Source organism: Leptospira weilii serovar Ranarum str. ICFT (assembly GCF_000332415.1).
Lineage (GTDB): Bacteria > Spirochaetota > Leptospiria > Leptospirales > Leptospiraceae > Leptospira > Leptospira weilii_A.
In genome coordinates, this window is sequence record NZ_AOHC02000019.1 from 17,501 (window position 1) to 75,171 (window position 57,671).

Below are 57,671 nucleotides of genomic sequence, written 5' to 3' on the forward strand. Positions count from 1 at the left end.
CATAATTTTAATACGATTGGGAACGGAGGCCGCCGTCGGCAAGGAAATTCTCTTCAAACGTTTGCAAAACCTCGCAACCGAGATCAAGAAGAAGGGAAAAGAAATTCACGTTTCGGGAAAGTTATTTTCCTCTCATTTGGAGGACACGTTTCAACACATCTTAAAAAAAGGTCTGGAAAGTAAACTTCTGAAACTCGACGGAAACGGAGAAGTGCTCGGAACCGACAAACTTCTGCATCGGGACGGCGATACTAGAAATCTAAAAAAGAAAAACGTTTTTTTGTATCACGCAAATCAGCTCACCTACCACAAACCGGAGCTGGACAAAATTCTCTTTTCTTTAACTTAAACCAAGGAACAAAAATCGGAATGGGATTTTGGAAACGTCTATTTTCTCCGAAAAAAGATTATCGATCCGCGGCAAAAGCCTGGATTACAAACCCCGAGAAAGTCGGGAAAAGTATCAATCGAACTTTGGATTTAATCTTCGATTCCACTCTCAAAGAATTGTTGCCTGAAAAAATATCCTTGTCTTTGGAGCCGTTAGGCGGTCTTAAAATTCCGGAAGATAAAATAAGAATCATCCTGCAAGGAATCGACGTCCAAACGATTCTTCCTTTCCACTCCATGTCCGAAACGATGAGCCGGGAAACACAGGAGGCGATTTTGGAATTCGCGACCGGAACCGTGGCCGCGCCATCCAAGTTTTTTTTGATGAAAATCCTAAATCAATCCCCGATCCAAGAGATGTTTGCGTCGGGACTCGAAAAGATATTAGTGGAATTTAATAAAAAACTCAATCCCCTCGCGGGTGTGTTTCAAGTCGCGGGTTTTGAAAAACAAATCTCCGGATTTCTGGCGATCTTACTTCCCGGTTTTACGGAAAAGATCGCGGAAGTGTTGCACAGTTCCGCCGAAAGCGAGGCGGGAAAAATCCTCGTGTCCAACACGTTGAAAATCCTTTTTCAAACCGGTTTTTCCGATATGGGTCATTTGGAATCCGCCGATTTAAGAAAACATTTCGAAAAACTACGGAATGCAATTTCCAAGGATCCGATTCTCGAAAAAAGCGCGGAAAAATTCTACGAGAATTTCAGAGACGCGGTTTTAAACGAATACAGAGGAGAAACCCTAAAAGAATTTTTAGGTTACTCCGAAGAAGAATATCTCCGTTTCCGAGACTCCGTTTCCAAAACGACCGCCGAAAACATTCTTGCCGTTCACAATCAAAAACCTCTGACCGATCTCGTAGCCGGTCTTCTGGAAGACGTGCTTGGATGAAAAAAGTAATCAATCAAATCGGAAAGGCTTTGGAGTACCTGGACAAACTCGGCACCGGAAAGTCCTTTCAGTTGTTTCGGTCCCTCGGTTATGAAAAGTTATATTCTCTTTCCGAAAAAGTGGATCATAAAACGCTTCTTTACATCAGCCAAAATTTGGATGAAAAAACGATCGTTGAATTCTTAAACCGAATTCCGGAAGAAACCCTAGTCGGACTTCTCTCCAAGGTTCCTCCCCAAGACATTACATATTTTGCAAATACGATTCCGATGGACGATCTGGTTCTATTGTCCACGTCGATTCCCTCCGCTCATATCGCGGAAATGTCCCTTAAAACCGGAAAAGAATCCTCGGCGGAAATTTTAAAAAACGTCGGGACTCGAAAGTCCATCGCGTTGTTAAACGAAGTGGGAATTCAGAACTTCATCGAACTTTCCTTAATGGTTCCCCCTACTCAATTGATTCCGATCGTTCGAGAGTTGACTCCGGAACAATCCGGAATTTGGGTTCGTCAAAGGGGAATCGGCGACATCCCGAAATTGATCGCGGCCTTCGGCGTTCAAAATCTTTTGGTCTTTTTAAGGACTTTAGGTTTTGAAAAAAATATTCATATCTTGGAAGTTTTAGGTCCTGTGGAATTGATCGAACTTGCCTACACGATTTCCGGCATGAAACTTCCGGGAAAATCGAAACCGCAAAAGAGCCGAGCCTATTCCAAAAAGAAAATTCAAGCCAAGAAAAAAGGCAAACGCTCCTCTAAAACGAGAAGATCCTAAATCAACGTGGGTTCGTGGAGAAAGTTTGAGCGGATCGCTCGCCACCGGTAAGCGTCATTCCGTTTCCAAGTTTTTTCTAGCAACCGTCAGTTCTTCCCTGCTTTTCCGAAGAGAAATCAAACGTTCTTCGACGATCTTTAACCCGGAATCGTTTTGACCGGAGTCCTTGAAAAATTTCAGACCGTATTCCAAAATTTCAGTCATATCGTTCGATTTTTTGATCTTAGAATCGAGATAAAATTCCATGTCTGATTTCGCGACTTCCCTTTCTTCCAACAAAGCTCCGCGAATTTCGTACATTCTCTCTTCGTCTTTCTTTTGTTTTTCCTCCTGTTCTTTGGTTAACTCCCTAGGAATCAGGGAATTATCGGGAAAACGTTCCGCGAGAGGTCTGACCTTTTGAATGACTTCTTTCCGAATCCTTTCTTTTTCTTGAAAAGATAAACTCGAATACCCGCCTTCGGACGAGTTCGTCTCGGCGTTTGAAGCGGCCCAAGTTTCCGACTTTTCGGCTGCGGAGAAATCCAAAAAATTTCCGGATTCAAAAAGAGATTCCTCTTCCCGCATAAGGGTGTTTCGACTGAGTCCGCTTTTTAGTTTTTCATCTTCGGAAAAATCCTTTACGACGGAACGTTCTCCTTCCCCAAAAAAGAGATACGCCGATATAGTTAAGAAAATTATGATAATCGAATAGATTACTTTTTTGTTCATTTGGAATCGGACGATTGTAGAGGAAGGAAAATTTTAAAATTACTACCTCCGTCCACTCTGGATTCGAGAGTGATTTCCCCGTTCATTTTGTGGAGAATGGTTCTGGAAATCGAAAGCCCCAACCCGGTACCTCCGACTCTTTTGTTTCGATCGTTCGGAATTCTGAAAAAACGTTCGAATACTTTTTCGATATATTTCGGATCGATCCCGACTCCCGTATCCTTGACGTTGATTTCCAATTTTTTCGTTTCGGACTCGATCATTTTGATTTCGATTTTTCCTCTTTCCGTATATTTGATCGCGTTTACGAAAAGATTGGTAATGATCTGAGAGAATTCGAAACGGATTCCGCGGATTTTCAGTTTTTTGATCAGATCAAGCTCCACGTCCAACCCTTTCTCTTTTGCGGAAGGTTCGTTTGAATACACCACTTCCTCGATCACAAGGGCCGGATCGAAGTTTTCTACGAGACCGGAATTATCCTCTCCCTGAACTTCCTCGAACTTCAAAAGATTTTCGATGAGATGATTCAATCGTTTTATGTTCTTTTCGATCACATCCAACATTCCGCCTTGTTCTTTGGATAAGGACGCGTTGATTTCCGTCCTCAACAGTTCGAAATAACCCTGGATGTTCGTCATAGGAGAACGCAACTCGTGACTGATATTCGAGATGAATTCGTGTTTGGCCTGTTCCGTTTCTTTTTTTTCGGAATCGTATAGGATATGAACCTGATAAATCTTCCTCGACCTTTCGAACAAAGCGGTGATGCTGAGCGAAACGTCCATCTCGGACTTGTCTCTCAACTTCATTCTCGCCTGATCCACACGAAGCATCGTCTCGGGAGATTTGGTCGGAATGGACCAGTCGCTCATCTCGTTTAAACCGGGGAATAAATCCTCCAACTTCAAATTGTGGACGTTGTCCTTACCGTAACCGGTAAGACTTCGGAAATTATAATTCCCCGCGATCAACGCACCCGAAACCGAATCCAACAATATCACCGGAATCGGGGAAAACTCGAAAAGATAATTGAATCGATCGTCCGAAAACTGGAGTTCGATATTCCTCTTATCCATCTCGAGTCCCTGCATCATTAGTACATTATCAATTGCTGATATTTTAATCTCTTGAGCGTGGATCTCCTGAAACAAAAAGTCCAATATGGAGTTGATCCCGATTCTGATCGCGGACGCCGTCCCTTTGAGCGGTAATGCGGAAAGACGTACGCTTTTTTTGGAATTGTAGACGTTCAAAACCAAGTTGTGAACGTCGGAAACCAAATCCCCGAGTTCTCTACGATCTCCGGTATTTTCCAAAAGACGATTGGATTCGTCCTCGCGTCTAAACTGTTCCTCCATGAGAGGGGTCTTTTTCGTTTTCAAAGCCGCGGGATACGTAGGAACCGGATCCTGAGCGGCCAAGTCGAGAGCTTCCAAAAGTACCGGAGGTGGATCCGTTAGATGTTTTATGGACTTCCAGTAAATCCTTCCTAAGTATTCCAACTCTTCCGGGGCCGCGACCGGAGAAAGAATCTCTTTCAGATCCTGCGAGGGTTGTTTGTAAAAGTAATGCAGTTGTTCGGATTCTACGTTAAACTCAGGGATGTTTTCCTGAATGACGTGCTCCGTTGTATCGCTCGTATTTTCGATCAAGGATTGGATGGCGCGTAATAAGGCGGTTTGAATCTTATGGATTCGATCCGGATATGTTTTCGCAAATCTTCCGTTAAACGCAAGCATGTTGACCGGAAGACGATACGGAGGTAAATCCCGTCCTTCCGAAATTCTAAATCCGTTGTTCAAAAAGTGGGATTCTTGCACCGAACCGACCAGCCCGAGAGTTGTGGTTTGTGCAAACTCGTATTCCAATAGATAAGATCTGGAATATACAAACGCATAAGAAATCTTTTTATGAAAGCGACTGGATCGCATGAACTCTTGCGCCAATAACTTATCGATCGAAGTGTTCTGCAATACCGGTATCAGATACGGAGTCCCCTCCAGTATCGATTGTGTACTTGAATTGTATCTGGAATAAAACGAGTGAATCATTCTCGAAAGAATCATTCCCCGAAAGATGGACTTGTTCGGTATCGTCTTTTTCAAATGAAGATCCAACCAAGTCGTAAACGGAATTTCTCCCGCTTCTATTTTTCCGGAACTTAAGAAAGCGAGAACCGCGTCGTAGTTTTCCAAAACGCGAACTTGTACCTGAATTCCTTCCTTTTCGAAAAAACCCCGGGACTTCGCATATAAAATCGGAAACGCGGATATTCTGGATGTGACGGCAATTTCAATCACGAAAAGACAGTATTTCGTATGCGTCGGATTTATCAAGAATCCCTTGAAAATTCCTCAAAAAGACAAAAAAAGATCATCCTTTCGAGAGAACTTTCCGAGAGACATAATATGAGAATCGAAGAACTCCAGACCGTACAGACGATTTTAAGTCGAATTCGAGATATCGAAAGTTTACCGAGCCGGTTTGTAAAAGAAGCTCCGATCCAAGTTAAATCGCCGCCATCGTTCGATTCGATTCTGAAATCGGAACGCGAAACATCCGTTTCCAATCTCGAGGGAAAAGATCATCACGGAAACCGGAAAGATACTCTCACGGAAATCATTCGTAAGGAATCCGAAAAAAATCATCTCGATCCTTCCCTCGTTCAAAGCGTCATCAAAGCCGAATCCGGTTTTAAAGCCGACGCCGTTTCTCCGAAAGGTGCAATCGGTCTGATGCAACTCATGCCTTCCACGGCAAATCTTCTCGGAGTCGACGACCCTTCCGATCCGGCCGAGAACGTCGCGGGAGGAACCAAATTCTTAAGCGATCTTTTAAATAAATATAAGAATTTAGATCACGCACTCGCCGCCTACAACGCGGGTCCGGGAGCCGTGGATCGTTACGGCGGAATTCCTCCCTACAAGGAAACGCAAAAGTATGTGGCAAAAGTCAAAAAGTTCTACAAGGATTTTTCCGATTAGTTTTTTCGCATCCGCTCTCGATTTCGTTTTCGGTTTCGTTTTATAACTCAAACGATCGACTTCGCTTAACAATTACGTTAGTAATCCCTTACATTCGGAAGAATCAAACCAGGAATCGTTCGTTATCTTTTTGTACGAGGATCTAAAAAGGATTCTATATAACGTTTTTGCGATGAACCCGAACCCGTACGAAATATAAAGTTGTTATTGCGATCTTTTTTGTCGGATGGAATCAGGTTGATCCGCAACGACAAAAAAATCAGGAATCAAGTTTCGATTGCCAAAAGCGAATACTACAACAGTTGAACGTTATCCTTATTTCTACACGTTATCTCGCGCTTTCCATTCGTCGATTTGAGGGATGTAAGATTCTTTTGAAATAGTGAGTGACACTTAGCCGTGTTTTAACTTTTATAGGGACAAAATGAAATCGATTAGATGGAAAACAAATAATCGAAACGCTCGCGCGAAAAACGATTTTGTCTCTGAAACGATCATTCGCAAAAGGGATCGTGCCGCTACCGAGACCGCTATTCTTTTGGCGGCGATTCAAGTTTTCGCAAAAAAAGGTTACGATGCGGCCAATACTAGGGACATAGCCAAACTTGCAAATGCCAACGAAGCGTTGATCTTCCGATACTTCGGAAATAAAAAAGGTCTTTTGGAAGCGATCCTCACTCGAGCCGAAGATATCAAACAGGATGATTCTCCCACTTCCCGCTTTTCCAAAAATTCGGAAACTTATGAGGACTTAGAAGCAAGCCTTCAATCTTCCATGTCCCGTAAATGCAGAGACTTTAGGGACGCCGAAGACTTTATGAAAGTTGCCGTTAGTCAGATCATCTTGGATCCGGAAGTCAGCCGAATCATTCAAAAGAAAATTTATACGAAAGCTCTTCCGGAATTTATGGCGGAGTTGGAAAAATTCAAAAAAGCCGGTAAGATCGATTCCAAGGCGGATTTAAAATCGATCGCTTATGCAATCTCTTCCCTTACGTTCGCACTCGGTTTTATGGGCCAGTGCATTTATAAAATTCCTCCCGCAGAAATCCAAGCCGCCATCAAAGAAGTCGCTCGAATTTTTCGAAAAGGTTTGGAGCCCGGAAATAAAAAACAACCAAGTAGAAAACGTTAGACGAAATAGAACTGTAATTTTTTGAAACTGAAAAATACTAGAGTTCAGTTACATTTTCTTAAAAGGGCGATCGGACTTTAACAAAGCATGATTTTTCTCTTCTGTAAAATCTCTGAAATCTGATTTCTGAACTCTATCCACTAGGAATCAGCGGATAGAGTTCAGAGGGATTTTCCTAATAAAAGGGATCGGACTTTAACAAGAAGAGTCCGTATTACGCGACCAAAGAAACAGAAAATCGGAATATACAATTTTTATTTAAAGATCGAATCGATCCTATGAAGAATGTAAGATTCCTTTTCGGAAGAGGAACGGGCTTGTTTTAAATCGGAAACCAGACTTTGTAATTCTTTTTGAATTTGAGGATCGAGTTTTCTGAAATCGGGAACCCAAAGAGAATTGAGATCTCCCGGTTCGGCCTTCCAAAGACCTCTCGCGTATTCTCTTCTTCTTGTTTCCAGGTCCTTTTTTGAAACTGAGGAGATAAGATATGCGTAAAGCGCATCCACCCATTCTTCCATGTTGGAAGCCGGATTGAATCCGTGAAAACAAGTTAGGTGAACGACGTTGCTAAAATTTCGGATGATTCTGATTTCAGTTCTATGAAAACTGGAAGCGAGAATCGGACAGGCGGATTTTGATTCCTGAGTGTACCAGTTTTTTCTTCTCGAAGGAAGAAATCTTTGATGAACCCCTCTCGTAATTCCGGATTGTAAATGATTTTGCAGCGCGAGGGAATCGTTCGGATCGAATTCAAGCTTTACGTCCAGCAACCAAACCTTAGCGCCCCTTTGACTCAATTCTTCCCAATCCGAATGTAAGAATATTTTGTTTCTTGCATATTGAGATTTTGGAATGCAGGTTTTAAAATATTTTTCGGGGATTCCCGAAACTTCCACCATTTCTTTCGTAAATAGAAAAAAATCATTGTCTCCGGTCGCAATCCCTCTCGTAAATTTTCCGAATTCCGTCAACGGAACGAAATGGCCGGTTCTTTCCTTTTCGAAGTCCGTCTTTTTTTCGCCTTTTTTTTCAAGTCGATGAAAGATCGGACTCCATTTCGCTTCGGGATCGGGAAAAGAAATCCAATCGGTCTGAATCGATTTGACCGAGCTGATCGGGAGTTTGGATTTATCGGAAAAAAATCCGGGTTTGAGTCTCGTCCAAAAAAATCCCGACTTCTTTTCTTTTTCGGAATTTTCCAAAAGAAGAATACATGAACTCGTAATCGCTTCGTCGAAAAGAATGTCCTGAGGAGAAAAAAGAAACAAAGAATGCAACAAACCCGATTCTTGCAGCGCCGACTTGATAAAAACACCGTAACCGGAATTGAAAAAATCCTGAGGAACAAGAAAGGCGGCTCGGCCTCCTACATGAATTAGATTCAAACATTTTAATAAAAAGAAAACGTAAAGATTGGCCGTTCCCGGAAGTTTTTTATCCGATTTTCCTTCGAATTGCTGAATCAACTCTTTGGAGTAATTCTTATCGCTGATTTTTCGATACGGAGGGTTGCATAAAATAACGTCGAACTTTTGATTTTCTTTTTGTAATAAAAAATCGCGATCGTAAAAACTAAGTATACTAGATTTTGAAATTCTATTTTCAAGCGCGATACGACTGGAACTCAAACATTGTATATCCAGATCGAACCCGACCCATTCCGCGTTGAGATTGGGAAGTTTATCAAGAATACTTTCGAAAAAAACTCCGTTTCCGATCGCCGGGTCCAGTATACGTTTTGAACTTTCTGTAGAAACGATTCGTTCAGCTCCCAGAACCCAATCGACCAGGAAATCTGCGACCCTTTCGGGCGTAAAAAACTGTCCTAGAAATTTATTTTTTCGACCTACCTCTTGAAACATCTATACCGTGTAATTCCAATCATTCATTAACAGCTTCAAACAAAATTAATTTTTACGTTTTCCTTATTCGAAAGTTTGTATCAGTCAAAGACAAAAGTTTCAGAACCTAAGAAGCTAACAACCAGTAATTTATTTCGTCCTACTTACAGTTGTTAGACGACTAATCAGTATACTATAACTTGAGAATTTCTAATCTTCAAGTTTTTTAAGCGGACATGAAAACAAAGATGTATACATAAATTTTTACGATATGAGTTTAGAGTAAACTTCGCTTTAAAATCAAATTCATCGATATATTATCCTAATTCATCTGTGTTTTTAAGACTTTTGATTCGTTAAAATTAAACGAGTAATGTTTTTCCGTTCGTTTACATAAAACTTTCATCTTTGTTTTAGCCTGTTTTAAGATGTCTTAATGATTAAACATCTATTTGCAGCTAAATCGTTTCGTTTGAGATTCGTTTATTGGAGGGAGTCGTTTATGACTTGTGCGGAACTTAAAATGGAAAACGATTTGTCGAATTCCGAGAACAAACTACAAGACGTGTCTATCGTATTGAAAGTTTATGAAATGATTCAGAGGAAAGTAAGTGGAATGGGAGCTAAATCGTAGTTTATTCGTTGATGTTATCAAGGTAAATAAATTTCCAACCCGCGGCGCGAGTGTGTTTAAATCCGAAAAGAATCGGCTCCTCCGCACCCGGTTCTGCGCCTTTCATTTTGCAGCTAACCGTAAATTCCTTTTTTCTGTCGGGATCGAGAGTAGGCTTCGCATTGCGAAAACATTCTTTTGCGTCGGCTTCGCCGTTGAATATTTCATCATAACGTTTCAATAACTCTGCCTTACTTTTTATTTCGGATGCACCGTAGGGCATGTAAATCGGGAATCGGGATAAGTTTGCAATGTTAACCGGATCGTTTTTGAGGATCGCGTTTCTGAATTTTTCCCAAAAGACGGAAATAGAAACGTCGGTTTGAGAACTTGAGATCGATGAAGCCGCAAGAAAAATTGCTAACAACACAAAATTCAACAGTTGCCCATATCTTTTGTTCATCTAAGTTTTGCTCCTACTGATTCCTACATAATAGAGTACTATAAATTTTGAAACGAATTCCCGTTTTAGAGGCAGAATTCCGGACAGTCCGTTATATAGTTTTGAGTAACACGAATTTTTCACAACGATGAGTTTCAAGAAAAGTTCATTACACAAAAGTGAACGGTTCATTCAACTGTAATTTTTTCAAATTTATTTTTTTATTCATAGATCCTAGAGTCTATTAGAATATCGGCAAATGATGCCGACTTGCGATTTCAGGATTTAAGTCTGTGTTTGCGTTTTGATAGAAGCGTCAATGCCGATATATTTTCAAGAAACGTTTCCATATCGTCGCACGTTCGCAATTCTTCGTTTTTTAGATAATCATCCAACGTTCTTACGATAAAAAGCTGGAATTCTTATTCGAATTTTTATTCCTTTTCTATTCATTCATTTTCTATTATATTCTTTTTAGTTCGACAAAATGTAGGACTATTTAAAGTTTATTTGATATATAAAAAGAGAAAGCGTTGCGCTCGAGTTCAAGAAAGCTCCGCACTTGAACTTCCGATTCTACCGGATTTTATTACTTCAATCTTTATTTAGAGTTTGTCCCAAAACTCAAAACAATCGCAGAGATTTGCGGCCATTCCGATAAAATCGGACGGTCTTGGGACAAACTCTTATTGATTAAAACATAATATTCTAATTGGATTGATCGTTTTAAGAGCCGGATTGTTGCGACCCATAGGTTCGTGTTTCGTGAACAGGTAAAACTTGGAAACGTTCTAATTTGTTACACAGCGGACGAAGGTATTACCGGCCTTGTCCATGGCGCCGGCTGAACCGTTGGTAAAATCGAAACTCATCAACTCATTTGTATTCGGCATTCGCCGGCGCGGTGGCGCACGTCGTGTTTGATAGATAGGTTACGGCCGCGTTGGTATTTGGAAATTGTAGGGTTTCAATTTTGGGAACATTGGAAGCGTGAATGAGAGACGCCAGTTCTCGAACGTTCGGGATTCTCCAATTCGTTTTTCCGGCATAACCGTTGCCGCCATTGAATGTATTCAGCTCGGAACAACTTCCGGGAAGCCCCGCAGTTGCGTCGTTCCAAGAAATCGCCGTTATGGCGCCTCCGGAACAATCCGCACCGCTTCGACCTTGAGCGCAGGTTTTCCAGGTCAGACCGTGAACCTCGTCCAGGGATGTATAATCCGAAGGATAAACGCAGTGTTGCCTCCGCTGAATGTACGACTTGGAATATTGATAAATTCTCCGTCGTTTCCAGTTCCGGCGCATGCAAGTACAGCTCCTCCGTTCCAACAAAGAGTTTGGGCCGTATCGATCACCGCTCCGGGAGTGAAGGCCAATACCGGAACATCCGGACACTCCGGAATTGGGGCTTGTATCGCTTGCGGCTCGGTTTGCTCTTCCGTTTGTGACGGAGAATTGATATTTTTTAAATATTGTAAAAACGGAAGTGAAATTTACTTACGACTTTAATTCTTCAATCGAGTCGACAATTGATTTCATTTTATTTTCATCTTTTTTAGTTAGTATATAATAAATACGAATTCTATTTGCGCGCGTTTCAAGTGGTTAGGCGTTAGGTGATTGCAGAAATAGAATAACCAACCTTTGTTAAAGTCCAATCACTCTATTAGAAAAATGTAACTAATTCCTAACCACTAACCACTGAAATGGATGAATCCGCAAGACGGCACGGCAATCTTTAATACGATTGTAACAATCTTTCCGTTTTTACCCTTGTAGAATTTTATAAAGATGAAAAGCGATAATCATTCACTAAGGAAACCGATTACAAAATGATTACAAAACTATCCCTATTTTTTATATTCACTACATTACTTTCTTTGAATACTCTCTTGGCGGACACGGTTAAAAACGTTAAAACGAACGAAATGATCGAAAACGTCAAAACCTCCGAAAACGAACAAGGAATCGTCGTTGAATACGAGGATGGAACGAAACGCGGTTTTAAAAAAGAAACGGTTACGATCGAAAAAAAAGAAATCACATGGGCAAAGGAAGAAGAATCAAAGGAGGAAACCAAAGGGGATCGTTATCTTGCTTTGGGTTCGATGAGTTTACTTTTGATTCTATTCTTCGTGCTGCCGTAAAAAACGCGAGTTCGGCAGTGTCGGCAATCCTGTGTAAATGACGTATTTTAAAACGACTCGAGAATCAAACGTTCTGACAAGCCACACACAATGCAAAAGCGATTGAATGTGAAAACTCAGTAAAACACTTCCTATGGGGCGTGTTTTAGGATCAACAAATTGGAACGGCAAAAATTTCGTTTTTAGAGCGACCCGACAATTTGTAGATCAGATCAAAGTTACGCGAATTATACCAATTTGTAACTTATACGTAACTCCTTTCATCTATCTTAACCGTAACCTTATACGGCTTTATTTCCAAGGAGTTATAAGATGAAACCGACTTTCTCACAAAGGACTTCACTTTTAATCGTAAGTGCGACCCTATTCCTTTCTTCTTTCGTAAATTGTAAGGAAGATAAACAAGATAATACTATGTTGATACTTCTCGCCCTTTTAACGAGCGGTAACGGCGACGCCGGAGCCGCAATCTGCGACGGAACTTCCATCGAAGGCGGGAACACCGAACTTTCAGGAAATGTAACGGCAAGCCAAAGTTTTGCCTCTTATTCTTCCACCTCTTTGAGCGGAATCGTAAGAGTAAAAAGCGGAGCGACTCTGACCTTCGAAAGCGGTTCCGTAATTTTCGGAAAAGCGGGTTCCGCTCTGATCATCGAACAAGGTGCGAAGATCATAACAAACGGAAATGCTGTCGCTCCCGTTTGTTTCACTTCTTCTAAAGCCTCGGGCAACAGAGCTCCCGGCGATTGGGGTGGAATTCTAATCGTAGGAGACGGCATAGGTTCCAGGGCCGCCGCACAAAACGTGGAAGGTGGTACGGGTCTTCAATACAATAGCGGCGCTAACGACAACGGAAACTCAGGTAGCCTTACTTATACGATCATTGAGTTTGCAGGTAACGAAGTTTCAACCGGAGACGAGTTAAACGGAATTTCCATGTATGTGGTCGGAAGCGGAACCGCTTTGGATCACGTTCAAGTACACAGACATTTGGACGACGGAATCGAGTCTTGGGGCGGAGCTTGGACCGGAAAGTATCTTCTCCTAACGGGCGGAATGGACGACGACTTGGATTTGGACGAAGCCTTTACCGGAAAAGTTCAGTTCCTAATCTCTCACAAATATCCGACCAGTTGCGGAGGAACCGCATCTACAGATCCTCACGGGTTTGAAATGGACGGAACTCATAGCGCGGGAACCGCATCCGCGACCGCAAAACCCACCACGAACGTAAAAATTTCCAACTTTACCGTTCTCGGAAAAAACGTCTCCAACGGATTCGGAGCGAGACTGAGAGAAGGACTTCAAGGTAAATTCAGCAACGGAGCGATCTACGGGTTTCAAGCCGGAAATATCGATTGTGTCCTCAACGTAGGAAGCGGCGCGGTTACTTCTCCGACCTTTGCCAACGTTTTGGTGGAAGCCTCTAAATCAAACGGAAACAGCGCCGCTTGTACACTGCCAACCGCCGGTTTGTCCGCGCTTCCGGTGGTTTCCTTAGGTTCCGGAGATTCGGACAACTGTGCGTTTGAAACCAAACCGGACTATCAACCCTCCGGAGAAGCCGCAGTTGCAACCGGATCCGCATTGGCCGCACAATCCTCGGATTCGTTTTTTACCGATAACACCACGACGGGCGGTATGATCGACGGTTTGAACTGGGCTTCCGGTTGGACGGTTTATAGAGCGAGATAAACTTGAATATTAGGATTCCCTAATTTGGGAATCCTAATTCAAAATTCAGAAATATGTTTCAGAATCACCGCGACATTTCCCAAAAAAAACTCCGTAATATCGCTTTTCGAAGTAAATTTGTTTTTCTTAATATTCTAATATTCATGCTTTTATCGGCTTGGATCTCCGATTGTAAAAAAAACGAACAACACCCGAACTTCGACAAAGAACTTACGGACCCAAAACTTGTTTTGGAAATCCAAAAAGACAAAGAAATTCTAAAATCGGAAATCAAAGAATCCTATACGATTTTCAATTCCTCCCGATCGGTCGAGGAAGCTCTTACGAAAGCGTTAACGGAAATACGGGATAATCCGAATCGATCGGACGATTTACTTCGATATTCGTGCAACCCGGAAGAAATCAGAAAGATCTATCTCCCCAACAACGCGGACCAAAACAACATCGTAGCGAATTCTAAAATCGAGGATTCCATGTATCTGATTCTTTTAAGAAGAACCGCGGGGATCGATAAAATCCGAAAACATCTGCAAGGAACGAAGGGAACCGTCAAGATTCTCCCTTTAACCAAACCGTATAACATCCGTAAGCTGACAAACGTCAACGGATACGTCATCGGAGAATTCGATCTGCAAGTCGGATTAAAAAAGATCCGAATCGAAGAGATCAAACTCGTTCTAGAACATAAAAATCAATTTAAAGTTTGTACATACGGAACATGATGAAAAATAAAACAATCAGTCTATTCTTCTTCTTTTCAATGATGGCAGGGGCCGGCTCGATCTTCGGACAAACGACCGGAAAACTAAACGGAAAGATCGTGGATTCGGAATCGGGCGATCCCGTTTTCGGAACGGTCGTAATCGTTCGTTCGCTCAAAGCGGCCACTCGAAGCGACTTCGACGGTAAATACGAATTAAACCTTCCACCGGGCGAACATACCGTGGAATTTCAGATGATCGGATTCGCCACTCAATTTAAAAAAGTTACGATCGCACCCGGCGCGCGACTTCCCCTAAACGTAGTTATGGGAGCTCAGGTTCTAGATACGGTGGAAGTAAAAGGACGAGGACTCGAAAATTCCGAGTCCGCCTTGTTGGCCTTACAAAGAAAAAGCCCGGTCGTCTCCGACGGGATCAGCGAAGAATCGATTAAAAAAAGTCCGGACTCTTCCGCCGGGGACGTTCTTCGTAGAGTTACCGGAATCACTCTCGTGGGCGGTAAATTTATTTTCGTCCGCGGTCTCGGAGAAAGATATTCAAATACCATTTTAAACGATTCCGTAATACCCTCTCCCGAACCCGATAAACGAATCGTTCCTTTGGATTTATTTCCCGCGGGTGTGATCAAAAACATTCGAGTCATCAAAACCGCTTCCGCGGAAGACTCGGCGGAGTTTTCGGGAGGAATCGTTAAAATCGAAACCAAAGAATATCCGGATACACTTTCTCTTTCCGTTTCGTTGGGAGTCGGAAAAAACACTCAGGTCGCCGGTCATAAATTCAAAACTTTTAATACGGGAAATATGAATAACAATCTCGGACTGGTTTCTAAAAAACAGGAACTTCCGGACATGATCTCCGGTTTACCGAAAGTGATTCCGTTTGTGGAAGGGGATCGTTTCGGCGGAATTCCGACCAACGTGATGAAGGTCGGCTCCTTGTCTTTCAATCAGGAATGGTCTCCCAAAGAGGAGGATTCTCCTTTTAACAAATCCTTCAGCGTTTCCGCGGGGAATTCGTTTAAGACGGAAAAATGGGGAAGATTCGGGATCCTTGCGGGAACGACATATAACAGGAGTTACAACTATCGAGAGGAAACGAACGCGCGTTTCCAAGCCTCCAACCCGATTTCTCTTTATTTAAAAGATTCTAATATACTCCGTCCTCTGAATCAGAATAACCTCAAAACTTATTCGGAGGAAGTTCTTTGGGGGAACAACCTGAACCTCGCCTACGAGCCGAAGGTCGGTCAACAGTTCTTTATAAAAACATTATATTCGGTTCAATCCGACAAAACCGTTCGAGAAGGAGAAGGCGCAAACTACATAGACAACTTCAACTTCAAATCCACGAACCTGAGTTATATCAGTAGAACCGTATTCAACAACACGTTAGGCGGCGAACACGAAATCAAAACGTTCGGCGCAAGACCCCATAAAGCGGAATGGAACGTAAACTACGCGTTAGCCGAAAGGGACGAACCCGACGCTCGAAACCAAGCATGGTCCCAAGGCGGAACCGATCTTGCAAACGGATTTAGGAGACTCGGAAACAACCCCGACGGAACGAGATACTTTTCGAATACGGCGGATACGGTCCGAAGTCAATCTCTCAAATACGAAATCCCTTTCAGTCAATGGGACGGACTCCAAAGTAAGTTGAAGTTCGGAGTCAGCAATTTGGATCGATTTAAACATTTCGAATTTAGGGAAATCGCACAAAGAAACTTCCGCGGAAGCGACCGTGATTATATCTACCCGATCCCCGGAGAAATCATCTACAATCCGTCGGTTTACGCCAACGGAAATCGAAAAGTGTACGAACGCGCTTCCGGAAACAACGCCTACGACGCTTCTCAAGCGTTACGCGCTGCTTTCACGCAATTGGAAGTTCCGATTCTCGCAAAGTTAAAGGCGATCGTCGGAGTTAGATACGAGGATAGTTATCAAAAAACACAAACCTACGACCTAAAGAACAGCTGGAACGGATTCAACACGAGTTACGGTTGTAAAACGAATTCCGAAGAGGAAAGATTACTTTTGGTCCGATCCAACGTCTGCGATGTGAATAACGTAGGAATCGGCGAATTACGAACGAAGGATAAATTACCTTCCTCGAACGTCGTTTGGGAATTTGCAAAAGACATGAACCTCCGATTCGCGTATTCCCAAACGTTAACAAGACCGGATTTAAGGGAACTCTCGCCTTTCGGATTTGCGGCCTATTTTCAAGCGGATAGGACTTTCGGAAACGCAAGTCTTCAAAGAACCTACATTCACAATTACGATGTTAGGTGGGAATACTATATTACAAATACGGATTATATAGGAGTCGGTGCGTTTTTTAAAAATCTTTCCAATCCGATCGAGTTGATCGGATTGCCGGTTGCGGGAAGCGCGAGTTTGGTTTATAAATACGCGAACGCCCAACAAGCCACGATACGCGGAATCGAATTGGATTATCGTAAGGAACTTCTTTGGTGGCTTAGAGTCGAAACGAACGTCTTCTTAATCAAATCGAGAGTGGACGTAATCGACTCGAAGATCTACGGTTTTATCGCGACGGGTCAAGTGGATCCGATTTCCACATACGCGGCTTACGCCCCTACGACGTTAAATCGCCCTCTCCAAGGCCAATCCGATTTCGTAGCCAATCTGAAAGTCGACGTATTCGTATCTAAAAGCAAAAAACATAATATAGGATTTTATTATAATTACTTCAGCGACAGGATCGCCCTCGTAGGATCGGACGGAGTACCGAACGCAATCCAAAAAGGAACCGGAACTTCGGACGTAGTATATACCTACAAACACAACGACCGTTTGGACTTCCGATCCTCCGTTAGAAACGTCATGAACAGCCAATTCAAAATCACACAAACCGATCCGTTAACCGGACAGGAATACGTATTTCAAAAATACAGAACGGGATTGGACGTTTCCTTTTCCGCCACGTATAAACTGTAAACGAAACTGTAAACGAAACTGTAAACGAAACTATAAACGTTCGGATTATCTCGGCGAATTTCTCTTCGCTTCCGCGAAGAGAAACCGCGCTCTCCGCTACAATCTGCATCGCAACATATTAATTTTATAGAATATTCAAATTTAATTTTTTTAAAATTTTACCTCCGCCGAAAAAAGATGTTGCGAAGCAGGATTTTCGCTACGATCGCTTTCGCGGTCGTGAACCTACATTTTATGCGTTTTCCGAAAAATCCTTTTTTGAAAGTCTCAAATCCGTAATCCTTTTGTAATTATACGGTAACAAATCGAAAGTATATTACGGAAACATTTGAATCGGAGACGTCGATGAAATTTTCCTCAGTAAAAAAAGAATTAAAATGGGTGTTCGTAACGTTGATCCTCTCGGGACTCGTATCATCCGTACTATTGGCGCAAAACAAAGTTTCGGAGCCTACCAAGGCGGAAACGACAAAAACCGAAACAACAAAAGTAGAAACGTCAACCGAAACGGCAAAAGCGGAAACTCAGGCGCCCTCTTCCAAAGCCGACAAAAGTTGGGGATTTGTGGATCTCTTTTTACTCGGCGGTTGGACGATGTATCCGTTGGCTCTTTCCTCGATCATCGCGCTGGGAATCATCTTAGAAAGAATTTATTTCTTAGCGACCGCGAAACTACTTTCCAAAGGTTATAATATCGATTTGGGAGAAACCATGGACGCGAAAGGTTTGGATGCGGTTCAAGGTTTTCTGGACGAAAGAAAAGAATACAAAATCACTCAGGTTTTAGCGGGTGGGATCGACGTATCTTCCGGAGACGCGGAAATTTTTGCGAAGGGTGTGGAAAGGGAAGCGGCGGAAGTGATCACGGTTTTGGAAAGAGGGCTGGTGATTCTTGCGGCCGTATCCACGATCGCTCCTCTGATCGGATTTTTGGGAACGGTTTCGGGGATGATCAACGCGTTCGACGCGATCGCAAACGCGGATCAAGTAAACGCAAAAGTGGTCGCAGGCGGTATTAAAGAAGCCTTAATTACGACCGCTGCGGGATTGATCGTTGCGATTCCCGCAATGACGTTTCATCAATATCTAACTTCCAGAATCGACGGCTTTACTTCCGAAATCGAAGAAGCGGCCAACAGAATCTATAAGGAATTTCTAAAAAGAAATTCTCAAAAAGTATAATCGCTTTTTTGCATGAAGGTATCCTTATGATCCGAATCAAAAAGAAACGCGTTTTAGAGGATATATCCGCATCTTCGATGTCGGATATCGCGTTCCTCTTATTGGTGTTTTTTATGGTGACCGCGGTATTCTTCGTTAAAGAAGGATTAAACATTCAACTTCCCAAAAAAAATTCCAATCCCACTTTGGTTCTTAGAGAAAACATCTACGAGATCCTGATCGCGGGCGATTTGATTAAGCTGAAAAACAAATCCATCGGAACCAAGGATTACAGAAACCTAATCGATTTCAAGGAACAACTAGGTCTGATGGAAATTCCGGATATAGACAACAAAGTCGTATTGATAAAAACCACCGGCGAAACGAAATACGGCAACATGTTGGAAGCGTTATCCGCCGTTCAAATCCGAGGATTCAAACAAATCTCCGTAAAAAGGCTGAAGTAAATATGAGTTTAAAGAAGAAAAAAAATCCACCTTCGATTCCGGTCAGTTCGATGGCCGATATCGCCTTTTTACTTTTGGTTTTTTTTATGGTTACTTCCGTTCTGGATACGGACCCCGATTTACCGATCTCCCTCCCGGACGTTTCGGGCGGGGAACAGTTAAACAAAAAAATCGCGAATTTATATCTCAGCGCCGACAAAAATAAGACGATCTACTTCAATCAGGTTCGAATGCCTTTGAATCAAGCGATCAATCACGTAAGGGCTAAACTTACCACAACTCCCGATCTTAAAGTTTTAATACACGCGGACAAGGATTTGCCTTACGCCGAACTGGACAACACCTTCGAACTGTTAAAGGAAGCGGGCGCGCTGAAAATATCGCTCGTCACGAAAACCACACAAGGCGGAGGTCTTTGATCGATGGGACAATCCGACGTCGCAGTAATTCATAAGGGAAAACTCCGAAAACGGATCGATCGATATCGGATGGAATTCTTTCTATCCGTTTCCTTTCTGCTTCAAATGTTCGTTCTGTTTTTTTGGTACACACCTTCCATCGAATTCAATCGATTGGATCGACTCGTAGACGAGGTCGCCTTTGTGGACAATTTAGTCATACAAGAACCTAACGCCGGTGAGGTGGTCGACGACGGAGAATTTGAAGTGACCGATACGATTCAAAAAAAAGAAGATCCGAGAATTGCGGGAGCGCAGGACGCGATCATTTCCGGAGCGACGGCTCCCGTGGACTTAACTCCGAATATCACACCCGACTACCCTTCGGAAGCAAGGTCGGCGGGTATCACGGGAACTTCGACTCTCGAAGTGATCATTGCGGAGAACGGACAGGTTTTAAGAGTTCGGTCCGTGGGAAAAACTCTGGGGTTCGGCTTGGATGAGGCGGCGATCGAAACGTTCTATAAAAAAAGATATTCCCCTTCCGTTTTGGACGGAAAACCGATCACCGTAAAGGTTCTCATTCCGGTTCGATTCAGTCTTTATTGATATACTTAAGTTAAAATATTATGAAAACTAAATATATAAAAGTATAAATGATTTTTTCCCATAGAACGGAATCCGCTCAAACAAATCCACGCGAGCAGCCTCAAGGATAAAAACCTATAATCGTTTTAAAATTTTTCATCGTCTATTCTATTCAAAAAACAAAATACTCTAAATTTAAAAACTTAGAGCCTGTCCCAAAACTTAAAAACAATCGCAGAGATTCGCGGCCATTCCGATAAAATCGGACGGTTGGCGGACAAACTCTTAGTTTTTTCCTTAAAACGAATCGATAAAAACCGTTTTGTTAATCGTAGATATTTTTTTCAACAATTCCATTTATACACAGTTCATTCTTAACCTCAAATAACATTCAAAAGATAGAATATAACTGACCTAATATGTTTCCGTTTCACTCATTCGTCAAACCGAACGATTTAAAGTGCGTCGTCATTTGTTTTTTCTATTGCCGTACGCAGACAAGTTTTCTGGACATGCCGCAATCCAGAGTGAACGCGGCCGCAATGGACGTACCGCCAAGGGCGTTCCCAACCCCGAACTGACCGTCATTACCGACGGTTCCGTCCGTCCAATTCAAACAATTCACACTAGAGGTCCAATCCGCTTCGACGCCGGTCCACCAAGTTGTAGCCGCGTTGGAATCGATCGACGTCAGTAAACCCGGAGCCGGAAAAACCACAATTCCCGCGGAGTTGGTTGTGAACACTTTTACGGGTGCGGCCACCGTACCCTTATAATAATCCTGATCGGGCAAAAGAACCCAGTTCGTATTTTCCACCCGGTTCGTACAATTCGGAGTGGCGTTACAAGCCCTACGCACGGGAGCAACGTTAGACGCAATCATAGCCTTATAGTCCGTTCCGGTTCCCGGCAAAGAAACAAAATTCGAATTCTTTTCATTGGCGCAAAGAGTATCGGCTCCCGCCACGGTCCCCGCTCCCAATTGGCCCGTCGTTCCGGCGACGGTTACGAAAATATATTTAAGTTCGAGATTCGGATCGGGAGTTTGTTCGGTTTTGTTCGAACCCAAAAGCGCCAGCAACAAAAGGTTCGGATTTAGATCGGGAAACGGGGACGAACAACGTGTCAGAAAAAAAACACAGACCAAAAAATAATATGAAATTTTTTGAATGTGTTTTGCGGAATTGGAAACGGTGCTTTTGCGGTTCCCGATCGAACGGATCCTTTTTAAGAAATCGACTTCTTTGAAAATCATTCGAACTCCTTGCGAAAACCGATTTCGATTCTTCCCAGAGAGTTCGGTTGCAGATTAGGAGAATTCCATCTCGAAACATCCTCCGGTTTGGATTCTATCAAAACGGTAGTAGAATGAAAAGAGCGTTTTTCCAACCAAACGTTTAAGCCGTAACTCAAAAGAGCCAAAACGCCTATATTCACTTGATTGTTTTGATGCCTATCGTATTCCTTTTTATCGTCCTCCCTTTTTTGCAGGAAATAAATCGACACCGGCGCGGGTGTCGTCAAGGCGACTAACGTTAAAAAGGAAGGGTCGTTCCCTGTCGACTGGGAGAGGGAATTTCCGGCGGCTCTTTCCGCGTTACCCGCAACCGCCAAGGCTCCGAACCACAAAAAAATCAAAGAGACCTTCGTATATTCCTTTCTTTCGATCGGAAGCAAACCGGGAACCCAAACCTTCCAAGTGGAAACTCCGTCCACCGCCCGTTTTTTTTCGGCTTCCACCACGCTTTTCGGTCTGTCTTGTTCCACGAGAAAGGAGGACCACTGACTCCAAGAGGAAGGTTTTCCGAAACGGTTGAGCGCGGAGATTCTAAATTCGTATTCACCCGCCGCGATCAAAAATTCCAAACTGCTCGTAACCGTTTTCTCTTCGGCAACGAGCGTTCCCGGCTCGGAAACCTTTCGCACTTCTACCTTATATCCGTGATTACCCTTTACTTCGTTCCACTCGATGTAATAGGTATACTTTCTATCTTCTGAATATGCAGAATAACTAATAAAAAAACAAAACAAAATCGTGCATTTTATAGCTGCGGATCTCAATCTATCATTCTCCTTTTTTACCGGTTGTTTTTGTTTCCGGAGCGGCCAAATCCTCTCGGAGTACGATCTTAAAATCCGCCTTGGTTTGATTGGACCGGTTTCCTTCCTGAATCAAGGCCCAGGAGAATTTTCCAACGTCCAAAACGCCTAACTCCGTCAAACGAAAGGATTCTCCGCTAACGGATCGTTTGAGAATGGATTCTCCATTTCCTCCGTACAGATTTAGACTCCATTTTTCCGCTTTGGAATTTACGTTGTGTTTCCATCTAAATACGATCGAATTCCGTCCGGTCATATCGACCGTCCTTCCTTGGATCGGAAACAACAACGTGGGAACTACGGCGGTTTCTTTTTCGATTTTCTTTTCGGAGTTATCTTTTTTGGAAACATTCTCATCCTCTTGTCGTTGCGACGGAGTTGTTTCGTTCTTTGCGGTTTTGTCTACGGCCGACGTTTCACTGAAAGCGGATAGAGTTTCGTCTGCGACATTTCGAGCCGGTTCGGGATTCTCCACTTGAAAGGATCTCGCCTCCGATACGGATAACGCGCCCGGCAAATTCGAAAACGCTTTCACCCTCCAGTGATACTTTCCGCCGTACAAAGGAATGGAAATCGAAGTTTTAAAAACCGTAAGTTGTCTGAGTTCCGTCTTAAAATCGGCGGACTGAGAAATTTCCAAAATATAACCGGTCGCTAAGCGGGAAGGTTTCCAGCGAAACGATTGTAAAGCCGATCCTTCCAGAGTCGTATTCTTTAACGGAAAAAGAAGAGCCACGGGAGGATTGGGAAGAATTCTGAACTTACGAACTTCCGAGATTTTTTTCTTATCCGCCGAAACGAGCCTCCAATAATAAATCCCTTCGGGGAAATTCGCGTCCGTCGATTCTCCCTTGAATTCTTTTTTAAAAACCAAAGGAGCAAAACTTCGGTTTAACGAAACTTCCAATAAACCGACTAACAAAGGCGAATCCGATTTCCAACGAAATCCGATTTTGGCTTCGACCGTTTCCGGAAAAATCCGATGATTGTCGTTGGGTTCCAACAATTTCCACTCCTCCCGGATCGGCGACAAGGTATCGTTCCCTGTTCTGGCCTTTTCCCCTTCTTTGATTTTCACTTCCGCTCCGTTAGCGCCGAACCACTTTAGGTTTCCTTTAAACGATTCCGCCGTGTTTTCACCGTTCGATTCTTCCCGCGTTATGCGAAACAGGCTTGGCTCGTTTGTGGACTGAAAGGTCGTTTTGTCCGAAATCAGGCTGACCGGCCGATCGGATTGCACTTTTACCGAACCTTCTTCGAGTTTCAAAAGTTCCTCTTCTTCCTTGAGATGGATCACGATCATCGATCTCGGATCCAATTCGAATTTGGTTCCGGACCTCAAAGTTACGACCGCTTCCGAAAGTTCGTCGGTTCTTACGGAGTCCTGATTGAAAATCGGAAAGTTCTGTTCCACGTCCTGCCAGATCATATGATCCGAAAATTTTCTTTGAGCGGTTCTGTATTTGAAAGTGATGTTTCCTACGATTTCCTTTTTTCCTTCCCCGAAATCGACCGCACCTTCCTTCCAAAAAAGAAAAAGAGAACCGCCTAACACAAGCAGGGACAATAACCCTACGTGAATCTCCTTTTTAAATTTCGAATATACGTTCATGCCAAGGACCGGGAAGGGGTTTCCGGATCGGGGATTCCGCATAACGCGCGTAAATCCTCCAACGATTTCGGGCAGTCCTGATCGTCCTTCCAACCTAACACCGCGTAAACGATTTGGGGTTTTTCCTTTCCTCGGATCCAAACGGGAGGAAGTTTCACAAAATTAAAATGATCCTTACCCTGAAGATAAGTACTTTCGGAAATTAGAATGTCGGTTCCGAACTCCTTATTCAAGTATTCCACCCTCGAAGCGAGGTTGACGGTATCTCCGATGACGGTGAACTCCAGTTTTTTCTCGGAACCGATTTGCCCGACGATCACGGGGCCGGAATTGACCCCGCAGCCGAAACGGGTAAACGGGCGTCCGATCTCTTTCCCCTGTCGGTTGAATTCGATGAGGGCTCTTCGCATTAATAAGGCGGCGTTGATCGCGTTTTTCGCCTCGTTTCCGTCGTGGACAAGAGCGCCCCAGTGAGCCATCACGGCGTCGCCGATAAATTTATCCACGATCCCTTGTGTAAGATGAATACATTCCACCATTTCGGTGAAGTATTGGTTTAAAAATTCCACCACCTCTTCCGGTTTCATCTTTTCGGACATTCCCGTAAAGTTTCTAAGATCGGAAAAAAACACGGTAACTTCCCGATTTTCTCCGCCCAACTTCAGATCGGAAGATAACGCGCGTTCGGCGATCTCCTTGTTCACGAATTTACCGAAGGTGCTTTTTATTTTTTCCCTTTCTTCCAGACCTCTCGCCATTCTTAAAAACGAATTGGTAAGAACCCCGACTTCGTCGTGTGTCGTGGGACGAATGTCCACGTGGTAATTTCCCTGTTCCACCTTCCTCGTGGCGGAAAGAAGTTGAATGATCGGAATCGTAAGCGTTCTTGAAAAAACGAATACCACGAAAAAAGCCACGGACAAAACCGAAATCATAATCAAAAGATTTTGTCTGCGGATTTTATAAACGGCTTCGAAAGCGACATCGGCGTCTAACGTGAAAATGATTCCCAAACCTCCGACTTCGAGTTGTTGATAGGAACCTAAAACTTCGCGACCTTCGAAATCGAATCTTTGAGATCCGTTATCGGAAGGACTACGAAGCATATTCTCCACAAGAGGATGTTTTTTATAATCCTTCCCCGAGACGGCTTCCTTATCGTTCGAATGAGCGATTAAGTTACCGGAAGAATCCACGACGATCATCTGAAAAAAATCGGTTTGTCTCACAGCAAGGAAAGAATCCAAAAACTCCGAGGCCGAAAAAACCAAACCGGAAATTTCATCGCCGACAGGAAGTAAAACCGCCACGGCGGGAAAACCGAACTCGGAAGAAACATTCAATACTTCTAATGTTCCTGACAAACGGGAAGACGCCTTTTCCAGAGCGGTTTTTAAGGTGGCCGGATCGGGCGCCACCGAATTCGTTTTTAAAAATTTCAAATTCCAAAAAAAGGAATCGATTTCCCGAACGGAATCCCTGCTTTTGAAACGAACGTATGCGACCGCGTTGGAGTTGGCCCGAAAAAATTTATCGGAATCCGCGGGACGAAAGTCCTGGATTTTTCGGGTTGTTTCCTTCAGTTGCCCGCTCAACTGAAGTCCGGTCATTCTCGCGAGGGAAAGGTTGTATTCCTGAATTAGAATTTCGCTGTACTTTCTGAAAAAAAACGTAGCCATAGTGATCATCAGACTCATACTTAACATGATGATCGCGGAGACGATGGAGAGAAGTTTTACCCGAATCGTAAACCGGGACGGACGAAACGGCTCGAATTCGCCGCTTAATTCCAAGTGCTTTAGAAAATTATGATATTTTGATTCGATTTCGGACCCGTGGCCGGTCCAGACAAGACAGGAAGAAGCGCCGGAAAGGTTCTTTAAAAAACGAAAAAATTTATCGGAAGACTCGCCCGTTCCCGAAAGAATTTTATCGCTGTCCGCGGAAGAGATCGTAAAACCTCCTTGTTTTAGATCCCGAACGAGTTTTAAAAAGTTACGGGATTTTTTGAGGGATTCCGCTTCTTTTCCCGGAAGACAAAAAACGATCTCTCGAATTCCAAGCGCGAGTTTTTCCGAAATCAAACTTCGGATGATCCCATCCGGATCTTGCAAATCGGAGTGAAACTTCGGCAACTCTTCCCAACGAATCGGTTTATCATTTTTACTCTTCAATCGATTGAGCAGGCTGGACCCGTTCTCCTTAAGTCTGGAGTAGAATACGGACTTTTTTTCTCCTGTCATCCTAAAATCGAAAAATTAAACGGAAGAATCGTCCGAGTCAACGATTTGAACGAAAATCGACACAAACAAGACTTGGAAATCGGAAACGTTCCATTAAAATGAAACGAATCATTGGCTCTTGCAGGCTGTTTTCTAAAAGAAGGAATCGAACTCAGGCGATGTGAATTCGGCTTCAGAAAGTTCGGGCGAATCCAGCCCCTTTTTTTTTGTCGTTCCAATTTGTTGATTCCCAGAACGCGATCCGTGGAGAGTGTTCTGCTGAGTTCAACTTCAATCGCTTTCGCTTCGGTTCTACGGAATTCATGTTGGATCCATCGGGGATTTACCGAAACGGAATCCGTCTTTTTGAATATGGGATACTTAAAAAGAATATTCTACTATTGGAATGTTTTGAGCGTCGACATCGTCTGCGGCGCGACTGCGTCCGCCTGGTTTGCGTCTTCCGTTTTGAACACGAACATGAGCGCCGCGTTTTGGTTTTTACTTCCCGCGACGGTTTGGACGATTTACGGAGCGGATCATTGGATCGACGGCTGGAAACTGAGGGAAAAAAGCGCAAACGTACGCCATCAATTTCATTCTAAAAATCTAATATTCTTGAGCGTCATCATCGGTTGTACGGCGGTTTTTTGTTTTGTCTGCGGGATCCTATTTCTAAACGAACGAACGGTTACGGTCGCTCTGATACTAGGAATTTTAGTCGTTTTGCACGTTGTTTTTTCCTATCTTCAAGTTCCATTCTTTTGGAAAGAATGTTCCGTCTCGGTTCTTTATACCGCGGGAGTTTGGTTCGCTCCGATCCTATCGACTACAAAAACCCGATCGGAAACCTGGCTTCCTTATTGTTTATTTTTTTTAACCGTACTTTGTAATTCGTTCGTAAATTCGTATATGGAAAGAGAAATCGATCGAAAAGAAAACGTGGAATCCATCCTAAAACAAATCTCGCCGTCGGTTTTAAAAAAATCCGTGTTCACGTTAGCCGCAATCGGAATGGGATTGAATTTTTTTTGGGTCGGAAAAAATCAAGGTGCGATTTTTCCCGAATTTTTTTATCTGAGTTTGGGTTATTGTATCCCGGTGAACATTCTGATTTTCGAAAACTTTTTTCAAAAAAATCAACTCTACAGAATCCTCGGAGAAGGAACTTTCATTCTCGCTTGTGTTCCGGTCATTTTTCGGAAATGGTTTCCAGTTTGACGGAGGGGGAAATTCTCAAAATCCAACGAAGGGTTTCGTAAAACTTCAGGAATTTCAAAATCGGATTGAGCCAACCCGTGGTGATACAAAAATACGTTTCGTGCGGCGGCGTATGGTGGATTTTATGGTGCTCCGGACCCAAAATCAGTTTATATTTTTGTAATGTCTTAATAATCGCAAGCGGAGAATCCTGATGCGCCCATTTGTGGATTTGATTGGTCGCAAAAATTCCCAAAAGAAGAAAAAACCAAAACAAAGCGAGCAAAGAACCGAACACGCCGCCCGACTCCCAAAAGAAAACATAATATACTAAAATAGGTAGGGAGACAAGACAGTTGTTTCCGTTGGTTTCGATAAAATCGTGTCTCGTAATACCTTTCGGATCCACGTGATGATCCCTAAAAGGAAAGATAAACGCGGGCCCGAAGATCGGAGTATTTTCGGAACCGACGCTGTCCCCTAAAAAGTGAACCAGTCCCGAAAGAAAATCGGCCCCGAGATAAGAAAGTAAAATCACCGCCGGAATCACCCAAGCCAAATAAGAATGCGTAACGAAGTCGCTCGCAAGTACGTGAGTGAGTTGATAACCGAAATAAATCGAAAGTAAAACGAAAGCGATGACGCTCGATGTTTCGAAAATTCTATGAATCGTTAAATCGGGTTTTTGAAGCGGAGTGGGTTCTGTTTTCATACGATTGCCTGGTGTAGTCTTATTATGGACAAGAATTCAGGCGAGATTTTTTCCGGGAGGAGCGCCGCAATTCGAAAAAAAAATCAAACTTTACGGCAAGAACTCCCGTTCGATCCTTCGTTTTTTATGAACCCACTTTCTTTCAATACCCCGGGGCTGTTGTTTCCCGCGATTTCACTCTTGATGCTCGCCTATACGAATCGTTTTTTAGGTCTCGCGAGTCTCGCAAGACAACTCATCGGAAAGTATCAGGAGAATAAAAATCCGGATCTACTTTCGCAGATTCAAAACCTTCGCTTTCGTCTTTCGCTCATTCGTCATACGCAGAGTATGGGAATTGTAAGTCTTCTCGCCTGCACTTCTTGTCTGACCGTTTTGGCCTTCGATTTACAACGGACGGCTTGGATTCTTTTCGCTCTGGCCCTCCTCTTTCTCTTCGTCTCGCTTTGTATTTGTCTGTTGGAAATTCATCTTTCGGTTCACGCTTTGGATATAGAGATGCACGCCTTGGACAAATCGGGTTCGAATGAGTTTAAATAATTCTAATATATAATTATAACCAATTTCTATAACGGAAAGAACAAAAACCGTATTATAAGATGATTGGATGTACGAACTTGTTTTTGGTAAAATCCTATAATTGTTTCTACAAGAAACAGGACTATCCAGGGAAATCCTCCATGAACAAAATGAAGCTGATCCAAAAAAACAGAACACGAAGCTTAGAATTGATTTTAGAGAATGAGAGACTTACTGTAGAACAATACCAAGGTCACAATCGGATTCTTTCTCAAACATACGCGTATGAAAATGCCGATGAAGCGTTCAAAGAACGCAATGCTTTTATAAAGTGGAAAACTTGGAACCTTTTTTTTCCAGAAGAAGAAGGTCCCGATTACGCAGATCGATGGCGCAGTTATTGGCTGGGAGAATTTCCGGAAAGAAAAATATCCAGAACGGATCTTTCGCGCCAGGTTTTGTTAGAAGCCGTAAAAAACAGAGATATCGAATTCTTTCTGGCAAATCAGCTCGGGCCAGGTTTCGCGCTACAAGCAAACTCCGCCAAACACGGAGATCCGATTTTAATCTACGCAATCAAAATGAAATCTATTTCAATCGTGGATTATTTGCTGGATACGATGTGGCTCGATCCATCCGTAAAAGATCAAAACGGGTTCACCGCATGGGATCATGTTTTTCAGGCAAAGGATCCTTTTCTGGGAAATCTTTTTCTGGAACACGTTATGCTTCTTGGATCCGATGAAGAGAGAAACGGATTTCAAAAAGAACTGGGACTACCCACAGAACAAGAAACGGATCTTTCTGAACCCAAGGAAAAAGTCGATGACAACCGCACCAAACAGGGATTTGACGTAGAGGCCTTAACGAACTTCTCAATCCAAAAAATTGAATCCTTTGCGAAAGCCCACGTCGATGAAACTTTTTACGGTTTTGCAATCGATGCTTCTTATATCAAAATGAATAGCCTTGAATCTTTCGAAAAAACTTTGCAAGAGTATCAGTTAAAATGGCCGAACGCCTACGATACTTCCGAAAAAATTCAAAAGTTAAAAAATAACGTAGGAGATTGGAAATATATCCTCGCGGATTTTCAAGAGATGAACGAGGAAAACGACGACGGTTTTACGGAAGGTCCGTTTGACGAAGACCTTTACAATGAACACTACGAAGCCGACGACTTAGAACAAAAAAACAGCGGATACGCGCGTGCGATGGATGCGATCTTAAACAACCTACAGGAAAAAAGAGTTTTTCAGTCTCTGAAAAACACGACCGATTTTATTTGTTTCAGGACGGAACACAATTATTGATTGTCCATGAAAATAAATGAACCAATTTTTCGAACCATCCTGGGGCAATAAATATATCCGAATCCAGTATATATTTATAAAATAATAATATACTAAATTAATTTTAGAAAAAACCAATGAAACACCACCTAACCTACAAAGACGACAAGTCCGATAAATTTTGGAACATCGAAACTCAGGAAAAATCTTTCACCGTAACTTACGGTAAAACGGGAACGAACGGACAAACGCAGACCAAAACGTTTGGAAGCGAGGAAGAATGTCTGAAGGAAGCGAAGAAGCTACTCTCGGAAAAATTAAAAAAAGGTTATGTAGAAGAAATAGGCGAACTTGCTAATACGAAATCCGCTGCCACGAATACCGAAAAAAAGAATAGCGAGCCTAAGACAGATTACATCAAAGAATGGGACGAAATCACCAATTCAAAGGATCTTCAGGACTCCTTAACAAAACATTTCCACTATCTGGCCGATTCTCCCGGATTTGAGCCCGTTGTGCGTAAAATTTTCGAACACACGAAGACCGCAAAAACGGTCGGCAACACATTGATCGTCGAATTCAAAAGCGGAAAGACTCTTAAGGCCGCTTCTCCCGGCGATCCGAATTCCTACAAAAAATTCCCAAAATCATTTCTAAAACTAATCGAAAAACACGCCACGCTGAAAACTGATCGGTTAGAACTGGGAAAATGTTACTTCGATTTCGATATTTTCGACGAAGGCGATCGGGTCTATGATATCTTCGACGGCAAGGCGACTAACGTGCTCTGTCCGCTCCACTATTCGGAAAACTCCGACTGGATCTATCACCCGACGGAAAAAAACAAAGAAGGAGAACCCGCAATTTTTCCGGTGATCCATGAACTGGAAGACGAAATCAATCCAGTATATTATAATATAGGCGCTCTCTTTTTACAACAACTCGCCGATGAATTTGAAATCGAGGTCGTGATACCCGTAGCGGAACGCCCGGCGGATCCTTCCGCGGACACGAAGGCCGGTTGGTGGAAGAACCTCAGCGACGCTTGGAAACAAGCTCTGCGCGACCAATTCGAAAATCAAGAAAAAGAACCCACGTTCGAAAAGCTATTGAACTTGGAAAAACTCAACTTAAACGGAACTGCAATCTCCGATCTTAAACCTTTGGAAGCGTTGCTCTCCGAGAAGAAGTTTAAACTCGAGATCATTCGCCTGAACGACACCACAATTTCCGATCTTTCGGTTTTGGCTATGGCTAAAAAAAAGCTCTTTAGCGTCGATATCAGCGGAACGCCGGTGAAAGACGTTTCGATGCTGAAAGAAATCAGCTTCTTAACCGCCGACAGATGCGCCGATCTGGATTTCGCCGCCTTAGCGAAATTAAAAAAGTTGACCGAGTTATCTCTGCGCGATACGAAATTGAACGACCTCGAGTTTCTCCACAATTGTACGGAGCTCGAACGATTGAATATCAACGGCACTCCTCTCACCGACGAGCAAATTGAGAAATTTTATAAACGTTTCAACATGGAAAGATTGGAAAGAAACAAAGCCGTTTCCTACGGACGCGAGCCGCTCAAGTTGGATGTTCATCCCGAGATCAAAGATCCGTTACTACGAGCCCTTGCAGACAACAGCGACTATAAACCCGAGCTGGCGATTGAGGCTGGAGAAAAACTTCTGCTACAAAGGGCGGAACGAAAAGATATCAATCAAGTCCTCAAAGACATGATCTCCATTTGCGACAAACAATGGCGCAAGTATCTCTATATTAAAACCCCGGAAGGTGAAAAAAAATACGAGTTCTTCAACCAAAGTGAAAAACGATTCCAGTATATTCTCGAATCGGGGGATTTTACTACTCCCGTATCGATCACCGTAGTTGCCGACCCGATCGCTGAGATCGTCGCTTTGATTCCCTTCATCTACGAAAATAAAAAAAAATACAAAGCCTTCTGCACTATCGAGAACGATTCGTTTTACTACGTCGGCGCCATTCAGAAGATCATCGTCAACACCAAATACCACGACGTGACAATTGCTCAAGTCGAGGAAGCTGTGAAAAAATCAGACTATGTCGAGTATAAAATCAAGGAGAACGGAGACGTGTTCATAAAGGTAAAGAAATAAAACCGATTAGGATCGATGTACAAGTGAAAGCTATTTTGAGAATCGTTTATCGATCCGAGAAAAACGAGTCAAACTAAGAGTTGTCCTAAAATCTGAAGGAAATTTGCAGGAGTTCCCGCGCTTCGAGTGGCTAGGGGTTAGCGATCAGAATGAATATTTATAAAATTTTAATATAACGATAAAATAATAAATTAAAACCCAATTCAAACAAATCTTATGAAACACCGACTAACCTACAAAGACGACAAGTCCGATAAATTTTGGAACATCGAAACTCAGGAAAAATCTTTCACCGTAACTTACGGCAAAACGGGAACGAACGGACAAACGCAGACCAAAACGTTTGGAAGCGAGGAAACCTGCGTCAAAGAAGCGCGCAAACTTCTCTCGGAAAAATTAAAAAAAGGTTATATAGAAGGAGTTGGTACGAACAAAGATTCCGATGCTCCCGAAAGCAAAAATCGCACATCTCCACAAGAGGATCGCAAAGAACAAAATAAGACCGCCGTTTCGGAAACCGAAGAAAAAACAAAATCCACCTCGCAAAAAGTACTAAAAAAAGCGGAAGAAGAAACAAAACCCTCGTCGCAAAAATCGAAAGACGGAGCCAAACAATCCGTTCCAGAAATCGCGGAGGTCTTAAAACAAAATTCGAAAACCGGAACGAAAGTTACACCGCAAAATTCGGAAGCTCAACGACAAAACTTAGAAGCCCAACCGTCCGAACCTCGAGATACAATCAGTCTCTACTACCAAGGGGACGGTAGCGACAAGGTCTATCACGTTAACATCGATCCGCAAGAAAACGGTTACGTTGTGAACTTCGCTTTCGGTCGGCGAGGAAGCGCACTTCAAACCGGAACGAAAACTTCAAGACCCGTACCCTACGAGGCCGCGCAGAAAATTATGAGTCAGCTCGTAAATTCCAAGATGGCAAAAGGATACACGGAAGGAGAAGCCGGAACGCCTTATCTGCATACGACGCTCGAAGAACGGATCAGCGGAGTACACTGTCAGTTGCTCAATCCCGTCGACGAAGAAGAGCTTTCCTTTTATCTTGAAAACGATCAATACGGGGCTCAAGAAAAACTCGACGGCAATCGTATGATGATCCGGAAAATCGGCGGCTCGGTGGAAGGGATCAATCGCAAGGGATTGATCGTCGCCATTTCGGAAATCATACACGATCAGGCTCTTGATTTTCAGGAAGACTTTATTCTGGACGGAGAAACGATCGGGGACGTCTTTTATCCTTTCGATATTTTTTCGAAAGACGGAAAAGACATTCAACATCTTTCATATTTGGAACGTTATGCGCTTTTGCAAACTATTTTAAGAAACCGACCTCCGGAGAAAGGAATATTCCGCCTTGTGGAGTTGGTCACTTCCGAAAAAAACAAAAAAACTCTACTCCAAGAACTACGCGAAAAACAAAAAGAAGGCATCGTATTCAAAGATTTGAATGCACCTTACAAGGCTGGTCGACCCGCAAGCAAAGGAGCTCAGATCAAATTTAAATTTTACGAAACGGCCACCGTAAACGTCGAAACGGTAAACCTCAAACGTAGCGTGAGTATGCGTCTTTACGACGGCGACTCTTGGGTTTCCGTCGGCAACGTAACGATTCCGCCTAACGCAGAAATGCCCGAAAAAAACGATATTATCGAAGTACGTTATTTGTACGCGTATCGCGGCGGCTCCTTGTATCAACCGACATATCTTGGAATTCGTACCGACGCGGACGAAAACGATTGCGACTTAAAGCAGTTGAAGTATAAAAGCGTTTAGTCAAACAAGGATGCAAAAACTCTCTGAAAACATCCATTCGAAGATCGCAAACGAGTTGGCTCGTTATTTTTATCACCACTTGCTCGCGGAGCTTATAAAACCGGAATCGTTACAAACAAAGGTCGGTTACGACGGCAAGACTTCGGAGGAAACAAACCGTAAGATCCTCGCGCGACTTTTGCGTGAATTTCCCGGCGTTGAAAATTCGTCCGAACCTCCGTTCAACCTCGTCCGAGAATGGGCAAAACGTAATCGTTTTGCGTTTCATTACGACGAATACATATTCGACCGTTATAACCGTCTTTATATCGAACGGTTGCTCGCGTTACGCGACAACTCGGAAGAAAGTAAGAGGCGTTTTCAGGAAGCTACGCTCGATAACTTTAAACAATTCGATTATACTCAAGCGGGATTTTCGATTTCGTTTCTCATACGCGTAGAAAACAATATGCGGGAGATGATGCGCGAAATCATGTTAACGATTCCGAATATAGATTCCGAGTCCGGTTGGGAAATTCTCTTTGAACAAAGCAAAAACTATCAGGAAACCGTAAACGAGGTTTTTGAAAAAAGACTCCAGGATGCGAGAGACGAATCGGATCGCCTATTACATAATATTCTACCGGCAACGATCGTAACGGAACTCAAACAAAAACAAAAAGTCGCGCCCGTGCACATAACGTCTGCGACCGTACTCTTCACGGATTTCAAAGGTTTTACGCAAATTTCCGAACAAATGCCTCCGCAGGAACTCCTTAAAAATCTAGACGAATGTTTTTCCATCTTTGATCAGATCTGTGCGGAACACGGACTCGAAAAAATCAAAACCATCGGCGACAGTTTTATGTGCGCCGGAGGGATTCCGGAAACGAATCGTACTCACGTTTACGATACGGCTTTGGCCGCGCTCAAAATGCGCGACGCGATTCATCGATTGAAAACGAAACGGGAACAAAAAGGATCCGCATACTGGGATGTCAGAATCGGATTTCATACCGGACCCGTGGTAGCCGGAGTGATCGGTAAAAACAAATTCAGCTACGATATCTGGGGAGATACGGTAAACACCGCAAGCAGAATGGAATCCTCGGGTGAACCGGGTAAAATCAACGTCTCGGCGGCAAGTTACGAATTACTAAGGCCGCTATTTCGACTAACGTCTCGCGGTCGTGTAGCCGCGAAAAACAAAGGCGAGATTGCCATGTATTTTCTCGAAAGTCTAAAACCGCGATTTGGAACACACTATCTATACAACGAGGAATTCAAGGGTATTTATCGCCGACTTCAATCCGGCGCAAAAATCGTTCTAAATTCCGATCTTTTCGTTAAGGGCGAGAAGTAAATCGACTTGATTCGATGAAAGGTTTCGGGAGGAAAATCGAAAAACTTTTTCTCCTTGTCGTAACATACGCTCCGTCGAATTCTACACTTGGACGTTGGGGGTGGGGCTAAAAATTAGCCTCTGAGAGAGTCCCCGGAACCTGATCAGGATAAAACCTGCGTAGGAAAACGGACCGATAGAATTCTTACATTCAAATTTTTGAATATACATCCGCATTTGTTTTAGAAAGAATTTCTTGCGAGCTCTTGTTTTTGGCGTTTTTCCTCGACTTTCGTTCCGGCTCCGATCCCACGCCAGGAGAATCTATGGAACCCGCTCAAGAATTTCAAATTCCGAAAAAAACGATTCGTCTTACCGACGGTACCGAATACAACACCTATTATACCGAAGGCGCCCTTTCGGATCAATCGCCGTCCGATTATAAGAACGGGATTTTTCCCTTTCGAAAAGAATGGATTCGAAAACGACTGGAACGCGGGGATACAAATCATTCTCAGATGTATTATGCAAAAAACGGAATCATCACCGAGGAAATGCGTTATGCGGCCGTTCGAGAGAATATGGATCCCGAATCGGTTCGTTCCGAGATCGCTTGCGGTCGAGCGATTCTACCCTCCAATCGAAACCATCCCGAACTCGAACCGATGCTTATCGGTAGAAATTTTCTCGTAAAAATTAATGCGAATATAGGCAACTCCGCTCTCGGATCCTCGATCGAAGAAGAAGTCGAAAAGTTACACTGGGCCGTAAAATGGGGAGCCGATACGGTTATGGACCTTTCAACCGGAAAAAATATCCGCGAAACGAGAGAATGGATTTTGAGAAATTCCCCCGTTCCGATCGGAACCGTTCCCATTTATCAAGCTCTCGAAAAGGTGAAGGGTAAAGCAGAAAATTTGAATATTCAAGTTTTCTTAGATACTTTGGAAGAACAGGCGGAACAAGGAGTGGATTACTTTACGATTCACGCGGGAGTTCTACTACGTTATATTCCATGGACCGTAAATCGTGTTACCGGAATCGTTTCCAGAGGAGGATCGATTTTAGCGAAATGGTGCCTTGCCCATCACAAGGAAAATTTTTTATACACACATTTCGACGAAATCCTCAAAGTGATGAAAAAATACGGAGTTTCCTTTTCCCTTGGCGACGGCCTTCGTCCCGGTTCGATCGCGGACGCAAACGATAAGGCTCAGTTCGCAGAATTGGAAACCCTCGGAGAATTGACACAACTTGCCTGGAACGAGGACATTCAAGTTATGATCGAAGGTCCCGGACACGTTCCTATGAATCTTATCAAGGAAAACGTGGACCTTCAAATGAAACTCTGTCAGGAAGCCCCGTTTTATACGTTAGGCCCTCTTGTCACGGATATCGCTCCCGGTTACGATCACATCACTTCGGCGATCGGCGCGGCGATGATCGGTTGGTTCGGAACGGCTATGCTCTGTTATGTGACTCCGAAAGAACACCTCGGACTTCCGGATAAGGAAGACGTCAAACAAGGAGTGATCGCTTATAAGATCGCGGCTCATGCCGCCGATTTGGCGAAAGGTCATCCCGGTGCGATCGAAAGGGACAATCTTTTAAGCAAGGCTCGTTTTGAATTCCGTTGGGAAGATCAGTTCGCTCTTTCCTTGGATCCGGAAACGGCAAAGTCCTTTCATGACGAAACACTTCCTCAAGACGGAATGAAAACCGCGCATTTTTGTTCCATGTGCGGACCTCATTTCTGTTCGATGAACCTGACCCATGAGTTACGGACGTTTACGGAAGAAAAAAGAATGCCGGAAACTCTTTAACGTGGATTGGATTTTAGAAATCAAGGACCGTCGCTGACGCAACGTACATAACTTTGAACGCTTAAGGCGGCGGTATTGATCGTCGCATTCGTAAAATTTACCCTAAAAATCTGCGAGGCCGGAATGGAATTGCTCGTATTGTATTGGGATGCGGTCGCCGGGGTATTTGGAAAAGCGTTCAGGTCGATTTTTGCATCGGCCGTCGAAGAAGAAAAATCCAATAAACTTCTCAGCTCGTGTACATTGGGAAGTCTCCAGGTGCGCCCCGCTAAATTCAAATTTCTGCATGTATATAAAGCCGATATGAAATTATGGGAAGTGATAGCCCCCGCAGTACACTGCGGCGAAGTGGGCGTCCAAGTTTGCCCGACGGAACACTTTTGCCAAACCAAGGTCGTACGATCGTCCCTTACGGTTCCGTTGTTAAAATCCGAAAAGGTTCGATCGGGCATAACACCGCCGGTCACACAACGAACATCCACATTTCCCCAGAACTTGGATACCACAGAATTCATTCCGGAAGCGAAATCAAACGCCCAAGCCTCGGTCGTATTGAAAGCGTTCGTCGTATTCGACCACAATGTGCCGTTCCCAAGGGGAAACTCAGCAAGGTCGATATAAGTTCCGCCACTCGGGGTTTTATGAGTGCTGAGAGTCATTAACTCTTCGATTTCCGGAAGTCTCCAACCCCGCATTCCGGCATATCCCGACCCCGCGTTCATTTGATTCAAATCGTCACAATAAGTCACCGCCGCTGCATGAGCATAGGCGTAGGTCGGCAAAAAACAAGAACTGCTACTTGCAGTAGCCGAACAATATTTCCAGATCAAACCCGTTTGCCGATCAAACGTTACCGGCTGGGGAGTGTAACCGGGCATCACAACATTGGATTGATAAGTTGACGGAACTCCGGTCGAATAATCCGCATCCTGCCCCGGATCATCGGAACATAAGTGAAAATAACAATTGGTCTGTCCCGCGTCCGTTAGACGAAACATGGAGACAACTTGAACCGTATAATCCCGAACGCTATCATCGGTTGCAGTGACCCTATATGTAAGCGGAGAAGAAAAATCATTCACGGTCTGTCCGCTCCTTTGAGCGACTCCGTTTACTTCAACCTTTTCCCCGGTACTCACAAAAGCAGCCTTCAAACGACGAACGGACCCAAACGGGACTTGAACCGTAATCCGGGTCCCTGAAATTTCTCCGACAAAGTCGGTCGCAAAAAAATTGTCGGCGGCTTGAAAACGAAAGGAAGTGATTTCATTCGGTTTTTCCGGCGTTTCCGGGGTATTGGTATTGTTCTGGTTATTGAGTAGAAATGCCTCTGCCCCTCCTTGAAATAAAAGCCCCGCCGTGGAGGAGGCATCGATGCTGATTCGATCGGCTTGAGAACAAAATGCAAAGAACGATGTTGCCGCAAACATCCAAAAGTGATTTAAAATTCGATTCATAAAGAAGCCATTTTTCCTTTGCTATGGGAACTATAATTGGTTTTACAAAATAAGTCCTATCAAGTTATAAGCTAATCAATGAAAGATTCGGAATTTCTTCCGGCTTTCCTTTGGAAATCTTGCAAAAGAAAGCTTTTCGAAGGCATACTTTCGATCCGTTTGAAAACGGGATTTTTATCGTATATTCGGAGGAGATAATATGGCACGGTTTGAAAACGTAACGGTCGTTAAAAAAGCGAACGTTTATTACGACGGAAAAGTGACGAGTCGAAGCATTCTGTTTGCGGACGGTAGTAAAAAAACGCTCGGGATATTGATGCCGGGTCAATACGACTTTGGAACGGATGAAAAAGAGATCATGGAAATTTTAGACGGAGACCTTTTGGTAAAACTTCCGGGCCAAGAGGTTTGGAAAGAAATCAAAGGGGGTCAATCTTTTGAAGTTCCCGCAAAATCCAGATTTCAAATGGATGTGAAAAAGATCAGCGATTATTGCTGCTCTTACATAGATTGATTATAAAACGTCGGAGTCCCCGCAAATCGGGTCAGTACTCGCAAAAAGTATGATTTTCTAATATATAAAATTTTCCGCGTTTCTTCAAAAAAGCGCGCGTTTCGCTTTTCGTTCCAATCTTTTTCGAGCGGATTTCAATTCCGAGTCCGCAATCCACAAGATCCATTCCGGAAAATGTCTCGCTAAAAAATACTGAAGCCGGGAATCCCAGGTCGCATATCCTAAAAATTTCTTTTTAGGCAACCAATTCATAAATGCGTTCACAACCTTTTCAACGGAATGAACCGCGTTGATCGCCGAACCCATTTCGATTTCTTTTACGAGCTCGGGTTTATCCAGATTTTCTTTTTTTAATCCGGGCGTATCCGTGGTCGGAGGAAGAAAAACTTTCACTCGAACTCCATGAATCATCATTTCCTGGCGTAACGCTTGTGCAAAACCGATAATCGCAAACTTACTCGCGGAATAAGCTCCGTAACCGTAAATGGAAAACGTCGCGAGCATGGAAGAAACAAGTACGATATCTCCGGAACCTTGTCGGACGAAATGATCCCGAAAAGCCAAGATCAAATTGACGTGTCCGAAAAAATTCACGTCCATCAGCCGACGAAAGTCCGACTCGTTCAGATCCCCGACCCTTCCGACTTTCGCATAACCGCTGTTACAGATGAGTAGATCCAGTCCTCCTAAAACTCCGAGGGCTTTTTTTGCGGCCTTTTCGGTTTGTTCGGCTTCGGATACGTCCGCGACCGCAAAATCGAAAATCGCGTTTTGGGAGCCGATCCCGCGTAATTCGGCGACGGTCGTTTCCAACGTTTTTTTGTTTCTCGCCGAAACGACCACACTCGCGCCCTGTTTTGCGAACAGGACGGCAAGTCCCTTACCGATTCCGGCGGAACCTCCGGAGATAAATACTTTTTTACCTTCAAATCGTGTATGATTCGATTTCATATTCGACGTTTTTCCTTCCTTTTAAAACGACTTTAGAAACGATTCTCCGATCGGTAATTAGTTTAATGTTTTTGAATATTCAAAATTTATTTTTTAATTTTGTATCCCGTTTTGAAAATCAACCAAACCAAACTTAGACAGATCGTGAGAAACACAAAAACCATGGAAAGGCTCACTCCCACGCTTACGTCCGCTATCTCGTAAAAACTCCAACGAAATCCGCTCACTAAATAAAGAACCGGATTAAAAAGCGTCACCTTTTGCCAAAAAGGAGGAAGCATGTTCGCAGAATAAAAACTTCCGCCCAAAAAAACGAGAGGAGTGATGATGAGCAAGGGTATGATCTGCAACTTCTCGAAACTTTCGGCCCAGATCCCGATGATAAATCCGAACAAACTGAAAGAAATCGAAGTTAAAACGAGGAATAGAACCATCACAAACGGATGTGCGATTTTTACGGGAACGAACAAGGAAGCGGTGGCGAGCATAATCGTTCCGAGGATCACCGATTTGGTCGCAGCCGCACCCACAAAACCGATCACGATTTCGATCATAGAAATCGGCGCCGCCAGAATTTCATAAATCGTTCCCGTAAACTTAGGAAAATAAATTCCAAAGGAAGAGTTGGCGATACTTTCCGTCAACAAGGACAACATGATGAGACCCGGAACGATAAAGGAACCGTAACCGACCCCGTCCACTTCTTGAATTCTGGAACCGATCGCCGAACCGAATACGACGAAGTATAAGGAAGTGGAAATGACGGGAGAAGCGATACTCTGAAAAAGAGTTCTCCAAGTTCTGGACATTTCGAAGATATAAATGGATTTGATCGCGTGTAGATTCATTGTGATACCAATTGAACGAATATTTCTTCCAAAGAGCTTTGATTCGTATTCAAATCTTTGAATTCGATTTTGGCCTTTTTGAGATCCTGTAGAAGCGACGAGATTCCGGTTTGTTTCCCGTGAGAATCGTACGTATATAGAAGTTGTTTCCCGTTGCCTACGATCTCGAGTCCTTTCGTTTTTAAGGTCGCCGGAATTTTTTTCAGCGTTTGATTCAGATCGATCAACAATCGTTTTTTACCGAGTTTCTGCATGAGTTCCTTTTTATCCTCCACGAGGATCAATTCACCTTTGTTCATCACGCCGATTCGATCCGCAATTTCCTCGGCTTCCTCGATGTAGTGAGTGGTAAGAATGATGGTCACTCCGTTTTCCCTAAGATTACGAACGATGTTCCACATATCCTTTCTGAGTTCGACGTCGACCCCCGCGGTCGGTTCGTCCAAAAAGAGAATCCGAGGTTCGTGGGAAAGCGCTTTTGCGATCAAAACACGACGTTTCATTCCGCCCGAAAGTGTGAGAATCATCTGATCTTTTTTATCCCAAAGCGAAAGAGACTTTAAAAGTTTTTCGATATAATCGGCGTTAGGCGCTTTCCCGTACAAACCTCTGGTAAAACTCACGGTCGTCCATACGGATTCGAACGCGTGTACACTCAGTTCCTGCGGCACGAGTCCGATCAGGGATCTCGTAAAACGATAGTCTTTGAGAATGTCCTTTCCGGAAACATTCACCGAACCTTCGCTCGGATTTACGATCCCACAAATGACGGAGATCAAAGTCGTTTTGCCCGCGCCGTTGGGACCGAGGAGAGCGATGATCTCTCCGTCCTGAATTTCCAGAGAAACGTTTTTCAACGCTTGAAAACCGTTCGAGTAAAATTTAGAAAGATTGTTTACGGAAACAATGGATGACTTCGTTTTCGGTTTCATGTATTTCCTTACGTTTTAATTTCGTAGAATCGATTGGGTAGAATGACTCAATGCTTTTTTTCGTACAGCATTATTTCATTTTTTGAAAGTGGATTTGTAACCGATTTTCGCTAAATTCTAAAACCGGTGTCCCGTTTGTGAGAATTGGCGATTCCGATTTCCCATGTCTGCGGGTGACCCGCGAGGATCACTTGATTTCTGGCTCTCGTGATTCCGGTATAAAGAATCTGACGGTTGAGTAATCTTCCGGATCTTTCGTCTTCTTGCGCGGAAGTATGATCGGGAATGTACATTAAAATCGTATCATATTCCGATCCTTGACTTTTATGGACGCTCATCACAAACGCCGGTTCGTGTTCGGGAAGCGTGTCTAACGCGAACGGAAACAATTTCCCTTCGATCGGAAAAACGGCCCTAAGTTCTCCGGTGGATTCCGTTCTTAAAACGATTCCGATGTCTCCGTTAAAAAGTTTTCTGCTTTTGTCGTTTTGTAAGATTAAAATCGGAAGTCCCGTAAAGTAGAGACCTTTGGAAAGTCTTTTGACATAAAAGTTCGCGCCTTGATCTTTTTTACGGAAGAAATCCTGCGCGGCCAGGTTCATGATTTTTTTTTGAATCGATTCCACACCCCAGTAACCGCTTCTAAAAATCGTAAGACAACGAAATCGTTTCAGTTCTTCTTGAAATTTTCGAACGAACCCCGGCTCGTTCCAATCGTAGGAATCCCGAATCTTCCAAGTTCCGATTCTGGAAATCTGAGGATAAAAAATCTCCCTCCAAAGTTTTTCGATCACCTCGTCCCTGGAACAATAATCCGACTTCGTACTTGCAGGATTTTGCAACCATACCACTTCGCTTTCATATTCCGAATTTTCTGCGATGGTAGTCGTTCTGGAAAAAGAATCGTCGATCTTAGTTCCTAGATTTAGATTTTCCGGAGAATATCCGAGGATCTCTTCGGCGAGAACCACGATCTTGGAAACGTTTCCTTTCGCGTTCCGCTTCTGCCGATTACTCTCGTCGAGTCTGGATACTACGTTCGCCTTTTTCATTTCGAGTACGGATAGAAAGTCGCTTAACACCGCGCCCTTTTCCACCGACGGAAGTTGATGCGGATCTCCGATCAGTATCAATCGAAACGGAACCTCGTTTTCGTTTTTTTTGGGATTACGAGGGATCGCGTTCCATAAGGAAAGCATCAGATTCAAATCCACCATAGAAACCTCGTCCACTACGATCAATCGATGCGGAAGATATCTTTCCCGGTTGTAATAAAATCCGCCTAACGACGGTTTGTAGGAAAGAAGTCCGTGGATGGTTTGTCCTCGTAAAAACCGAGTTTCCTGTGTTTCGGAAATTCTTTTTAGATTTTCCTGAATCGATTCCGTAAGTCTCTGCGCGGCCCTTCCGGTCGGGGCGACGAGCGCGATTTCCTCGGGAGAAGGAAGTTGTCCCAGTTCATTCAAGATTTCTAATAAAAACGCCACGACGGTCGTTTTTCCGGTTCCTGGACCTCCGCTGACGATCTGAAAGGAGGAATTGAGACAGGAAAGGATCGCTTTTGTCTGCGCTTTTTTCAGAGGAAAACTTTTCGATTCCAGGTTTTTCAGAATTTCCTCGGCTCGACGCAAATCTACGTTAGGCGGAACCTCGTTTTGAATCCTCTCTTTAAGAAGACTTTCCAAATCGGTTTTGGATCGATGTGTTTTTTCGAAATAAACCCATTCCCCGTTTTCGAATTTATCCACGATCAAACCGGCCGGTTTCGTTTTTAGGACGTTTTTCCATTCCTTTTTTACGGGAACGCATAAACTCCCCTCCTCCATCGAGTTCCAAATCGAATTCAAAATTTCTAATAAATAACCCGAGTCCTCCTCGGAAATTTTTTTAGAACCTTTTTTTCCGGATAAGGACTCTTCCAGATCCAAAATGTCGATCCTAAGTTTTTCGATAAAACGGGAAAACGTTTCTTCCGTCAAAGGTCTTTCTCCCGCTTAAATTCGGTCAGTTCTTGAACGGTTTTGCGGATCGATTCCATTCTCTGCAAACTCCAATGAAAGTCCGAATAAATTCCGGAATTGTCCCCGCGTTTCATCCCCCTTAGAAAAAAGTAATACACTCCTCCGATTTTTCGGAGGGCTTCCTTAGGATCGAACAAATTCATTAGATATTCGTAAAGTATCATCGCGTAAATATCCCTTTGAAGATCGTACCGGCTCTCGGTATTTTCCACGTTTCGTTTTAACGAAAGCGGCGAATAATCTTCGAGCAGATTGGATTTGTAATCCGCAAGATAAAACTTGTCCTCGATCTGAAAAACCAAATCGATGGAACCTCTTAAAAAACTTCCGGGACCGTTATCAGTCGTATCCAAATTCAAATGAAAGTCCATCTCCGAAATTCTATTTTCTTTGGGAAGATCCGCAAGACTGAACGAACTCCCGTCCTCCAAAGGAATACTTGCGTTTAAGGAATTCCAGAGGATTTCTCCGGCTCTTTTTCGAACCGTTTCTCTTTCAAAGACGGAATTGATTTTAGAAAGTCGAAAGCGGTCCAAATGAAAATCCATTCTGGAAAGAACTTTCCCGTTCGCCAAAACCTCCTGCGGCGTTTTCGTTTTAAAAAAAGAAAAGTCCAACTCTTCCAAAAGCGCGTGTAAAAAAGAACCCGTAGCGGCGGACGAGGGAAGAACGTCTTCGATCTCCGTTTCTAAGTCCTCAATCTCCGAGTTTTCTTCTTCCGATGGGAACGGTTTTTGTTCCTCCAAAGCGGAAAAAGAAACGTTCCCCCTCGTTTTCAAAGAAGAATAACTGTACAAACGAATCGTTTTGGAAATCTCGGACTCGTTATGAAGTAAAGGCGTTAGGCGAACTTCCCGATCTCGTTTTACATTTCGCGCATCCGGATCGGTTTGATCGAAAGGAACGGGAGTCCAAACGAAGGAGTGAAACAAATTCGGGTCCGGTTCGTTTTCGAGAATTTTATAAAGCCGCGGATAAAGAATTTTATAATATGCGGAATCTCTTGTTTTTTTGTGGTCCGTAGGAACGTAAAAAGGAAGATAAAGCCTGACCTTGGGACGGGTGATTCCTACGTACAAAAGCCTCTTGTTTTCGTTCAAAGATTGATAAGAATATTCTTCTTTACTAATTTTCTTTTCCTCTTCGTCGTCCCAAAGATTCAACTTCCAGGATCTTTTCCCGTCTTTTTCCGTAAACGGATAGTCGTAAATCTCCGGAACGAAATTGCCGGAAAGATGGAACAAAAAAACTACGGGCCATTCCAAACCCTTGGACGCGTGTAACGTGAGAATTTGAACCGCGTCTTTTTCCGTTTCCTTTTCGAATAAGGGAAGTTCCGACTCGTTTTTGGAGTTAGTCTGAAGTAGTTTCAATTCTTCTAATATTTCTTCCAAGTCGGCTTGGTTGGCGATTTGGAACTGCAACAATCTACGAAAGATCTGTCTGTAATTCGTTCTTTTTCTTTCCCATTCGATGTCCGTTTCGTCTTCGGTTAGAAAAATCCTGCTGTCTTCCTCGACGGAACGGAACAACTCGGCGAATTTGCAATCGATCGCGAGGGTTTTCCATCGATCCAAGATCGTTTTTTCGTAAGAGTCGATCGAATGTTCGTCGAACGCGGGCAGGCGGTTCGGATGAATCTGAAAAAGATCTCCCAATAAAAGTTTTCGATAAGAGGAGGGTTTGTTCGGATCTAAAAGACATTCGAATATATTGGAAATCTGATACGATTCCGGAGATTGATAGATCCCTTCCTGTTTATAAAACGAACAAGGGATTCCCCTGAGTTTTAAGGATTGTTCCGCGAGTTTTCCTTCGGCCTTACTTTTTACGAGAATCGCGATTTCCCTAAAATTCAATTTCTTTTCGACAAAACGCCGAACGCCTTCGCGCTCTTCGAGGACTTGATACGAAAACGGATCGGTGTCGTTCGTAAGTTTTAAGATTTCCTCCGCAATGAATTGCGCCCAGGCGTTTTTTGCCTCGTCCGTTTTCCAAACGTCCCTTCCGGAAAAACGTACGATTTGAACCGGGCCTTGTTTGTGTTTGTCGCTTAACAAAATCTTCACGTCTTTTTCGGGAGCGGAAACCTCCGAGTATTCGATCGGACTCGACTCGAAACCCCGTTCTACGATCGGAAAAAAACTTTGTTCCCCCGTTTTACCTCCGAATATTTCGTTGTAAGCGCGGATCAATTCGGGAACGGATCTATAATTGACGTTCAACGAAATTTCTTCGGCCTTTTGTTTTTTTAATTCTTCCTTAGCTTGGAGATAGGTCCCGATATCCGCTCCTCTAAATCCGTAGATCGATTGTTTCGGATCTCCGATGAGATAAAGGGCTCTTGATTCCTCTTCGCCGTTCGGCTCCAAAAAAAGCCGTTTAAAAATTTCGTACTGAACGCCGTCCGTATCCTGAAACTCGTCCAAGATTCCGATTCTGTATCTGCTTTGAAGAACCTTACGAAAACGAGGGTTCTCAAGAGAATCCCTCGTTTTTAAAATCATCTGATCGTAACTCATCCATTCGGAATTCTTAAATTCTTGCGCGACCGCCTCCGCCGCGATTAATGCAGTTTTTTGAATAAACGTTTCGGCGCTCATGGGAGTGGTTTCGTTGGAATATGGATATTTTTTTCCGCTCAAAAGTTTGGAACCCGCGACAAGAATATTCTCTTTTTTTGATATATATTCGGATGTGGAAAGAAACGTTTCCAGTTCTTCCGGGGCCGCCCAAGAATCCCATTCCTCGTGTTGAAGTCGATACAAGGCCGCGTTCAGTCTTTCTTTGGAATCGGTAAGAATCCAGTCGGCCGGAGTTTCCGTTTCCACCGGATATTCCTGCAAAATCATATTACAAAAACCGTGTATGGTTGAAATCGTAACCTGATCGAGTTCCCTCGCTTCTTTGGTAAGATCGGAAGCGATCAGTTTTTTTCGAAGTCGTTCTTTGAGTTCGCCCGCGGCCTTTTCGGTGTATGTAAGAATCAAAATCCGAGCCAAAGGAATCCTGTGTTCCAAGATCAAGTCTCCCACGATTTCCATGATCGTGTATGTTTTTCCGGTTCCCGCGGACGCTTCGATAAAACCGGATTTCAGTTTATAAGGACGACTAACGTTCACAGATCCTTCTTCCAATCCAAAAGGGGTTTGTAGAAGTTTTTGGCCCACTCGATCCTGGATTGTAGAATCAAGTCCGGAGTTTTAGGATAAAGTTTTACCAAAGAAGGCAATCCGTCCTTGACCCCGCTCAATTCTTCCTTGAGAAAACGGATCCACGCGGTTTCATCCTGGAACTTCGAAACGTCGTCCGGCGTTTTGTTTTTACCGGCTCGGATGTTTTTTACGTAGTAACTGAGAAAGGCCCTTCGAGGAAAAAAGACGGGTTCTTCTTTCAGATAGTCCATTAGAATTTTTGCAAGGTATTCGATACCGATCGAAGCGCTTTCGATTTGATATTCGAGTGGAAGTGTGTTTTTCTTTTTGGAATCTTCGGAAGGACGGGCTTTAAAGGAATAAATTTTAAAATTCTCGTTCGCGGAAGCGAAGGCGACTCCGGTTAAAAAAGGAAAACTCATCACCTTCCAATAATCCTTGTAACCGAAATAGTCGTCTTCGGGTTTTTCCTCCAAACTTTTCGAAAACAACCAATATAGGTTCCCGTCCTTTTCGATGACGTGTTCCCATTCACCTTTGATGGAAAAGCGACCCGATTCCAAAGGAACCTTGAGTTCCGGCATTTTTTTGCAGATCAAATCCGGTAAACCCGTGTCTCCCAAACTTAAATACGGATAATACTTTCCTCCTTGAAACAGCGGTTTCCATTCGCGGAGAAGTTCGCTCGTCGTTACGAGATATCGAACGAGATCGGCTTCTTGAATTTTTCCGAATACGGATCCGGGAAATTTCGCGGAAGACTTTTCCATTTCCAAAATCGGAGAAAGTGTTTCGGAAATTTTTTCCCGGTTCCAGTTCCAAACTTCCTTGGAGACCAAATCCGGGATCATCAAAGCATGCATTTTTTTTAATATGAATGTTTCCGCGATCGCGTCCAAATCGAAGGGTTCCTTATCGTTTTCTCCGGGTTCCTCCTCGTCGAGATACATTCCGAGTTTTCTTTTGAGATATGTGTCCAACGGATCGCTTAAAAATTGAGAGAGTTCCCTAACGTCGATCCCGGATTGGGGAGGCGCCGAGATAATTTTCGAAAGTTCGTTCGGATTTTGAAAACGACCGAGGATCGAATGGTTTTTCCGATTTCCGTTGACCCAAACTCTCGCAAAATCGTAACTCACAAGACCTTGTTCCAACTCTTGCGGAGTATGTTCGTATTTCATACTATACGAATGTAACGGAAGTTTGATCGCCTCCTTGACATGCAAGGATTCCATAATTTCGAAAAGATGAGAACAGGGTTCGAAGGTTTTATCTTCCTGAAGATTTTCCCCGACGTAACCGAACGTAATGGATTCTTTTGCGGAGTGAATCGTTTCCCATAAAATGGATTCTTGGATTTCTCTCCGGGAAATATCCCATTCTTCCCGGAAGTCGTTTCTTAAGTTGAGTCGGGAACGATCGTTTGAGCCGGGAAATTTTCCTTCTCCCAATCCTAAAACGTAGATGTGTTTGAAAGGAATCGGCCGCATGGGTTGCAAAAGAGAGATCGTAACTCCTCCCGCGCCTTTTCGATACGGAATTCGATCGAAAATTTGTTCCGTAATGAATTTCAAAAGCGCGATTCCTTCTTCCCGATTCTGCAATCGAATTCCTTCCCATTCGAAAAGAGATTCCAGCCAAACTTGAAAGAGTTTTCCTTCCTGTTCGTATTCATCCGAAAATTCAAAAAGTTCTTCCAGAGAAGTTCGAACGACCCTGAGATAATCGGAAGACCAACGGATCGTTTTGCCCTCGAAAAAAGAAACAATGTCGTTTTTCGCTTTGAGAACGGTCTCCCAAAAATCGGTAAGATCGGAGGAACTCGCGTCCGATGAAAGCGGGACCCGAGCGATTTTATATTTTGTCCATGCGGTTTCCTCGGATAAAATCGAGGAAAGACGGATTCTTTTGAGTCCATTAGAAATTTGGAATATATCTTTTTCCCTTCCGGTTTCTTCGTACCAAACGCCGGACGTTTCGATCAGATTTTCCAGATCCGACAGGGAACGAATCCGAATTTTTTTTTGCAAAAGCGGATTTTTTAGAAGTTTAAGCAGGTCGTTTTTATCGATGGAATTCCGGGAACAAATTTCCCAGAAGTTCATCAAACCTCGATAGAGCCAAGAGGTTTCGTTGGCCTTGATATCCGTCAAAGAATAAGGAATTTTTTTTCGGATAGGATCTGCGTCCTCTCGAGTTTGTAAAAGAATTCCTCCGTCAAACACCCATTCGACGGCGGGACGATAAACCTTCATATCCGTAACGAGAATCGCAAAATCCGGATAAGTCGATTGATCATCCCGGTTCATCTTATAAAGAATATCGTTTGCGACCGATTCCATTTCCCGAAAGACGGACGGGGCGTTCCAAAACCGAACCGAAACGTCCTGTGCAAGTTCGTCCGCGTTAGACGCGCTTTGGTCACCCTTGAGGATATTCCTAAGAGCCGCGAGTTTTTTCGGGTAGGTACGGGAACTTTCCAGATTTTTGGAAACAACCGCGGCGGCCATTCTCGACGCGATATGAATCTGCGGATTGGACCATCTTTGAGGGCCTTCCACGTTATTCGTCTTTGGAACGACACCCGTATAAAATTGATAGAGATAGATCGGAAGTTTGTCCTTTTCGGAAAGAGATTCCAAAATTCCGAGATACGTGTCGGCGAGATTGGACAAACAAAAAAGATGCAAAGAAGGAAAACTACGAGGAGAATGTTTTTTATCCTTCTGCGTTTCTTTCAGGAAAAACTGAACGAGTGTGTTCGGTTCTTTGGAATTCAAAAAAACTTTTTGATACAATTCCTTTTGAAAACGATAATACTCGTCCTCTTTGGGGAACGGGGTCGGTCGACGGGAAATCGTCGGAACGTCGATTCCCTTTTCCTGCGCCCAACTCCGGATCCAAGAGGAGCGATTCAATTCGTAATCTTTATAAAGTTCGGTCAACTTTGCACTCAAGGAAAAGGCGCGGGAAATACCGCCTAAGTAGGAGCGTAAGAATTTTGTTTCTTCCGCGTTTGTATTTTCGATCAGAAAGGTAAGAATTTTTTTTTGAGTCGCCTCTTGGCTCGGGAAGGCGCGTTGAAACGGATCGTAGTCCAAATCCGCTCTGAGGTGAAAGTATTCTTCGAGAGCTTTTTCGAGATAAAGAAATCGAAGGTTTGCGGAAAGTCCGGATATCTTCGCTAGATTCAGATTCAACCAGAGTTTCATGTTCACGCTCGGAACCACGATCACGGGCGCGTGTAACGGAAATTTTTTTCTTTCTTCAAGAATGTTGCGAGAGAGTTCTGCGGCTATGTCGTCGAGCGATAAACTTGTGATATGTGTGATCGACAAACGATTTCTCTCCGGTCCCGAAATACGAACATCCCAAAAATTCTACGTCGTGGCAAGTAATTACATTTTCTCTTGCTCTCAAAGATCCAAAGTAAATTCTAATCGTAATGTCTTCTCTGAGTCGACTCAAAACTCTTTTCGGAATTTCCTCTTTTCGAACTTCTCAAGAGAGAATCATTTCCGACGTTCTTGCCGGAAAGAATTGTCTGGTTGTCATGCCGACCGGAATGGGAAAGTCGATTTGTTATCAACTGCCCGCTCTCGCTCTGGACGGTTTGACCGTTGTCATTTCTCCTTTGATCGCACTCATGCAAGATCAGGTCGTAAAACTGAAAAACCTAGGAATCGACGCGGGTTATATCAACTCTTCCCTTTCCAAACAGGATCGGCTTCGCAGTTACGAAAATCTGAAACAAGGGAAGTACAAAATCGTGTATGTTTCTCCGGAACGATTTCGTAAAAAAGAATTTATCGATTCTCTCCAAAATAGAAAAACTTCCCTTCTTGCGATCGACGAAGCCCATTGTATCAGTCAGTGGGGTCACGACTTCCGGCCGGATTATACCAAGATCTCGGAGTTTCGGGAAATTTTAGGCAAACCGGCAACGATCGCGTTAACCGCAACCGCGACCCCGGAAATTCAAAAAGACATCGTTCTTCAAATGGGTTTGCAGGAATCGGAGATCGAAATTTACAACGAAGGAATCTGTAGACCGAATCTTTTTTTGGACGTTCGAACCTTCGTAGACGAACCTTCCAAGTCGGACGCGATTCTGGAACTTTTGAAAGAACAAAAGAAAAACACGATCGTTTACTTCAATCTGATTCAGAGCCTGGAAAAGTTCGGCGAGAAGTTGGACGTTCAAAAAATTCCGCATCGAATTTATCACGGACGTTTGTCCCCGGATCAAAGAAAGAAGGTTCAAAATCAATTCTTAAAATCGGAGGATACGATCCTGCTCGCTACGAACGCCTTCGGAATGGGAGTCGATAAACCGAATATACGAACGATCATTCACGCGGAACTTCCTTCTTCCTTGGAAGGTTATTATCAGGAAATCGGAAGAGCGGGAAGGGACGGAGCCGCATCCGATTGTCATGTGTTTTACAACGAGGACGATCTCACCGTGTTGATGGATTTTATAGAATGGCAAAATCCGGACGCGGTTTTTATCGCTCGTGTGTATCGGACGATGGAACAACTCGGAGAAAAATTATCTTCGATCGAATACGACGAGTTACAATCCAGGATCGTTCATAAAAACCGGGGAGATCATAGACTTCAAACCGTTCTCAATTTGTTTGAAAGACACGGAGTTACTTCCGGAGAATTGGAAAAAAATTCCCTGAAGTTGCAATCGCCTTTGCCGGACGCTCTTCGTTCCTCCGAACTTTTGGAACGAAAAAAGAAAACCGGTCTGAAACGTTTGTATCAAATGCTCCTTTATTTGAAGTCGGAAAAATGCAGAAGAGAATTCGTGTACGAATACTTCGACGCGAAATTTACGGGATGCGGAAACTGTGACGTGTGCGTTTCAAGGGGTTAGGGGTTAGGAACTAGGGATTAGGGGGATCGCTTCGCGATCGTAAGGAAAATTAGGAGATTAGGGGGATCGCTTCGCGATCGTAAGGAAAATTAGGAGTTAGGGGATCGCTTCGCGATCGTGAGGAAAATTAGGGGAAAAGAATATGAAGATTTTATCATACATTTTAGGCGGGATTGTCGCATGGATCGGAATTCTTGCGATCTTTGTTCCGAAAGAATTTCGACTGGAAAGAGAAGTGGTCATCAATCAGCCTCGGAAAATCGTTTTTGCCGAACTTAAATTTTTGAAAAACCACGAACAGTGGAACGCTTGGTCCAAAAAAGATCCGCAAATGAAAAAAGAATTCAAAGGAACGGACGGAAACGTAGGATTCATTTCCTCTTGGGAAAGCGAAAATCCGGAAGTGGGAACCGCGGAACAGGAAATCACAAACGTCGTAGACGGAGAACGACTCGAAACTCAAATCCGTTTTAAAAAGCCGTTCGAAGCCAGTTTCGATTCCTATCTGACGACTCAAGCCGTGAACGAGAAGCAGACGAAGGTTCTGATCGGCATGTCCGACAAGATGTCTTTTCCGATGACCGTGATCAGTTTTATCGTCAACGTCTGTTTCGATCAACAACGGAAAATCATCCGGAACATGGACGATAGCCTGAACAATCTGAAACTCCGGCTCGAAAAATAATCCGAATCATAGGATCCGTTTCTCGAGTTCCGCCACGTTACTCGCCGGAAGTTGACAGGAAAAATTCTCGCAAACGTAAACGAGCGCATTTCCACCGCTGTCCCGTAAATCGAACAACGTGGAAATTTTTCTCGCTTCTTCCAACTCATCCTCGTTCAAAACGGCGAGGACCGAGTTCGGTAAAAACTTGGATTGAATCCAAGCCAAAAGATCCTTACCCGCGTCGACATTCTTACGAATCAAAACGATTTCTTGGGAATGATGTTTGTAAGCCCAATACGCCGAAAGCAGATACGGATAACCGAGGGCATTCGTAGATAATTCTTTTGTAAAATACAAAAAGATCGATTCGGCAATTTCACGATATCGATCCGCATTCACGCCAAGCGCGGATAACTTCACCGAAGAAAAAGCGAGAGAACTGTTCGCGGAAGGTTCCACACCGTCGTAACCGTCCACGCTCCTCCGTAAAAGGACCTCCCCGTCGCTTCCGGTATCAAAAAAAACACCCGCGGGAGAACGAAACAAACGAATCGCCTCTTCCATCCAAAGAACCGCGTTTTTGAGAAAACGAACTCCCCTCCCCGCTTCGAACAAGGAAATGGAACACGCGATCATCTCCGCGTAATCATTCGAATATCCTAATATTCCGGATTCATTATCTCTAAATCTACGTAAAATCCTACCGTTCGGATCGATCAGATTCTTTTCGATAAAAGAATACGTTTCTTCCGCGAGATTCAAAAAATCCTCCCTTTGAAACGCGGTACCGGCTTTTACGAGCGCTTTGATATAAAGCCCGTTCCAGGAAGTCAAAATCTTATCGTCTCGGAGGGGACGGATTCTTTTACTTCTTCTTTCCAAAAGATTGGCTCGGCCTCTTACGAGAGTTTCGTCGATCCGTTTTCGTTCCTCTTCCGAAAGTCGGATACTATCGTTTCGATTGTTTTCATGCAGAATATTTTTCCCTTCGAAGTTGCCCTCTTCCGTCACGTTCCAAAATTTTTCCAAAAGGGGAGAATCTTCCGCACAAACTTCTCGAAACTCTTTTAGATCCCAGATATAAAAAAGACCTTCTTCCCCTTCGGAATCGGCGTCTTCCGCGCTGCAAATTCCTCCGCCGGCAATTCTCATGTCCCGATGCAGATACGAAACGACGTCGAGGGCAAAGGACTCGGCGGGAATTTTTTTAGAAACCAAAAAACATTCCACAAGAGTTTCCAAAAAAAGAGAATTATCATAGAGCATCTTTTCAAAATGAGGAACCAACCAACGATGATCCGTGGAATAACGGCAAAGCCCTCCGCCGACCTGATCGTAAATTCCTCCTTGTTTCATCGCGAGAAGTGTGTTTTCCACCATCTCCAAAGCCCTTGGATTTCCGGAAGAACGGTGGTATCGGAGTAAAAAAGACAACCCCATACTCGGAGGAAATTTATTGACGTGATTCGTCTTAAAACCCCCGAACGGAACGTCATAATAACTTTCGTAGAGAGAAAATCCGGAATCAAAACAATTCTCCGGAGGAAAATCCGCTTCCTGCTTTTCGCCGGCCCGGCCCTCGCCGGAATTTTTTAAATATTGGGAAAGTTCGGAGGAAGCGGCGATCAATTCCGTACGTTTTTCATTCCAAACCTTCTGAATTACATTCAAAACTTCTAAAAAGCTTTTTCTACCGTATTTGGGTTCCGGCGGAAAATACGTTCCTCCTGTGATCGGTTTCCCGTCCGGAGTCAAAAAGATATTGAGCGGCCAGCCGCCCTGTTGATCCATAGCGTGTAACGCATCCATATAAATCCGATCTATGTCCGGTCTTTCTTCCCGATCCACTTTGATCGATATAAAATGAACGTTGAGATAATCCGCGATCCTTTGATTCTCAAAGGATTCCCTTTCCATAACGTGACACCAGTGACAAGTTGCATAACCGATGGATAAGAAAATGAGTTTGTCATGGTCTTTTGCCTTGGTTAAGGCCTCCTCACCCCATGGGAACCAATCCACCGGATTGTAGGCGTGTTGTTGGAGATAAGGACTTTTCTCTTTTGAGAGTCGGTTCGGATTACGATGACTGAATTGCATTGAATTGTTCTCTTTTAGACTCATAAAATCCATTTTTCGATTTCTAAAAAACTTCCTACATTCAACCATGTCCATTCAGTAGGCACTTACATGGATTACAAAAAGGAAAGGTCAAAATTCGGGAATCTTCTTTTCGGTATCGTTCTTTTTACGTCGACTTTGCCTACTTTCGGTGAGGACATCCTACCCGACAAAACCGTCGTTTTGGAAGAAGAAAAAAAATCCTCCGAAGTCAATCTCGGCGATTCCAAAAAATTACTTCGTTTAACTTTGAAAGATGCGGTCAATTACGTTCTTGAAAAGAATATTACGATCCAAAACGCAAAAATGGAATACGTAAAAGCGGACGCGGGCGAACTCAAAAACGAATCTCAGTTCACTTGGAATCTTGTCGGAGGAATTTTAGTCTTCAAAACGACTCTTCCCAACAACAGAAACAACATCTTTTTGGGAACCAAACAAAGCCAAGATAAACTCAGCGTCGGGATCGAGAAAAATTTTAAAACCGGAACGTATGCAAAATTCGAAGCGAGCACCACTCGTTTTGATACGAGCGCCTTTGAAAATTCGGCCACAACTCCTTCCAACTTAGCGTCGCTCGCAATTCCTCCTCAATATACGAGCGCTTTGACGATCACTCTCAGCCAGGAAATTTTAAAGTACAGTTTCGGAAAAACCCAGAAAGATAAGGAAGCCATTTTAAGACAGAATACAGTGATCAAAAGGGATGAATTGATTTACGTTCTTTCCCAACTCGTGGTTCAGACCTTGGTTCAATATTGGAGTTTGAACATCTACGATTCGAACGTAAAAACCTTACAGGATCTGGAATCCAACACGAGAAACATCCGAGATTTGACCGCAAGAAAACGAAATTTAGGACTTTCCGAAGGATTTGAAGTCAATCTTTGGAACTCCATTCTTTCTCAAACCGCAGGGAATTTGGAAAAGGCAAAGGTTTCCCGGAAAGAGGCCGAAAGAAATCTGATTCGGATTTTGAACGCCGATCCCTCTTCTAAAATCGAAGGAGTTACCGATCTTCAAGAAACCGTTCCGACGGACTTCGATGTGGAAAAGGATTATATCTACGCACTCGAACACAGAACCGATCTAAAAAATCTTCGCAAACAAAGAGAAATCGCGGAAATCAATTTAAGAATCAAAGAAGCGGAAGATATGCCTTCTTTGAAACTTTCGGGCGCGTATTCCACAAGGGGACAGAATATCGTTTCTCCTCAGCAAAACGTCACGGACACAAATCGAGGAATTGCCTCCTTTAAATATCCGGAAGCTTATGCTGCGTTTCAATTTTCGTATCCTCTTTGGGACAAAGGTATCAAAACGGATATCCGAAACGCAAAGTTGGAAGTGCAAAATTTGGAAAAAAAAGAAGCGGAGCTGAAACTTTCCATCAAAGAAGAATTAGAAAACCGTTATGCGGCGATCTTATCCGGAAAAGATATTTTCGAAGGCGCTAAAAAAAGAAGAGAAGAAGCCAACAAATTCTACAGAGGTTTATCCGAGCGTTTTCGTCAGGGAAGATTCACCGCGGTTGCGGTAAAAAACGCATTGGATAACGTGATTCAATCCGAATTGCAAGTGGCCCAGACTAAGATTCAATTGAACATCGATATTCTTCGTTACGAACTTGCAAAAAATCATATCTTCGAAAAGTTCGGGGTCAACGTGAACGACATCATCGATCGAATGATGAAGATGGTGGATGCAAAACAAGCAATGGGCAATGTACCCGAACAAAAATAAGAGCCTGCTGTCCCAAAACTTAAAACAATCGCAGAGATTTGCGGCCATTCCGATAAAATCGGACGATTGGCGGACAAACTCTAAGTATTGAACGTAATAAAATAGAATTGTTGAAAAATTAATTCTCCATTTGTTTCTGTTTCATTGAAATGGACGATCGAAGCAGTTTTGTTAATCGCAACTACCAAATTTTCAACAACTCTGACTTAACCCAAATCTTCACAGGGTTTATCCTTATCCAATTTAACCGTTTACATTTAGGGAAACACACAACCTCTAAAAAACTTTCGTTTTCGATCTTTGGATTTCGAGCAACGCAAAAACTCTACTTTTATAATTATTTAGAATAATTATAAATTCAAAAGAATTTAACCTTTTCTAATATGAATTCAATTCGTTTAACAAAATTTGACATAAAAATTCACCGTCTATTCCTTTCCGTTTTGATTTAGACATTTGGGATCTGATGAATTTCAATTTTCTATTTATTTCATTTTATATCCTGCAAAGACTTTTGCCTTTGTCCGAAGTAACGTTTTAAAGAACGATTCTTTTGATTTCCAAATTCTAAGAGACAAATTGATTTGTTTGGTTCCATCGTTTTTTGTCTCTTAAAAATTAAATCTTTATTTTTGAATCGACTGTAGCTTAAGAGATAGCTTTCCAAAAACCTGAATTATTTTAGGCTTAAAGAAAACAAAGGGAAAGCAGGAGTGAGTGTAATGGATTTTTTTCCGGATCTGAATTTTTTCACTTATAATATGACTTTCGCGAAGGACGGTTTAAACCGATATCTCGAATTTATTTATTCCGCGAGCGTCGTAATTAGTTTTTTGACCGGACTTTCCGGCTTTTACAAAGGTTTTTATAAGGCAAAAAAAGATCGGCTCAATTTTGTCCGAGGGATTTTTTTGATGAGCCTTTGTTTTTTAATTATCGGACATGGAAAGGCTTTCACACTGATGACGTCCGATCCGAACGGCGGCTTAGATCTCGAAAGACAGTTATTTTTCTCCTATTATTACGGATTTGCGGTTTGCGCTTCCCTTATCTCCACATTCTACGTACTGCACCTTTTCGGAGTCTTGAGAAATCCTTTGCGTCTTAGCCTCTACAGTTTCCTTTCCTTTCCGATTATTTTTCTCGTTTCCTTAATATTAGAGAACGTGATTTCTATGGTTTACTTCGGAAAAGTCGTCCTTTTTATCTTACAACTATCGGCGGGAATTTTAACTTTCTCTTATATTATGAAAAATAAGATGAAGAGGATTTATTTCAATTATCCGTTTCAAAATTTTACGTTAAGCGGGGCTTTGATTTTGCATACGATCGGAATGTGGATCGACGCGCCGAGTTTGATGGTACTTGCGTTTTCCTTTACCGGATTTTTCGTAATATATTTTTTCATATTGGAATACAATCACCCGGATTTTTGGAAGGTGGGTTTTTCCAGCGAACTGATGGAAGTGAAATCGGAAGATCTAAAAGGGCAAATGCTCCAAACCAATCCTAAAAATCTTGTGGAGCGCCTGGACATTGCCCGTATCGAAGATCGAATTCAAAAATTCATCGAGGATCGCGAATTCTTGGATGAAGAGATTCGTTTGTCCGATTTTTCAGCTTATATCGGCCTTTCCCTTCACCAAGCTTCCTACTATCTGAACAATTACAAGGATCTCAGTTTTACCGACTTCTTAAGTTTTCACAGATTGGGAGAAGCAGAACG

Annotated in this window: 41 protein-coding genes, 3 pseudogenes and 1 riboswitch (2 of these 45 running past the window's edge); of the genes and pseudogenes, 26 read left to right on the forward strand and 18 right to left on the reverse strand. The window is 43.3% G+C overall.

Features of this window, described 5'->3' with window-relative positions; genetic code table 11:
- The 3 genes in view from LEP1GSC060_RS05300 to LEP1GSC060_RS05310 are tightly spaced (at most 20 nt apart) and all read left to right on the forward strand, a layout consistent with a single transcriptional unit that may run on beyond the window.
- Positions 1 to 349: the 3' portion of a 1-acyl-sn-glycerol-3-phosphate acyltransferase gene (locus tag LEP1GSC060_RS05300; RefSeq protein WP_002997661.1), read on the forward strand. Its footprint begins 794 nt before the window's first position; 349 of the gene's 1,143 nt are visible here — the last part of the coding sequence; the start codon falls outside the window, past its left edge; the stop codon is at positions 347 to 349.
- 20 nt (positions 350 to 369) lie between these two features.
- A complete protein-coding gene (locus LEP1GSC060_RS05305; RefSeq protein WP_002997686.1) occupies positions 370 to 1,281 on the forward strand; it encodes a hypothetical protein in 912 nt (303 codons plus the stop codon).
- Positions 1,278 to 2,057: a hypothetical protein gene (locus LEP1GSC060_RS05310; protein ID WP_002997657.1), complete on the forward strand. Its 780-nt coding sequence runs from the start codon at positions 1,278 to 1,280 to the stop codon at positions 2,055 to 2,057. Before LEP1GSC060_RS05305 ends, LEP1GSC060_RS05310 begins: the two co-directional genes overlap by 4 nt.
- Positions 2,058 to 2,111: 54 nt before the next feature.
- Here LEP1GSC060_RS05310 and LEP1GSC060_RS05315 read toward each other — a convergent pair whose 3' ends face one another.
- On the reverse strand, positions 2,112 to 2,768 hold the full coding sequence (locus LEP1GSC060_RS05315; protein ID WP_002997628.1) for an LIC_20245 family lipoprotein: 657 nt from the start codon (positions 2,766 to 2,768) through the stop codon (positions 2,112 to 2,114).
- Entirely contained in the window at positions 2,765 to 5,071 is a 2,307-nt protein-coding gene (locus LEP1GSC060_RS05320; RefSeq protein WP_002997716.1) for an ATP-binding protein, read from the reverse strand. Before LEP1GSC060_RS05320 ends, LEP1GSC060_RS05315 begins: the two co-directional genes overlap by 4 nt.
- Positions 5,072 to 5,179: 108 nt before the next feature.
- Here LEP1GSC060_RS05320 and LEP1GSC060_RS05325 point away from each other — a divergent pair, with 108 nt between their 5' ends.
- Positions 5,180 to 5,755, forward strand: a complete 576-nt coding sequence (locus LEP1GSC060_RS05325; RefSeq protein ID WP_036095448.1) for a lytic transglycosylase domain-containing protein — start codon at positions 5,180 to 5,182, stop codon at positions 5,753 to 5,755.
- Positions 5,756 to 6,179: 424 nt separating this feature from the next.
- Positions 6,180 to 6,890, forward strand: a complete 711-nt coding sequence (locus LEP1GSC060_RS05330; protein ID WP_002997748.1) for a TetR/AcrR family transcriptional regulator — start codon at positions 6,180 to 6,182, stop codon at positions 6,888 to 6,890.
- A 254-nt stretch (positions 6,891 to 7,144) separates the two neighbouring features.
- On the opposite strand, the gene LEP1GSC060_RS05335 is transcribed toward LEP1GSC060_RS05330, so the two are convergent.
- The 3 genes and pseudogenes from LEP1GSC060_RS05335 to LEP1GSC060_RS18915 all read right to left on the reverse strand — a co-directional run.
- Positions 7,145 to 8,755 carry an HsdM family class I SAM-dependent methyltransferase gene (locus LEP1GSC060_RS05335; protein ID WP_002997711.1) on the reverse strand — a complete coding sequence of 537 codons (1,611 nt, stop codon included), beginning with the start codon at positions 8,753 to 8,755 and terminating at the stop codon, positions 7,145 to 7,147.
- 614 nt (positions 8,756 to 9,369) lie between these two features.
- Positions 9,370 to 9,810 carry a hypothetical protein gene (locus LEP1GSC060_RS05340; RefSeq protein ID WP_002997641.1) on the reverse strand — a complete coding sequence of 147 codons (441 nt, stop codon included), beginning with the start codon at positions 9,808 to 9,810 and terminating at the stop codon, positions 9,370 to 9,372.
- 876 nt (positions 9,811 to 10,686) lie between these two features.
- Positions 10,687 to 11,159 (reverse strand): annotated as a pseudogene (locus LEP1GSC060_RS18915) (Lcl C-terminal domain-containing protein); the annotation flags it as partial.
- Between the two features lie 462 nt (positions 11,160 to 11,621).
- Here LEP1GSC060_RS18915 and LEP1GSC060_RS05350 point away from each other — a divergent pair.
- The 8 genes from LEP1GSC060_RS05350 (at position 11,622) to LEP1GSC060_RS05385 (ending at position 19,954) form a co-directional block, all read left to right on the forward strand.
- A complete protein-coding gene (locus tag LEP1GSC060_RS05350) occupies positions 11,622 to 11,936 on the forward strand; it encodes a hypothetical protein (RefSeq protein ID WP_002997651.1) in 315 nt (104 codons plus the stop codon).
- Positions 11,937 to 12,248: 312 nt separating this feature from the next.
- Positions 12,249 to 13,631 (forward strand): oxidative stress response protein LipL48, encoded by a 1,383-nt coding sequence (lipL48, locus tag LEP1GSC060_RS05355; RefSeq protein ID WP_002997784.1) that lies wholly within the window; start codon positions 12,249 to 12,251, stop codon positions 13,629 to 13,631.
- Positions 13,632 to 13,684: 53 nt separating this feature from the next.
- Entirely contained in the window at positions 13,685 to 14,353 is a 669-nt protein-coding gene (locus LEP1GSC060_RS05360; protein WP_036095434.1) for an LA3241 family PerA/PerB upregulated protein, read from the forward strand.
- On the forward strand, positions 14,353 to 17,319 hold the full coding sequence (locus LEP1GSC060_RS05365; protein WP_002997781.1) for a TonB-dependent receptor: 2,967 nt from the start codon (positions 14,353 to 14,355) through the stop codon (positions 17,317 to 17,319). Before LEP1GSC060_RS05360 ends, LEP1GSC060_RS05365 begins: the two co-directional genes overlap by 1 nt.
- A gap of 345 nt (positions 17,320 to 17,664) precedes the next feature.
- Positions 17,665 to 18,501 (forward strand): MotA/TolQ/ExbB proton channel family protein, encoded by an 837-nt coding sequence (locus LEP1GSC060_RS05370; RefSeq protein WP_002997655.1) that lies wholly within the window; start codon positions 17,665 to 17,667, stop codon positions 18,499 to 18,501.
- A gap of 26 nt (positions 18,502 to 18,527) precedes the next feature.
- The gene (locus LEP1GSC060_RS05375; protein ID WP_002997631.1) at positions 18,528 to 18,947 is read left to right on the forward strand and encodes an ExbD/TolR family protein; all 420 of its coding nucleotides are present in this window, start codon (positions 18,528 to 18,530) and stop codon (positions 18,945 to 18,947) included.
- Positions 18,948 to 18,949: 2 nt separating this feature from the next.
- Entirely contained in the window at positions 18,950 to 19,366 is a 417-nt protein-coding gene (locus tag LEP1GSC060_RS05380; protein WP_002997611.1) for an ExbD/TolR family protein, read from the forward strand.
- A 3-nt stretch (positions 19,367 to 19,369) separates the two neighbouring features.
- Positions 19,370 to 19,954, forward strand: a complete 585-nt coding sequence (locus LEP1GSC060_RS05385) for an energy transducer TonB (RefSeq protein ID WP_002997678.1) — start codon at positions 19,370 to 19,372, stop codon at positions 19,952 to 19,954.
- A 460-nt stretch (positions 19,955 to 20,414) separates the two neighbouring features.
- Here LEP1GSC060_RS05385 and LEP1GSC060_RS05390 read toward each other — a convergent pair whose 3' ends face one another.
- From LEP1GSC060_RS05390 to LEP1GSC060_RS05405, 4 genes are read right to left on the reverse strand one after another with little or no spacing between them, the layout of a single operon-like run.
- Positions 20,415 to 21,188, reverse strand: a complete 774-nt coding sequence (locus LEP1GSC060_RS05390; RefSeq protein WP_002997719.1) for a DUF1554 domain-containing protein — start codon at positions 21,186 to 21,188, stop codon at positions 20,415 to 20,417.
- A complete protein-coding gene (locus LEP1GSC060_RS05395) occupies positions 21,185 to 21,994 on the reverse strand; it encodes a fibronectin type III domain-containing protein (RefSeq protein WP_036095436.1) in 810 nt (269 codons plus the stop codon). The genes LEP1GSC060_RS05390 and LEP1GSC060_RS05395 overlap by 4 nt, the downstream gene beginning before the upstream one ends.
- 4 nt (positions 21,995 to 21,998) lie before the next feature.
- Complete coding sequence (locus LEP1GSC060_RS05400; protein ID WP_002997683.1) at positions 21,999 to 23,645, reverse strand: hypothetical protein; 1,647 nt, start codon at positions 23,643 to 23,645, stop codon at positions 21,999 to 22,001.
- On the reverse strand, positions 23,642 to 25,888 hold the full coding sequence (locus LEP1GSC060_RS05405) for an adenylate/guanylate cyclase domain-containing protein (RefSeq protein WP_002997694.1): 2,247 nt from the start codon (positions 25,886 to 25,888) through the stop codon (positions 23,642 to 23,644). The genes LEP1GSC060_RS05400 and LEP1GSC060_RS05405 overlap by 4 nt, the downstream gene beginning before the upstream one ends.
- 351 nt (positions 25,889 to 26,239) lie before the next feature.
- On the opposite strand from LEP1GSC060_RS05405, the gene LEP1GSC060_RS05415 reads away from it, so the two are divergent.
- Complete coding sequence (locus tag LEP1GSC060_RS05415) at positions 26,240 to 27,088, forward strand: LA_0991 family prenyltransferase-like protein (RefSeq protein WP_036095454.1); 849 nt, start codon at positions 26,240 to 26,242, stop codon at positions 27,086 to 27,088.
- Here the strand turns inward: LEP1GSC060_RS05415 and LEP1GSC060_RS05420 are convergent.
- Positions 27,060 to 27,779, reverse strand: coding sequence for a fatty acid desaturase CarF family protein (locus LEP1GSC060_RS05420; protein WP_002997604.1), 720 nt, complete (start codon positions 27,777 to 27,779; stop codon positions 27,060 to 27,062). The genes LEP1GSC060_RS05415 and LEP1GSC060_RS05420 overlap by 29 nt on opposite strands.
- A 24-nt stretch (positions 27,780 to 27,803) precedes the next feature.
- On the opposite strand from LEP1GSC060_RS05420, the gene LEP1GSC060_RS05425 reads away from it, so the two are divergent.
- From LEP1GSC060_RS05425 to thiC, 7 genes and pseudogenes are all read left to right on the forward strand, one after another.
- Complete coding sequence (locus LEP1GSC060_RS05425) at positions 27,804 to 28,319, forward strand: DUF2721 domain-containing protein (RefSeq protein WP_002997696.1); 516 nt, start codon at positions 27,804 to 27,806, stop codon at positions 28,317 to 28,319.
- Between the two features lie 140 nt (positions 28,320 to 28,459).
- A complete protein-coding gene (locus LEP1GSC060_RS05430; RefSeq protein WP_002997703.1) occupies positions 28,460 to 29,611 on the forward strand; it encodes a DUF4303 domain-containing protein in 1,152 nt (383 codons plus the stop codon).
- Between the two features lie 116 nt (positions 29,612 to 29,727).
- A pseudogene (locus LEP1GSC060_RS20970) lies at positions 29,728 to 29,929 on the forward strand (WGR domain-containing protein); the annotation flags it as partial.
- A 71-nt stretch (positions 29,930 to 30,000) separates the two neighbouring features.
- Positions 30,001 to 31,719, forward strand: a pseudogene (locus tag LEP1GSC060_RS05435) (leucine-rich repeat domain-containing protein); the annotation flags it as partial.
- Positions 31,720 to 31,935: 216 nt separating this feature from the next.
- Positions 31,936 to 33,507, forward strand: a complete 1,572-nt coding sequence (locus LEP1GSC060_RS05440) for a WGR domain-containing protein (protein WP_002997666.1) — start codon at positions 31,936 to 31,938, stop codon at positions 33,505 to 33,507.
- A 10-nt stretch (positions 33,508 to 33,517) separates the two neighbouring features.
- Positions 33,518 to 34,849, forward strand: a complete 1,332-nt coding sequence (locus LEP1GSC060_RS05445) for an adenylate/guanylate cyclase domain-containing protein (protein WP_002997609.1) — start codon at positions 33,518 to 33,520, stop codon at positions 34,847 to 34,849.
- A gap of 86 nt (positions 34,850 to 34,935) precedes the next feature.
- Positions 34,936 to 35,032: riboswitch (TPP riboswitch) on the forward strand.
- 122 nt (positions 35,033 to 35,154) lie between these two features.
- Complete coding sequence (thiC, locus tag LEP1GSC060_RS05450; protein ID WP_036095459.1) at positions 35,155 to 36,651, forward strand: phosphomethylpyrimidine synthase ThiC; 1,497 nt, start codon at positions 35,155 to 35,157, stop codon at positions 36,649 to 36,651.
- Positions 36,652 to 36,671: 20 nt separating this feature from the next.
- Here thiC and LEP1GSC060_RS05455 read toward each other — a convergent pair whose 3' ends face one another.
- Complete coding sequence (locus LEP1GSC060_RS05455) at positions 36,672 to 38,108, reverse strand: Lcl C-terminal domain-containing protein (protein ID WP_002997625.1); 1,437 nt, start codon at positions 38,106 to 38,108, stop codon at positions 36,672 to 36,674.
- 199 nt (positions 38,109 to 38,307) lie between these two features.
- Here LEP1GSC060_RS05455 and ppnP point away from each other — a divergent pair, with 199 nt between their 5' ends.
- Complete coding sequence (gene ppnP, locus LEP1GSC060_RS05460) at positions 38,308 to 38,622, forward strand: pyrimidine/purine nucleoside phosphorylase (protein WP_002997725.1); 315 nt, start codon at positions 38,308 to 38,310, stop codon at positions 38,620 to 38,622.
- Positions 38,623 to 38,706: 84 nt separating this feature from the next.
- On the opposite strand, the gene LEP1GSC060_RS05465 is transcribed toward ppnP, so the two are convergent.
- From LEP1GSC060_RS05465 to LEP1GSC060_RS05490, 6 genes are all read right to left on the reverse strand, one after another.
- Positions 38,707 to 39,573 (reverse strand): SDR family NAD(P)-dependent oxidoreductase, encoded by an 867-nt coding sequence (locus LEP1GSC060_RS05465; protein ID WP_002997681.1) that lies wholly within the window; start codon positions 39,571 to 39,573, stop codon positions 38,707 to 38,709.
- 86 nt (positions 39,574 to 39,659) lie between these two features.
- Positions 39,660 to 40,421, reverse strand: coding sequence for an ABC transporter permease (locus LEP1GSC060_RS05470; RefSeq protein WP_002997676.1), 762 nt, complete (start codon positions 40,419 to 40,421; stop codon positions 39,660 to 39,662).
- Positions 40,418 to 41,353, reverse strand: a complete 936-nt coding sequence (locus LEP1GSC060_RS05475) for an ABC transporter ATP-binding protein (RefSeq protein ID WP_002997690.1) — start codon at positions 41,351 to 41,353, stop codon at positions 40,418 to 40,420. Before LEP1GSC060_RS05475 ends, LEP1GSC060_RS05470 begins: the two co-directional genes overlap by 4 nt.
- 110 nt (positions 41,354 to 41,463) lie before the next feature.
- Positions 41,464 to 43,332, reverse strand: a complete 1,869-nt coding sequence (gene recD / locus LEP1GSC060_RS05480; protein WP_002997793.1) for an exodeoxyribonuclease V subunit alpha — start codon at positions 43,330 to 43,332, stop codon at positions 41,464 to 41,466.
- Positions 43,329 to 46,496 (reverse strand): UvrD-helicase domain-containing protein, encoded by a 3,168-nt coding sequence (locus LEP1GSC060_RS05485; protein ID WP_002997593.1) that lies wholly within the window; start codon positions 46,494 to 46,496, stop codon positions 43,329 to 43,331. Before LEP1GSC060_RS05485 ends, recD begins: the two co-directional genes overlap by 4 nt.
- Entirely contained in the window at positions 46,493 to 49,867 is a 3,375-nt protein-coding gene (locus LEP1GSC060_RS05490; protein WP_002997601.1) for an exodeoxyribonuclease V subunit gamma, read from the reverse strand. Before LEP1GSC060_RS05490 ends, LEP1GSC060_RS05485 begins: the two co-directional genes overlap by 4 nt.
- 107 nt (positions 49,868 to 49,974) lie before the next feature.
- On the opposite strand from LEP1GSC060_RS05490, the gene LEP1GSC060_RS05495 reads away from it, so the two are divergent.
- Positions 49,975 to 51,414, forward strand: coding sequence for a RecQ family ATP-dependent DNA helicase (locus LEP1GSC060_RS05495; RefSeq protein WP_002997795.1), 1,440 nt, complete (start codon positions 49,975 to 49,977; stop codon positions 51,412 to 51,414).
- 142 nt (positions 51,415 to 51,556) lie between these two features.
- Positions 51,557 to 52,099, forward strand: a complete 543-nt coding sequence (locus tag LEP1GSC060_RS05500) for an SRPBCC family protein (protein WP_002997616.1) — start codon at positions 51,557 to 51,559, stop codon at positions 52,097 to 52,099.
- Positions 52,100 to 52,105: 6 nt separating this feature from the next.
- On the opposite strand, the gene LEP1GSC060_RS05505 is transcribed toward LEP1GSC060_RS05500, so the two are convergent.
- Positions 52,106 to 54,250, reverse strand: a complete 2,145-nt coding sequence (locus LEP1GSC060_RS05505; protein WP_080634513.1) for a thioredoxin domain-containing protein — start codon at positions 54,248 to 54,250, stop codon at positions 52,106 to 52,108.
- 21 nt (positions 54,251 to 54,271) lie between these two features.
- Here LEP1GSC060_RS05505 and LEP1GSC060_RS05510 point away from each other — a divergent pair, with 21 nt between their 5' ends.
- Both LEP1GSC060_RS05510 and LEP1GSC060_RS05515 read left to right on the forward strand, forming a co-directional pair.
- Entirely contained in the window at positions 54,272 to 55,945 is a 1,674-nt protein-coding gene (locus tag LEP1GSC060_RS05510) for a TolC family protein (protein WP_002997589.1), read from the forward strand.
- Between the two features lie 722 nt (positions 55,946 to 56,667).
- A protein-coding gene (locus tag LEP1GSC060_RS05515; protein ID WP_002997745.1) for an AraC family transcriptional regulator crosses the window boundary here: on the forward strand, positions 56,668 to 57,671 show its 5' portion. 187 nt of this gene lie beyond the right edge of the window; only the first 1,004 of its 1,191 coding nucleotides appear in the window; it begins with the start codon at positions 56,668 to 56,670; the stop codon falls past the right edge of the window.

Bases quoted from the DNA above. Each gene is read 5' to 3' on its own strand.
- LEP1GSC060_RS05305 (WP_002997686.1), top strand. From the start codon at position 370: ATGGGATTTTGGAAACGTCTATTTTCTCCGAAAAAAGATTATCGATCC.
- LEP1GSC060_RS05310 (WP_002997657.1), top strand. From the start codon at position 1,278: ATGAAAAAAGTAATCAATCAAATCGGAAAGGCTTTGGAGTACCTGGAC.
- LEP1GSC060_RS05315 (WP_002997628.1), bottom strand. From the start codon at position 2,768: ATGAACAAAAAAGTAATCTATTCGATTATCATAATTTTCTTAACTATA.
- LEP1GSC060_RS05325 (WP_036095448.1), top strand. From the start codon at position 5,180: ATGAGAATCGAAGAACTCCAGACCGTACAGACGATTTTAAGTCGAATT.
- LEP1GSC060_RS05330 (WP_002997748.1), top strand. From the start codon at position 6,180: ATGAAATCGATTAGATGGAAAACAAATAATCGAAACGCTCGCGCGAAA.
- LEP1GSC060_RS05335 (WP_002997711.1), bottom strand. From the start codon at position 8,755: ATGTTTCAAGAGGTAGGTCGAAAAAATAAATTTCTAGGACAGTTTTTT.
- LEP1GSC060_RS05340 (WP_002997641.1), bottom strand. From the start codon at position 9,810: ATGAACAAAAGATATGGGCAACTGTTGAATTTTGTGTTGTTAGCAATT.
- LEP1GSC060_RS05350 (WP_002997651.1), top strand. From the start codon at position 11,622: ATGATTACAAAACTATCCCTATTTTTTATATTCACTACATTACTTTCT.
- lipL48 (WP_002997784.1), top strand. From the start codon at position 12,249: ATGAAACCGACTTTCTCACAAAGGACTTCACTTTTAATCGTAAGTGCG.
- LEP1GSC060_RS05360 (WP_036095434.1), top strand. From the start codon at position 13,685: ATGTTTCAGAATCACCGCGACATTTCCCAAAAAAAACTCCGTAATATC.
- LEP1GSC060_RS05365 (WP_002997781.1), top strand. From the start codon at position 14,353: ATGAAAAATAAAACAATCAGTCTATTCTTCTTCTTTTCAATGATGGCA.
- LEP1GSC060_RS05370 (WP_002997655.1), top strand. From the start codon at position 17,665: ATGAAATTTTCCTCAGTAAAAAAAGAATTAAAATGGGTGTTCGTAACG.
- LEP1GSC060_RS05375 (WP_002997631.1), top strand. From the start codon at position 18,528: ATGATCCGAATCAAAAAGAAACGCGTTTTAGAGGATATATCCGCATCT.
- LEP1GSC060_RS05380 (WP_002997611.1), top strand. From the start codon at position 18,950: ATGAGTTTAAAGAAGAAAAAAAATCCACCTTCGATTCCGGTCAGTTCG.
- LEP1GSC060_RS05385 (WP_002997678.1), top strand. From the start codon at position 19,370: ATGGGACAATCCGACGTCGCAGTAATTCATAAGGGAAAACTCCGAAAA.
- LEP1GSC060_RS05390 (WP_002997719.1), bottom strand. From the start codon at position 21,188: ATGATTTTCAAAGAAGTCGATTTCTTAAAAAGGATCCGTTCGATCGGG.
- LEP1GSC060_RS05400 (WP_002997683.1), bottom strand. From the start codon at position 23,645: ATGAACGTATATTCGAAATTTAAAAAGGAGATTCACGTAGGGTTATTG.
- LEP1GSC060_RS05405 (WP_002997694.1), bottom strand. From the start codon at position 25,888: ATGACAGGAGAAAAAAAGTCCGTATTCTACTCCAGACTTAAGGAGAAC.
- LEP1GSC060_RS05415 (WP_036095454.1), top strand. From the start codon at position 26,240: ATGGGATACTTAAAAAGAATATTCTACTATTGGAATGTTTTGAGCGTC.
- LEP1GSC060_RS05420 (WP_002997604.1), bottom strand. From the start codon at position 27,779: ATGAAAACAGAACCCACTCCGCTTCAAAAACCCGATTTAACGATTCAT.
- LEP1GSC060_RS05425 (WP_002997696.1), top strand. From the start codon at position 27,804: ATGGACAAGAATTCAGGCGAGATTTTTTCCGGGAGGAGCGCCGCAATT.
- LEP1GSC060_RS05430 (WP_002997703.1), top strand. From the start codon at position 28,460: ATGAACAAAATGAAGCTGATCCAAAAAAACAGAACACGAAGCTTAGAA.
- LEP1GSC060_RS05440 (WP_002997666.1), top strand. From the start codon at position 31,936: ATGAAACACCGACTAACCTACAAAGACGACAAGTCCGATAAATTTTGG.
- LEP1GSC060_RS05445 (WP_002997609.1), top strand. From the start codon at position 33,518: ATGCAAAAACTCTCTGAAAACATCCATTCGAAGATCGCAAACGAGTTG.
- thiC (WP_036095459.1), top strand. From the start codon at position 35,155: ATGGAACCCGCTCAAGAATTTCAAATTCCGAAAAAAACGATTCGTCTT.
- LEP1GSC060_RS05455 (WP_002997625.1), bottom strand. From the start codon at position 38,108: ATGAATCGAATTTTAAATCACTTTTGGATGTTTGCGGCAACATCGTTC.
- ppnP (WP_002997725.1), top strand. From the start codon at position 38,308: ATGGCACGGTTTGAAAACGTAACGGTCGTTAAAAAAGCGAACGTTTAT.
- LEP1GSC060_RS05465 (WP_002997681.1), bottom strand. From the start codon at position 39,573: ATGAAATCGAATCATACACGATTTGAAGGTAAAAAAGTATTTATCTCC.
- LEP1GSC060_RS05470 (WP_002997676.1), bottom strand. From the start codon at position 40,421: ATGAATCTACACGCGATCAAATCCATTTATATCTTCGAAATGTCCAGA.
- LEP1GSC060_RS05475 (WP_002997690.1), bottom strand. From the start codon at position 41,353: ATGAAACCGAAAACGAAGTCATCCATTGTTTCCGTAAACAATCTTTCT.
- LEP1GSC060_RS05495 (WP_002997795.1), top strand. From the start codon at position 49,975: ATGTCTTCTCTGAGTCGACTCAAAACTCTTTTCGGAATTTCCTCTTTT.
- LEP1GSC060_RS05500 (WP_002997616.1), top strand. From the start codon at position 51,557: ATGAAGATTTTATCATACATTTTAGGCGGGATTGTCGCATGGATCGGA.
- LEP1GSC060_RS05505 (WP_080634513.1), bottom strand. From the start codon at position 54,250: ATGGTTGAATGTAGGAAGTTTTTTAGAAATCGAAAAATGGATTTTATG.
- LEP1GSC060_RS05510 (WP_002997589.1), top strand. From the start codon at position 54,272: ATGGATTACAAAAAGGAAAGGTCAAAATTCGGGAATCTTCTTTTCGGT.